55 protein-coding genes (2 of these 55 running past the window's edge) are annotated in these 54,927 nt (G+C 72.3%); 17 read left to right on the top strand and 38 right to left on the bottom strand.

Annotated features, from left to right (window positions below; genetic code table 11):
- The 6 genes from HPS36_RS08985 to HPS36_RS08960 all read right to left on the bottom strand — a co-directional run.
- Positions 1-97: the 5' end (the start) of an iron-sulfur cluster assembly scaffold protein gene (locus HPS36_RS08985; RefSeq protein ID WP_121562930.1), read on the bottom strand. Its footprint begins 326 nt before the window's first position; 97 of the gene's 423 nt are visible here — the first part of the coding sequence; the start codon lies at positions 95-97; its stop codon lies beyond the left edge, outside the window.
- Positions 98-214: 117 nt separating this feature from the next.
- Positions 215-601 carry a thioredoxin family protein gene (locus tag HPS36_RS08980; RefSeq protein WP_173229884.1) on the bottom strand — a complete coding sequence of 129 codons (387 nt, stop codon included), beginning with the start codon at positions 599-601 and terminating at the stop codon, positions 215-217.
- A 103-nt stretch (positions 602-704) separates the two neighbouring features.
- Complete coding sequence (locus HPS36_RS08975; RefSeq protein ID WP_137716686.1) at positions 705-920, bottom strand: CbaC protein; 216 nt, start codon at positions 918-920, stop codon at positions 705-707.
- Positions 917-2,707: a b(o/a)3-type cytochrome-c oxidase subunit 1 gene (locus tag HPS36_RS08970; RefSeq protein ID WP_173229883.1), complete on the bottom strand. Its 1,791-nt coding sequence runs from the start codon at positions 2,705-2,707 to the stop codon at positions 917-919. Before HPS36_RS08970 ends, HPS36_RS08975 begins: the two co-directional genes overlap by 4 nt.
- The gene (locus HPS36_RS08965) at positions 2,704-3,219 is read right to left on the bottom strand and encodes a cytochrome c oxidase subunit II (protein ID WP_137716688.1); all 516 of its coding nucleotides are present in this window, start codon (positions 3,217-3,219) and stop codon (positions 2,704-2,706) included. Before HPS36_RS08965 ends, HPS36_RS08970 begins: the two co-directional genes overlap by 4 nt.
- A 7-nt stretch (positions 3,220-3,226) precedes the next feature.
- Positions 3,227-3,403 (bottom strand): hypothetical protein, encoded by a 177-nt coding sequence (locus HPS36_RS08960; RefSeq protein ID WP_173229882.1) that lies wholly within the window; start codon positions 3,401-3,403, stop codon positions 3,227-3,229.
- Positions 3,404-3,500: 97 nt separating this feature from the next.
- On the opposite strand from HPS36_RS08960, the gene HPS36_RS08955 reads away from it, so the two are divergent.
- The gene (locus HPS36_RS08955; RefSeq protein ID WP_121562935.1) at positions 3,501-3,701 is read left to right on the top strand and encodes a hypothetical protein; all 201 of its coding nucleotides are present in this window, start codon (positions 3,501-3,503) and stop codon (positions 3,699-3,701) included.
- 75 nt (positions 3,702-3,776) lie between these two features.
- Positions 3,777-6,212, top strand: a complete 2,436-nt coding sequence (locus HPS36_RS08950; RefSeq protein WP_173229881.1) for a heavy metal translocating P-type ATPase — start codon at positions 3,777-3,779, stop codon at positions 6,210-6,212.
- A gap of 5 nt (positions 6,213-6,217) precedes the next feature.
- Here HPS36_RS08950 and HPS36_RS08945 read toward each other — a convergent pair whose 3' ends face one another.
- The 6 genes from HPS36_RS08945 to HPS36_RS08920 all read right to left on the bottom strand — a co-directional run bounded on the left by HPS36_RS08945 (position 6,218) and on the right by HPS36_RS08920 (position 10,858).
- Positions 6,218-6,805: a hypothetical protein gene (locus tag HPS36_RS08945; protein ID WP_137716690.1), complete on the bottom strand. Its 588-nt coding sequence runs from the start codon at positions 6,803-6,805 to the stop codon at positions 6,218-6,220.
- Positions 6,806-6,916: 111 nt separating this feature from the next.
- On the bottom strand, positions 6,917-7,159 hold the full coding sequence (locus HPS36_RS08940) for a SelT/SelW/SelH family protein (protein ID WP_137716691.1): 243 nt from the start codon (positions 7,157-7,159) through the stop codon (positions 6,917-6,919).
- Between the two features lie 85 nt (positions 7,160-7,244).
- Positions 7,245-8,327 carry a sensor histidine kinase gene (locus HPS36_RS08935; RefSeq protein ID WP_173229880.1) on the bottom strand — a complete coding sequence of 361 codons (1,083 nt, stop codon included), beginning with the start codon at positions 8,325-8,327 and terminating at the stop codon, positions 7,245-7,247.
- A gap of 83 nt (positions 8,328-8,410) precedes the next feature.
- Entirely contained in the window at positions 8,411-9,814 is a 1,404-nt protein-coding gene (locus HPS36_RS08930) for a heme o synthase (RefSeq protein WP_173229879.1), read from the bottom strand.
- A 79-nt stretch (positions 9,815-9,893) separates the two neighbouring features.
- The gene (locus HPS36_RS08925) at positions 9,894-10,346 is read right to left on the bottom strand and encodes an adenylyltransferase/cytidyltransferase family protein (protein ID WP_173229878.1); all 453 of its coding nucleotides are present in this window, start codon (positions 10,344-10,346) and stop codon (positions 9,894-9,896) included.
- Complete coding sequence (locus HPS36_RS08920) at positions 10,343-10,858, bottom strand: Mov34/MPN/PAD-1 family protein (RefSeq protein ID WP_137705392.1); 516 nt, start codon at positions 10,856-10,858, stop codon at positions 10,343-10,345. The genes HPS36_RS08925 and HPS36_RS08920 overlap by 4 nt, the downstream gene beginning before the upstream one ends.
- Positions 10,859-10,999: 141 nt before the next feature.
- On the opposite strand from HPS36_RS08920, the gene HPS36_RS08915 reads away from it, so the two are divergent.
- Positions 11,000-12,946, top strand: a complete 1,947-nt coding sequence (locus HPS36_RS08915; RefSeq protein ID WP_173229877.1) for a DHH family phosphoesterase — start codon at positions 11,000-11,002, stop codon at positions 12,944-12,946.
- Positions 12,947-13,012: 66 nt separating this feature from the next.
- On the opposite strand, the gene HPS36_RS08910 is transcribed toward HPS36_RS08915, so the two are convergent.
- Positions 13,013-14,791 carry a phospholipase D-like domain-containing protein gene (locus HPS36_RS08910; RefSeq protein WP_173229876.1) on the bottom strand — a complete coding sequence of 593 codons (1,779 nt, stop codon included), beginning with the start codon at positions 14,789-14,791 and terminating at the stop codon, positions 13,013-13,015.
- Positions 14,792-14,845: 54 nt separating this feature from the next.
- Complete coding sequence (locus HPS36_RS08905; RefSeq protein WP_173229875.1) at positions 14,846-16,288, bottom strand: HEAT repeat domain-containing protein; 1,443 nt, start codon at positions 16,286-16,288, stop codon at positions 14,846-14,848.
- Positions 16,289-16,550: 262 nt separating this feature from the next.
- Between HPS36_RS08905 and HPS36_RS08900 the strand changes: the two genes are divergently transcribed.
- Positions 16,551-18,020, top strand: a complete 1,470-nt coding sequence (locus HPS36_RS08900; protein WP_173229874.1) for an MATE family efflux transporter — start codon at positions 16,551-16,553, stop codon at positions 18,018-18,020.
- Positions 18,021-18,082: 62 nt separating this feature from the next.
- Here the strand turns inward: HPS36_RS08900 and HPS36_RS08895 are convergent, their stop codons facing one another.
- The 5 genes from HPS36_RS08895 to HPS36_RS08875 form a co-directional block, all read right to left on the bottom strand.
- Positions 18,083-18,571 (bottom strand): hypothetical protein, encoded by a 489-nt coding sequence (locus HPS36_RS08895; RefSeq protein WP_173229873.1) that lies wholly within the window; start codon positions 18,569-18,571, stop codon positions 18,083-18,085.
- An 84-nt stretch (positions 18,572-18,655) separates the two neighbouring features.
- The gene (locus HPS36_RS08890; protein WP_173229872.1) at positions 18,656-19,210 is read right to left on the bottom strand and encodes a cysteine hydrolase family protein; all 555 of its coding nucleotides are present in this window, start codon (positions 19,208-19,210) and stop codon (positions 18,656-18,658) included.
- Entirely contained in the window at positions 19,203-20,072 is an 870-nt protein-coding gene (locus tag HPS36_RS08885) for a YqcI/YcgG family protein (protein WP_173229871.1), read from the bottom strand. The genes HPS36_RS08890 and HPS36_RS08885 overlap by 8 nt, the downstream gene beginning before the upstream one ends.
- A gap of 126 nt (positions 20,073-20,198) precedes the next feature.
- A complete protein-coding gene (locus tag HPS36_RS08880; protein ID WP_173229870.1) occupies positions 20,199-21,683 on the bottom strand; it encodes a sodium:solute symporter family protein in 1,485 nt (494 codons plus the stop codon).
- Positions 21,680-21,949 (bottom strand): DUF3311 domain-containing protein, encoded by a 270-nt coding sequence (locus tag HPS36_RS08875; RefSeq protein ID WP_173229869.1) that lies wholly within the window; start codon positions 21,947-21,949, stop codon positions 21,680-21,682. Before HPS36_RS08875 ends, HPS36_RS08880 begins: the two co-directional genes overlap by 4 nt.
- A 179-nt stretch (positions 21,950-22,128) precedes the next feature.
- Between HPS36_RS08875 and dnaG the strand changes: the two genes are divergently transcribed.
- Positions 22,129-23,817 (top strand): DNA primase DnaG, encoded by a 1,689-nt coding sequence (gene dnaG, locus HPS36_RS08870; protein WP_173229868.1) that lies wholly within the window; start codon positions 22,129-22,131, stop codon positions 23,815-23,817.
- A gap of 357 nt (positions 23,818-24,174) precedes the next feature.
- Here the strand turns inward: dnaG and HPS36_RS08865 are convergent, their stop codons facing one another.
- Entirely contained in the window at positions 24,175-25,206 is a 1,032-nt protein-coding gene (locus HPS36_RS08865; RefSeq protein WP_173229867.1) for an A24 family peptidase, read from the bottom strand.
- 179 nt (positions 25,207-25,385) lie between these two features.
- On the opposite strand from HPS36_RS08865, the gene HPS36_RS08860 reads away from it, so the two are divergent.
- Positions 25,386-25,922 (top strand): HPP family protein, encoded by a 537-nt coding sequence (locus tag HPS36_RS08860; protein ID WP_137716704.1) that lies wholly within the window; start codon positions 25,386-25,388, stop codon positions 25,920-25,922.
- Positions 25,923-25,928: 6 nt separating this feature from the next.
- On the opposite strand, the gene HPS36_RS08855 is transcribed toward HPS36_RS08860, so the two are convergent.
- From HPS36_RS08855 to HPS36_RS08825, 7 genes are all read right to left on the bottom strand, one after another.
- Positions 25,929-27,224 (bottom strand): DUF6498-containing protein, encoded by a 1,296-nt coding sequence (locus HPS36_RS08855; RefSeq protein ID WP_173229866.1) that lies wholly within the window; start codon positions 27,222-27,224, stop codon positions 25,929-25,931.
- A 113-nt stretch (positions 27,225-27,337) separates the two neighbouring features.
- Positions 27,338-27,550, bottom strand: a complete 213-nt coding sequence (locus HPS36_RS08850; RefSeq protein ID WP_173229865.1) for a hypothetical protein — start codon at positions 27,548-27,550, stop codon at positions 27,338-27,340.
- Positions 27,547-28,599 carry a GNAT family N-acetyltransferase gene (locus HPS36_RS08845; protein ID WP_173229864.1) on the bottom strand — a complete coding sequence of 351 codons (1,053 nt, stop codon included), beginning with the start codon at positions 28,597-28,599 and terminating at the stop codon, positions 27,547-27,549. The genes HPS36_RS08850 and HPS36_RS08845 overlap by 4 nt, the downstream gene beginning before the upstream one ends.
- The gene (gatD, locus tag HPS36_RS08840; protein WP_173229863.1) at positions 28,596-29,894 is read right to left on the bottom strand and encodes a Glu-tRNA(Gln) amidotransferase subunit GatD; all 1,299 of its coding nucleotides are present in this window, start codon (positions 29,892-29,894) and stop codon (positions 28,596-28,598) included. The genes HPS36_RS08845 and gatD overlap by 4 nt, the downstream gene beginning before the upstream one ends.
- Positions 29,895-30,023: 129 nt before the next feature.
- Positions 30,024-30,299 (bottom strand): PadR family transcriptional regulator, encoded by a 276-nt coding sequence (locus HPS36_RS08835; RefSeq protein ID WP_004597247.1) that lies wholly within the window; start codon positions 30,297-30,299, stop codon positions 30,024-30,026.
- Positions 30,300-30,758: 459 nt separating this feature from the next.
- Positions 30,759-30,905: a hypothetical protein gene (locus HPS36_RS08830; protein WP_006112955.1), complete on the bottom strand. Its 147-nt coding sequence runs from the start codon at positions 30,903-30,905 to the stop codon at positions 30,759-30,761.
- Positions 30,906-31,038: 133 nt separating this feature from the next.
- Positions 31,039-31,263, bottom strand: a complete 225-nt coding sequence (locus tag HPS36_RS08825; protein ID WP_137716709.1) for a hypothetical protein — start codon at positions 31,261-31,263, stop codon at positions 31,039-31,041.
- A 104-nt stretch (positions 31,264-31,367) separates the two neighbouring features.
- On the opposite strand from HPS36_RS08825, the gene priS reads away from it, so the two are divergent.
- The 4 genes from priS to HPS36_RS08805 are packed head-to-tail and all read left to right on the top strand — an operon-like array spanning position 31,368 to position 35,611.
- Positions 31,368-32,531 carry a DNA primase small subunit PriS gene (priS, locus tag HPS36_RS08820; RefSeq protein WP_173229862.1) on the top strand — a complete coding sequence of 388 codons (1,164 nt, stop codon included), beginning with the start codon at positions 31,368-31,370 and terminating at the stop codon, positions 32,529-32,531.
- A gap of 10 nt (positions 32,532-32,541) precedes the next feature.
- A complete protein-coding gene (locus HPS36_RS08815) occupies positions 32,542-33,684 on the top strand; it encodes a DNA replication complex subunit Gins51 (RefSeq protein WP_173229861.1) in 1,143 nt (380 codons plus the stop codon).
- A gap of 9 nt (positions 33,685-33,693) precedes the next feature.
- Positions 33,694-34,335 carry a DUF998 domain-containing protein gene (locus HPS36_RS08810; protein ID WP_173229860.1) on the top strand — a complete coding sequence of 214 codons (642 nt, stop codon included), beginning with the start codon at positions 33,694-33,696 and terminating at the stop codon, positions 34,333-34,335.
- A gap of 25 nt (positions 34,336-34,360) precedes the next feature.
- A complete protein-coding gene (locus HPS36_RS08805; RefSeq protein ID WP_173229859.1) occupies positions 34,361-35,611 on the top strand; it encodes an MBL fold metallo-hydrolase in 1,251 nt (416 codons plus the stop codon).
- A 69-nt stretch (positions 35,612-35,680) separates the two neighbouring features.
- On the opposite strand, the gene HPS36_RS08800 is transcribed toward HPS36_RS08805, so the two are convergent.
- Positions 35,681-35,938 carry a hypothetical protein gene (locus HPS36_RS08800; RefSeq protein ID WP_121562984.1) on the bottom strand — a complete coding sequence of 86 codons (258 nt, stop codon included), beginning with the start codon at positions 35,936-35,938 and terminating at the stop codon, positions 35,681-35,683.
- 117 nt (positions 35,939-36,055) lie between these two features.
- Here HPS36_RS08800 and HPS36_RS08795 point away from each other — a divergent pair, with 117 nt between their 5' ends.
- The 4 genes from HPS36_RS08795 (at position 36,056) to HPS36_RS08780 (ending at position 39,452) form a co-directional block, all read left to right on the top strand.
- A complete protein-coding gene (locus HPS36_RS08795) occupies positions 36,056-36,928 on the top strand; it encodes an inositol monophosphatase family protein (protein ID WP_173229858.1) in 873 nt (290 codons plus the stop codon).
- Between the two features lie 470 nt (positions 36,929-37,398).
- Positions 37,399-37,929 (top strand): DUF5817 domain-containing protein, encoded by a 531-nt coding sequence (locus HPS36_RS08790; protein WP_173229857.1) that lies wholly within the window; start codon positions 37,399-37,401, stop codon positions 37,927-37,929.
- 69 nt (positions 37,930-37,998) lie between these two features.
- Positions 37,999-39,006, top strand: coding sequence for a DUF7490 domain-containing protein (locus HPS36_RS08785; protein ID WP_173229856.1), 1,008 nt, complete (start codon positions 37,999-38,001; stop codon positions 39,004-39,006).
- Complete coding sequence (locus HPS36_RS08780) at positions 39,003-39,452, top strand: hypothetical protein (RefSeq protein ID WP_173229855.1); 450 nt, start codon at positions 39,003-39,005, stop codon at positions 39,450-39,452. The genes HPS36_RS08785 and HPS36_RS08780 overlap by 4 nt, the downstream gene beginning before the upstream one ends.
- Positions 39,453-39,470: 18 nt before the next feature.
- On the opposite strand, the gene HPS36_RS08775 is transcribed toward HPS36_RS08780, so the two are convergent.
- Positions 39,471-39,866 (bottom strand): hypothetical protein, encoded by a 396-nt coding sequence (locus HPS36_RS08775; protein ID WP_235681691.1) that lies wholly within the window; start codon positions 39,864-39,866, stop codon positions 39,471-39,473.
- 92 nt (positions 39,867-39,958) lie between these two features.
- On the bottom strand, positions 39,959-40,798 hold the full coding sequence (locus HPS36_RS08770; RefSeq protein WP_173229854.1) for a Rieske (2Fe-2S) protein: 840 nt from the start codon (positions 40,796-40,798) through the stop codon (positions 39,959-39,961).
- A gap of 224 nt (positions 40,799-41,022) precedes the next feature.
- Here HPS36_RS08770 and ppc point away from each other — a divergent pair, with 224 nt between their 5' ends.
- Positions 41,023-43,725, top strand: coding sequence for a phosphoenolpyruvate carboxylase (gene ppc / locus HPS36_RS08765; protein ID WP_173229853.1), 2,703 nt, complete (start codon positions 41,023-41,025; stop codon positions 43,723-43,725).
- Between the two features lie 49 nt (positions 43,726-43,774).
- Here ppc and HPS36_RS08760 read toward each other — a convergent pair whose 3' ends face one another.
- The 6 genes from HPS36_RS08760 to HPS36_RS08735 form a co-directional block, all read right to left on the bottom strand.
- Positions 43,775-44,251 carry an MOSC domain-containing protein gene (locus HPS36_RS08760; RefSeq protein ID WP_137716720.1) on the bottom strand — a complete coding sequence of 159 codons (477 nt, stop codon included), beginning with the start codon at positions 44,249-44,251 and terminating at the stop codon, positions 43,775-43,777.
- Positions 44,252-44,569: 318 nt separating this feature from the next.
- Positions 44,570-45,025: a 30S ribosomal protein S19e gene (locus HPS36_RS08755; protein ID WP_137716721.1), complete on the bottom strand. Its 456-nt coding sequence runs from the start codon at positions 45,023-45,025 to the stop codon at positions 44,570-44,572.
- A 123-nt stretch (positions 45,026-45,148) separates the two neighbouring features.
- On the bottom strand, positions 45,149-46,492 hold the full coding sequence (hmgB, locus tag HPS36_RS08750) for a hydroxymethylglutaryl-CoA synthase (RefSeq protein ID WP_173229852.1): 1,344 nt from the start codon (positions 46,490-46,492) through the stop codon (positions 45,149-45,151).
- Positions 46,493-46,569: 77 nt separating this feature from the next.
- Entirely contained in the window at positions 46,570-48,123 is a 1,554-nt protein-coding gene (locus tag HPS36_RS08745; RefSeq protein ID WP_173229851.1) for a carboxypeptidase regulatory-like domain-containing protein, read from the bottom strand.
- Positions 48,124-48,264: 141 nt separating this feature from the next.
- Positions 48,265-50,097, bottom strand: a complete 1,833-nt coding sequence (locus tag HPS36_RS08740) for a flagellar hook protein FlgE (protein ID WP_235681690.1) — start codon at positions 50,095-50,097, stop codon at positions 48,265-48,267.
- Positions 50,098-50,194: 97 nt separating this feature from the next.
- Positions 50,195-50,383 carry a hypothetical protein gene (locus tag HPS36_RS08735; RefSeq protein WP_173229850.1) on the bottom strand — a complete coding sequence of 63 codons (189 nt, stop codon included), beginning with the start codon at positions 50,381-50,383 and terminating at the stop codon, positions 50,195-50,197.
- A 187-nt stretch (positions 50,384-50,570) separates the two neighbouring features.
- Between HPS36_RS08735 and HPS36_RS08730 the strand changes: the two genes are divergently transcribed.
- Positions 50,571-51,296: a nucleoside phosphorylase gene (locus HPS36_RS08730; RefSeq protein ID WP_173229849.1), complete on the top strand. Its 726-nt coding sequence runs from the start codon at positions 50,571-50,573 to the stop codon at positions 51,294-51,296.
- 30 nt (positions 51,297-51,326) lie between these two features.
- Here the strand turns inward: HPS36_RS08730 and HPS36_RS08725 are convergent, their stop codons facing one another.
- A complete protein-coding gene (locus HPS36_RS08725; RefSeq protein ID WP_173229848.1) occupies positions 51,327-51,773 on the bottom strand; it encodes a UPF0179 family protein in 447 nt (148 codons plus the stop codon).
- A gap of 122 nt (positions 51,774-51,895) precedes the next feature.
- Here HPS36_RS08725 and tmcA point away from each other — a divergent pair, with 122 nt between their 5' ends.
- Positions 51,896-54,169, top strand: coding sequence for a tRNA(Met) cytidine acetyltransferase TmcA (tmcA, locus tag HPS36_RS08720; RefSeq protein ID WP_173229847.1), 2,274 nt, complete (start codon positions 51,896-51,898; stop codon positions 54,167-54,169).
- A 446-nt stretch (positions 54,170-54,615) separates the two neighbouring features.
- Here the strand turns inward: tmcA and HPS36_RS08715 are convergent, their stop codons facing one another.
- A protein-coding gene (locus tag HPS36_RS08715; RefSeq protein WP_137716728.1) for a 4Fe-4S dicluster domain-containing protein crosses the window boundary here: on the bottom strand, positions 54,616-54,927 show its 3' portion. 18 nt of this gene lie beyond the right edge of the window; the window shows 312 of its 330 coding nt (coding positions 19-330); its start codon lies off the right edge, out of view — the gene reads right to left on this strand; the stop codon is at positions 54,616-54,618.

The following is a 54,927-nucleotide window of genomic DNA, read 5'->3' as shown; positions in this document are numbered from 1 at the left end:
CGTGCGTGAAGTCCGGATCCTCGAGTTCCCCGTAGTTCCGCGGGTTCTTGTAGTGGTCGAGGATCTGCTGCCGGTACATGTCCGAGCCCAGTCCCATACTGGCTCCGAGTAGGCCGGTCCGGCTCAAAAGGGTTCCGTCGGTCCGGCTCCGCGCCGTAATCGGCGACGGTTCATCCGGACGGACGCCGCCGCTCCCGCCCGCGGGACCCCCCGCCTACGGCGCGTGTTCCTCGACCCACGCCGTCAGCTCGTCGCCCGGGATGAACCCCTCCGCGCGCCGGGCGACCGGCTCGCCGTCGACGAAGAGGACGAACAGCGGGACGCTCCGCACGCCGAACCGCTCGACCAGCGGCGGGTCGTCGCGGGGATTCACCAGTCCGACCGCGAGGTCGACCTCGACGCCGCGAGCGACGTTCCCGATCACCGGTTCCATGCTCGCGCAGATGCCGCAGCCGTCGGTGTAGAACTCCACGAGCGCGACGGTCGCGTCGCCGACGAAGGCGTCGAGGTCGGCCGCGTCCGACAGCGAGACCGGACGGCGAGCGTCCGCGGCGCCGCCGCCGGTCGCCTCGGACGCGTTCGAGGCAGTATTGGATTCCATACACACTATCGGTCGCGGACGGGCATAACTGCTTCTGTCGGCGAAGTCGACTCCGGGGGCGAAACGGGAAGCGAGGAAAGCGCGAACGGCGGTGCCCGCGTCGCTACGCGGGCTCGTCGCCCTCGGGTTCGGTCCGCCACCCGCCCTTCAGCGTGACGTACCAGACCGAGGCGCCGGCGAGGACGAAGACGGCGGCCATGTACGGGATGATGGGCAGTTCGATCCCGACGAAGTCGAGCACGGTCCGCATCTCGTAGACGATCACGCCGAAGATGGCGAGCGTCACGAGCAGGCCGCCGCGGGAGATGTCGACGCTCATCGGACCACCTCGACCAGCGCGGCCGACGCGTCGCCGACGGCGCCGACGAGAGCGGTCGTCGCGTTCGCCAGCGCGTCGACGAGCGGCGCGAGCCACACCGGGTAGGTGCCGACGCCGGGGCCGAGCAGGCCGCCGCGCTGGATGATCGCCGCCAGCGGGAGCGCGTACGCCAAGACGACGAGCGTCAGCGCGATACCGACCCACAGCCGGAGGTTGTCGAGCACCTTCGGCGAGTCGGCGGGTCCGGACAGCGCGGGCGGCAGCGGGTCCGCGAGCCCGGACACCGTCGGGTTCCCCATCGTGAGCAGGAGGTTCCCGATGAACAGAATCGTCGAGACGAACAGCAGCGTCCCGCCGATCGCGATCTGGATGTTGAGCTCCTCGAACCCGCCGAACATCGTGGCGTACTCGAAGCCGGAGTACTCGGGTTCGGCGGTCCGGCGCGGGACGCCCATGATCCCCTGCGCGTGCATCGCGTTCGACATCAGCGCCATGCCGATGAACCAGACGACGACCTGGACCAGCCCGATCGTCCGGCTGTAGATCGGCTTGTTACTGATCTGCGGCCAGAGCCAGTAGGTGGCGGCCATGAACGTGAGCGCCACCGCGGTCCCCACGGTGAGGTGGAAGTGGCCCGGCACCCAGATCGTGTTGTGGATCATGTAGTTGATGTTCATCCCGGCGTTCACCATGCCGGAGAAGCCGCCGGCCGCGAACATTAGCCCCGCGAGCATCATGCCGGTGAACTCGGGCTTCCGCCACGGGAGGTCGGTGAGCCAGCCGAGGATCCCGCTTCCGCCGCGCTGGCGGGCGCCGTACTCGACGCTCGCGACGACGGTGAACGCGGTGAGCAGGCTGGGTAGCAGCAGGAACAGCGTGTTCGTCATCGAGATGAACTTGAACCCCTCCGCGATCCCCGGGTCGAGGTACTGGTGGTGGATCCCGACCGGGGTCGAGAGCAGGAGGAACAGCACGAACACGACCCGAGCCAGCGGGTCGCTGAACAGGCGCCCGCCGGCGATCTTCGGCAGCACGGTGTACCAAAGCAGGTACGCCGGCATCAGCCAGAAGTACACCACCGGGTGGCCGAAGAACCAGAACAGCGTGCGGGTCAGCGTCGGGTTCACCTGGTCGATCAGCCCGAGCGACCACGGCAGCAGGAAGATCAGCACCGACGCCGCCACAGCGGACGACGCGATGTACCACATCGCCATCGTCGTCAGCACCATGAACGTCTGGAGCGGGATCCGCTCGTCGGGGTGCTCGCGCTTCCACGCGAGCCACGTGCGGAAGAAGTCGGCGCCGGCGATCCACGACCCGACGATGAACACGGCGAGCCCCGCGTAGAACATCGGGTGCGCCTGGAGCGGCGCGTAGAAGGTGAACAGCACGTCGGCGCTCATGTCGATCGAGTCGACGAAGCCGGCGAGGATCGCCACGCCGGTCATCGTCATCCCGACGGCCATGAGCGCGTACCAGGTCCACGTGATCTTGGTGTTGAGGAGCGGCCGGTCGAGGCTCCGCACGACCGCCCACGTGAACAGGCCGACGAGGAAGAACGTCGTGAAGCTGATCGCGAGGAACACCCCGTGAGCGGTCAGGACGGTGTAGTAGTCGGTCGACGGGATGATCCGCGCCACGTCGGTGCGGTGGAGCGTCTGGATGATCCCGAGGATCGCCCCGATCACCAGCGCGAGGAAGGAACTGAGGAGCGCGGCGCGGACGATGCGCGCCTCCTCGGGGAACTTGTCGGCGAAGGTCCGGTCGCCTTCGAGCGCCTGGCTCATTCGCCGTCACCCCCGTCGGTCCGCTCCTCGAAGGCCGACTGACTGACGACGTTCACCTTCCCTTCCATCACGTGGTGACCGGCGCCGCAGTACTCATTACAGAGGAGGCCGTACTCCTGCGGCTCCTCGACGCGGACGGTTATCTCGGAGACCTCGCCGGGGACGACCATCGTGTTGGCGTTCGTCCCGGCGACCTCGAACCCGTGTATCACGTCCGCCGACGTGATGTAGAACGTCACCGTGCTGTTCGCCGGCACGACGATCGGGTCCGGCTGGAACCCGAACTGTCGGGCGACGACGTACGCCGCGTACTCGTTCTCTCCGACCCGTTCGACGCGGGGCTCGGAGAACCGCTCGTCCTCGTCTAACGCCCCGGCGTCGATGGTCGGTTCGGTGTCGCTCACCATCGCGACGCCGGGCCCGACGGCGCCGTAGGTGACGGAGCCGAGGAGGAACAGGATCAGCAGTACCGACGCGGCCAGCCAGATCTTCTCGTAGGCGTGGATGTGCATCTCGTGATCACCCCACGACGACCAGATCGCGGCCGAGGAACTCGATGTAGTAGATGTACACCCACGACAGCACCAGGATGACGAAGTATATCCCGATGAGCGTGAGGGTCCCGATCGGATCGAACTCCTCGGTGTCACCGCTCACGTCGTCCGGCGGACCGTGTGCGGTCTCGTTTCGGCTCATGGGCGGGCTTGACAACAGAGAGCTATATAAGATCCATCCGTTCTCGGACCCTGAAAACACGGGTATTATATATTCCCAGCGGGCGCTAGGCTACGGTATGGACTTCTCGATCCAACAGGCCGTGCTCCTGATCCTCGGCGGGATCGTCCCCGCGGCGGTGTTTATCGCGGATCGGGCGGAGGTCTTCGTCGCGATCACGCTGGTGAACGTCCTGCTCATCTGGGCGAGCCTCCGGATCGCGACCGGCGGGAGCTTCCCGGGCGTGGGCGGCGACGCGAACGACGCGGAACAGGCGTAGCCGGTCGGCCCGCGAGACGCGACAGCCCGCGAGGCGCGGCGGACCGGTCGCGCGGGACGCCGGAATCGAATCCACATGTCACGCTGCACGCTCTGTGACCTCCCGACCGGGGACGACCCGCACACCGCCCCCGACGTCGACGGCGAGTTCTGCTGCCGCGGCTGTCTGACCGTCGCGCGCTCGCTCGACGGCGTCGAGGACCTCGACGACCTCGACGAGCGGCGCCCCGACGCGGCGCCGGGCGACGAGTTCGACGGCGAGACGACGTTCCTCCACGTCGACGGGATGCACTGCGCGACCTGCGAGTCCTTCCTGGAGATGCGGGCGGGCGAGCAGGAGGGGGTCGCGGCCGCGGAGGCCAGCTACGCGACCGACACGATCCGCGTCGACTACGACCCGGAGGCGGTGGACGCGGACGAGCTGCCCGACCGGCTCTCCGTCGCGGGGTACTCGGCGAGCGACCGCGCGGACCCGGACGCCGACGAGGACGACGCGGTCGTGCGGTTCCTGATCGGCGGCGGCTTCTTCGGGATGATGGCGATGCTGTGGTACGTCCTCTTCCTGTACCCGACCTACTTCGGGTACGAGCCGATCCTCGACCTCGGCGGCGTCTCCGGCACCTACCTCTTCGCGCAGATCTGGCTGTTCGCCTCGATCGTGCTGTTCTACACCGGCTACCCGATCCTGCGGGGCGCGTACGTGAGCCTCCGGGCGCGACGGCCCAACATGGACCTCCTCGTGTCGCTCGCGGCGACCAGCTCGTACGCGTACAGCACGCTCGCGCTGCTCGTCGGCCGGACCGACCTCTACTTCGACGTGACCATCGCGGTGGTCCTCGTCGTCACCGCGGGCAACCACTACGAGTCGGTCATCAAGCGCCGCGCGACCGGCATGCTCGCCGACCTGACGACGAGCGAGAACCGGACGGTGCGGACCGAGGCGGGCGAGACCGTCGCGGCCGACGCGGTCGACCCCGGCGACCGCCTCCTCGTGCGCCCCGGCGAGCGGGTGCCGTTCGACGGGACCGTCGTCGAGGGGACCGCCGCGGTCGACGAGGCGCTCGTCACCGGCGAGTCGCTCCCGGCGACGAAGCGCGAGGGGGACCCGGTCCGCGGGGGGACCGTCGTCACGGACTCGCCGGTCGTCGTCGAGGTCGGCGAGGACGCGGCGAGCACGCTCGACACCCTCGTGCGGCTGCTGTGGGAGATCCAGAGCTCGCGGTCCGGGATCCAGCGCCTCGTCGACCGGCTGGCGACGGTGTTCGTGCCGCTCGTCGTCGCGGTCGCGGCCGTCGGCGCCGCCGCCACGCTGGCGCTCGGGTCGGCGCCGGTCGACGCCGCGCTCGTCGGGCTGACGGTGCTGATCGTCTCGTGTCCCTGCGCGCTCGGGCTGGCGACCCCGCTCGCCGTCGCCGCCGGGATTCGCGACGCGGCGAAGCGGGGCATCGTCGTCGTCTCCGACGCCGTCTTCGAGTCCGCCGCCGACGTCGACACCGTCGTCCTCGACAAGACTGGCACGCTCACCGACGGCGAGATGCGGCTGCTCGAGGCGACGGCCGCCGAGGGGGAGTCGGTCGAGCGCGTGCGGGAGCGCGCCGCGGCCGTCGAGCGCGCGTCGGTCCACCCGGTCGCGGAGGCGATCGTCGCGGGCGTGCTGGGCGACGGGGACCATTCGGCTGGGTCGCGACCGGCCACCGACGGCGGCGAGGCGGCCGCCGCCGGCGACGCGACCGACGGCGCGCCGGCCCAGGTCGACGCGCTCGACTCCCCGTCCGCGACCGGCGTCGACGTGTTCGACCGCGGGGTCGCGGGGCGGGTCGACGGCGACGAGGTCGTCGTCGGCCACCCGGACTGCTTCGACGAGCGCGGCTGGCCGGCGTCCGACCGACTGCGCGAGGCGGGAACGGCCGCCCGCGACCGCGGGAACGTCCCCGTCTACGTCGGCTGGGAGGGCCGCGTGCGCGGGGTCCTCGCCGTCGGCGACGAGGTGCGCGACGGGTGGGAGTCGGTCGTCGCCGACCTCGACGCGGACGGGCGGCGCGTGGTCGTGCTCACCGGCGACGCGCCCGCGGCCGCGGCGCGGTTCGCGGACCACCCCGCGATCGACGAGGTGTTCGCCGAGGTGCCGCCGGAGGCGAAGGCCGAGACGGTCCGGCGCCTGGGGGCCGACGGCCCGGTCGCGATGGTCGGCGACGGGAGCAACGACGCGCCGGCGCTCGCGGCGGCCGACCTCGGCGTCTCGGTCGCCTCCGGCACGGACCTCGCGGCCGACGCCGCGGACGCGGTCCTGCTGGAGGACCGGCTCTCGGCGGTGCCGGAGCTGTTCGCGGTCACGCGCGGGACGAACCGGCGCCTGAAACAGAACCTCGGCTGGGCGTTCTGCTACAACGCCGTGGCGATCCCGCTCGCGCTGACGGGCGTCCTCAACCCCCTCCTGGCGGCGCTCGCGATGGCGTCGAGCAGCGTCCTCGTGGTGACGAACTCCGCGCGGGCGGTGTTCGACCCGGACTGACGCGGTCAGGTCCCGCCCCGCCCGGAGCGGTCCTCCCCCTGACCGCTGCCCGAGGGGAGGAGCCGGCGCGCCAGCGCGCCGAGGCGCTTGTACGCGAGGTTCACGTACAGCCCCGAGAGGAAGACGAGCCCGACGACGAGCGGCACGTCGTCGACGCCCTGCCCGAGGATCAGGTCCGAGAGCAGGTAGACCCCGACGCCGAGCGGCAGCGCGGCCGGCAGCCGGAGGTTGTACCGGAGGAGCCTGCCGACCGAGGCGTCGAAGCGCTCGATCAGGGCGGTGGAGACGAACCCCAGCGCCCCGAGCAGGCTGAACAGGGGGACGAACGGGGGGACGATTCCGGGCCCGAGACCGTCGATCCCGGCGTACGGCGCGTCGACCGCTACGGAGGCCGCGGCGGTGAGGGCGACGGCGAGGAGGACGTCGCCGGCGACGACGGCGGTCCCGAGCCGGGACCGATACCAGGCCCGCGCGAGCCACGGCCGGTCGTCCGCGCCCGGCGCGGCGTCACCCCCGAGCGTCGAGTCGTCGGCCCCGAGCGTCGGGTCGTCGGCGGGAGGGTCGCCTCGCTGCCGCTGCGATGAGTCCGACATCGCCGGGGCTGTTCGCGGCCGAGCGACAATTAGCTTGTGCCGCGTGAACGAGACGCAAGGACGTTTGCGGTGCTGCTCGAAGAAAGAACTGAGACCGAACCGCGGCCGGAGTTACGCGGTCGCGCCGACGTGCGGCTTGACCGCCCGGACGATGGCGTCGACGTCGTACTCGTCTTCGGTCTTGTCGAACACGACCTCGCCGCCCGCGCGGACGACGAACACGCCGTCGTCGCCGGTCACCAGGGCGACCTCGTCTACGCCCTCGCCGAACTGCTTGAGGATCGCCTCCGAGACGTCTTGCGCGCGGTTCAGCATGCCACAGGGGACGCAGTACTCGACTTCGACGCGTGTCATACGGCCGTAGTTCACGTCGAACGTACTTAAAATGGCCCGCGCGGTCACTGGTCCCACCGGACCGGGTCCCGTCGGTCGTGACCGTTCAGGAAGGCCGGGAGACACCGACTACCTCGAAGCGCGCGCCGCCGTCGTCGGCCTCGTCGATCCGCAGCGTCCAGCCGTGCGCGTCGACGATCCGCTCGACGATCGACAGTCCGAACCCCGTTCCGTCCTCCGCCGTCGAGAAGCCCGTCTCGCGCACCCGTTCGACTCGGTCGTCGGGGATTCCGGGGCCGTCGTCCTCGACGAAGAATCCGGTCGCTCCGTCGAGCTCGCCGACCCGAACGGTCACGTCTCGGCCGCCGTGTTCGACCGCGTTCCGAAAGAGGTTCTCGAAGACGTGCGAGAGCCGGTCGGGGTCGGCTCGCACCGTCACCGGCCCGGTCACCCGAAGCGTCGCGTCGGCCGTCTCGACCCTCGACCAGCACCGACGCGCGCACTCGTCGATGGCGACCTCTTCGACCTCATCGACGCTTTTCCCCTCGCGGGCGAGCGCGAGCGTCTCCTCGACGATTTCGCCCATCCGGTCGAGCGCGGACGCGACGACTTCCAAGTGCTCGTCGTCCGGGCGTTCCGTCGCCGCGAGGTCGACGCGGCCGCGAGCGACGTTGAGCGGGTTCCGGAGGTCGTGTGAGACGACGCTCGCGAACTCCTCGAGGCGGTCGCGCTCCCGGCGGAGCTCCGTCTGTCGCATCCGGTCGCGTTCGGCCCTGACCTCGCGTTCGATCGCTCGCGCCTCGAAGACGCCGATCGTCAGCCCGACCCCGCCGCCGAAGCTGACCGCCCACCGAACCCAACTGAACAGCTGGAAGTCCGACTCGGTGGACAGCGTCGCCATGAATCCGACGTTGATGAGCAGGAACCCCGCCGTACCGGCGAGCAGCCATCGGTTGAGTCGCGGGTATCGGGCGACCGAGAGTCCGGAGTCCGGGACCCACCGGAGGAAGTATCCGAAGCCGAGCAGGATCGCCACGGAGGAGAGGTACCCCACCCAGAAGCCGCCGGGAACGGTTCCCGCCCCGAGCGCGATGACGGCGACCTCGGCGACCAGCGAAAGGAGGACCGCGAGGCCCACCCCCCAGACCGGCCACAGCGCTCTGACGGCCGCCCGCGTCGAGGAATCCATCGCCCATCGGTTACGGTCCGAGACGTATAAACGGCGCTACCCGACTGTCGGTTTCGAGACGGTCCGTCGGCCCGAGCGGCGGGTCAGACCACCAGGGCGTCGAAGACGACCGCGAACAGCAGCAGCCCGAGGTAGGCGTTCGAGGCGTGGAACGCGCGGAACGCCGCCCCCTCGGTCTGCTCGTAGTGGAGCCGGACGACCGTCCAGAGGAAGACGGCGCCGACGCCGACGCCGACGACCGCGTACAGCGCGCCGAGCGGGTCGGCGGCCGCGGCGAGCGCGACCGCGGCGACGAGCGTCGCGCCGAGGTACCAGAGGATGTGGCGGCGGGTCGCGGTCTCGCCGCGGACGACGGGCATCATCGGGAAGCCGCCGCGCTCGTAGTCGTCCTTGTACGCCAACGCGAGGTTGTAGAAGTGCGCGGGCGTCCACAGGAAGATGACGAGGGCGAGCAGCAGCCCGCCGCCGCCGACCTCGCCCGTGACCGCGGCCCAGCCGATGAGCGCCGGCAGCGCGCCGGCCGCGCCGCCGATGACGGTGTTCTGGACCGTGTTCGGCTTGAGGACGAGCGTGTACACGACGCTGTAAAACACGATCGCGACCAGCCCGAGCGCGGCCGTCAGCGGGTTCACGCTCCAGAACAGCCCGAGCGAGACGACCGTGAGGAGCCCGCCGAACGCCAGCGCGTGCGAGACCGGGACGAGGTCGGTCGCGAGCGGCCGGTCGCTGGTGCGCTGCATCCGCTTGTCCACGTCGCGTTCGAGGACGTGGTTGAACGTGCCGGAGGCGCCGATAGAGAGCGCGCCGCCGGCGAGCGTCGCGGCCACGACGCCGGGCGTGAACCCGGCCCCGCCCGCGAGCGCCATCGCGGCCGCGGCGACGAGGCAGAGCAGCCACATCAGCCGCGGCTTCATGAGCCGGAAGTACGCCGCCGCGGTCGCCCGCAGCCGGGGGAGCGTCGCGCTCGGGATGTCCGGCTCCGGCGCCTCCTCGACCGGCGGGAGGTCGTCGGTGCCGGCCTCGAAGTCGTCGGGGGCGTCGTCCGGGACGCCCGTCTCTGCCTCCAGCCACCACGCGAGCGCGGCGAGGACGGCGCCGAAGATGCCGATCCCGAGGAGGAGGTGGGCGGACCCGAGGGCGGCGGGCAGGTCGCCGAGCGCGACGAGCGCCCCGACGCCGGCCTGCGCTGGGTAGACGGCGAGCGCGACCGCGAGGGCGGCGCGGACCCGGCGGTCGGCGCCGTCCCGCCACGCGAGCGCGGCGGAGAGCGCGACGAGGAGGCCGACGACGACCGCGAGGACGCGGTGGCCGAGGGCGATCCAGCCCTCGGTCGCCGTCGGCAGGGCGGCGCCGCTCCCGCAGGCGGGCCAGCCGCCGCAGGCCGCCGCCGCCTCCGTGAGGGAGGTGGTGGCGCCGACGACGACGAGGAGGTACACGCCCATCGCGGCCGCGGCCAGCACCGCGGGGAACTTGTCGGGAATATTCACTCACCTCGGTTTGGGAGTCAGTCCATTTAGATGCCGCGCTTCCCCGCCCGCGCGCCGTCCGGCGGGGCCGACCGCCGGGTCACCGCGATGTCTCGTCCGAGCCGTCGCCGCGCTCGCGGACGATCCGGTCGACGATGTCGCCGCTGGAGAGCAGTTCGTCGTCGTACTTCGGCTCCCGGCCCGACGCGCGCTCGACGCGGCAGTCGATGCCGCGGGCGGCGAGCGCGTCGGCGATGGCGGTCTCGTCGTGGTGCTGGTCGAACCCCAACACGATCACGTCGGGGTCGAGCCGCTCGATGGGGACGAACACGTCCTCCGGGTCGCCGAGGTGCGCCTCGTCGACCGCGGCGAGCGCGGCGACCATGTCGCGCCGCTGGCGGGCGCAGAGGACCGGCGCGGGCTTGTGCGTGACGTTGGTGCGGCGGGCGACGATGGCGTGGAGCTCGTCGCCGTACGTCGCCGCGTCCTCGAGGTAGTGGACGTGGCCGGGGTGGAGCAGGTCGAAGGTGCCCTGCGCGACGACCCGCGTCATCGGAACCACGAGAGGAAGCCGCCGCCGTCGCGGTCGTCCAGCTCGCGGTCGATGTCCTCCTGGGTGAAATCGAAGAAGTGCTCGTCGGGCACCGCCACGTCGAGCACGTCGAGGGTCGTCTGCTTGCCCTCGTTGTCGAACGCCTTCCAGTCGCCCCACCCGTAGGGGGCGCCCACGATGATGTGGACCTTCCCCTGCCCGAACGTGGCGAGGTCGGCGTCGCTCGGCCGGAGCGCGCCGTTCGGGTGGGAGTGGACCGAGCCGACGGCGCGCATGTCGTTCGGCTTCATGTTGGTGCGGACGGTTGCGCTCGTCGGGCTCGACTCCGTGCCCGGGATGACGAGCACGTCGGTGATCACCTGCCCGTCTCGGTCGAGGTCGAGCTTCCGGGCGTCGTCCGCGCGGAGGAACCCCATGTACTCGTTGGGGTGGGTCTCCTCGCTCGCCTCGAGGACGAACTCCAGGGTCTCTCGGGCGATGCCGAGGAGCTCGTCCGAGCGGAACAGTCGCATGGGTCAGACAAGTCGCCGTCGCCTCATAGGGGTTCCGGACCGCGGGACGCCGGGCGGGCTCCGCGGTCCGGGCGTCCGCCGCTCCGCGGGCGAGAGCCCCGAGAGAACAGGCTTAACACCGGCCGTTCCCGATTGCTCTCCATGAGCGAGAACACCGCCGGGGATTCCGGCACGCGGGGCGATTCGAGCCCCGAACCCGACGCCGACGCGGCGGAGGGGGCGGCCGACGACCGGCCGACCGTCTACGACCTGGCGCCCGACTGCACCCTCGAAGACGCCGAGATCGACGCCCTGTACCACGCCGAGGTCAACGGCGTCGTCGACTACGGCGTGTTCGTCGACCTCTCCGACGCCGTGAGCGGCCTCGTCCACGAGTCGAACCTCGACGGCGACTACGCCGTCGGCGACCGGCTGATCGTCCGGCTCACCGAGGTGAAGGAGAACGGCGACGTCGCGTTCGACGACGTCGACCCCGACGACTACCGCACCGAGACCGTCGCCCACGAGCCGACCGTCTCGCGGGTCCGCGGCCTCGCGCCGGGCGACGAGGCGACCGTCGAGGGCGAGGTCGTCCAGGCGAAACAGACCGGCGGCCCCACCATCTTCGCCGTCGCGGACGCCTCCGGGGTCGTCTCCTGTGCCGCCTTCGAGTCCGCCGGCGTCCGGGCGTACCCGGAGGTCGAGGTCGGCGACATGGTCCACGTCTCGGGGACGATCGAGAGCCGCGAGGACGCCCTCCAGCTGGAGGTCGACTCGCTGAAGCGCCTCCCCGACGACCGCGCCGCCGAGGCCCGCGAGCGCTTCGAGGCCGCCCTCGACGAGCGCGCCGAGCCCGCCGACGTCGACCCCCTCGTCGAGTGGGAGGCGTTCGAGCCCATCCACGAGGACCTCCGCGACCTCGCGCGGCTGCTCCGCCGGACCGTCCTCGCCGGCCGCCCGATCCGCGTCCGGCACCACGCCGACGGCGACGGGATGTGCGCCGCCATCCCGGTCCAGCTCGCCGTCGAGAACTTCGTCCGGGAGGTCCACGGCGACCCCGACGCGCCGCGACACCTCTTCAAGCGGCTCCCGAGCAAAGCCCCCTACTACGAGATGGAGGACGTCACCCGCGACCTCAACTTCGCCCTGGAGGGCCGCGCCCGGCACGGCCAGAAGCTCCCCTTCCTCCTCATGCTCGACAACGGGTCGACGGAGGAGGACGTGCCGGCCTACGAGAACCTCGCGCACTACGACATCCCCATCGCGGCCGTCGACCACCACCACCCGGACCCGGAGGCAGTCGAGCCGCTGCTCGACGCCCACGTGAACCCCTACCTCCACGGCGAGGACTACCGGGTCACCACCGGGATGATGTGCGTCGAGCTCGCCCGGCTGATCGACCCGTCGCTCACCGAGGAGCTCGAACACGTGCCGGCGGTCGCCGGGCTCTCCGACCGCTCGAAGGCCGAGGCGATGGACGACTACGTCGCGCTCGCCGAGGGCGCCGGCTACGACGAGTCCGACCTCCTCGACATCGGCGAGGCGCTCGACTACGCCGCCCACTGGCTCCGCTACTCCGAGGGGAAGACCCTCGTCAACGACGCGCTGAACGTGGGCTGCGACGACGAACAGCGCCACGAGGAGCTCGTCGAGTTCCTCTCGGAGCGCGCCGAGCGCGACGTGGAGCGCCAGCTCGACGCGGTCGACGACCACGTCGAACACGAGCGGCTCGCCTCCGGCGCGCACCTCTACCGGATCGACCTAGACGAGTACGCCCACCGGTTCACCTACCCCGCGCCGGGCAAGACCACCGGCGAGCTCCACGACGAGAAGGTGACCGAGACCGGTGACCCCGTCATCACCATCGGCTACGGCCCCGACTTCTGCGTCCTCCGCTCGGACGGCGTCCGGCTCGACATCCCGAACATGGTGACCGAACTGAACGAGGAGCTGCCCGAGGCGGGCGTCTCGGGCGGCGGCCACCTCGTCGTCGGCTCCATCAAGTTCGTGAAGGGCCGCCGGAGCGAGGTGATCGAGGCGCTCGTCGAGAAGATGGCGGGCGCGGAGATCGACGAGGCGCTCTCGTCGACCATCGCGCTCGACGACTGACCCGACGGCGCCGCGACCTCTCGGGGCGGTCCCCGGCCGGGCGACCGCTCGCCCCGATACCGCTTCTCAGCCGAACGCGATCTCCCGACGAGCGACAGTACCGGCCGCGGCGAGCGCGACGCCGAAGCCGGCCGCGAAGCCGACCGGGAGCTGGACCCCGCCGCCGCGCCAGTCAGCGGCGTACACGCGGGCGTAGAAGTCCGCGACCGACTCGCTCTCTATCGCGAGCAGCACCTCCCGGTTGTTCGTCTCCGCGCTCGGGTTCCAGTTGAGGCTGCCGACGACCGCCGCGTCGTCGACGACGAGCCCCTTCGCGTGGACCTTCCCGAACCGACCGCGCGGCGCCGCGAGGTCGACCGCGATCGGTTCGTCGGCGAGCGCCTCGGAGAGGTTCCGGTTCGCCTCGCGGTCGTACCAGGCGTCCGAGAGCAGCAGGTGGACGTCGACCCCGCGGTCCGCGGCGCGCCGGAGCGCGCGGACGATCCGGTCGTTCGGCCCGCCGACCCGCGGCACGACCGCGAGCACGCGCTCGTCGGCGGCGTCGATCCGGGCGACGATGCGGTCGGCGGCGTTCCCCGGCGCCGTCAGGACGGTCACGTCGGCCGTCGACGGCGCCGCGGGCGCCTCAAACCGCGTCGGGTAGGAGCCGTTCGCGCGGCCGCCGTCGTGGAACTCGGTGTCGGCGCGGAAGGCGCGCCACGGCCGCGCGTCGCGCGCCTCGAAGTCGGCGCGGAACAGTTCCGCGAGGTCGTCGGCGACCGCCGCGCTCCGGTCGGTACCGTCCCCGACACCGGCGTCGACCTCGCCCGCGGCGCCGCGGTCGTCCCCGACGAGGACGCCCCACCCGCGGTTGCCGTGCCCGCCCGTGCCGGACGGCTTCCAGTTCTCCGTGAGGACGACGGCGCGGCCGTCGGCGACCGCGTACTTCGGGTGGTGGAACCGGAACCGCTCGACCTCGCCGTCGAGGATCCGGACCGCGACGCCGGCGGCCGTCAGCCGGTCGATCAGCGCCGCGCTCCGGGCCGGGAACCCGCCGACCGGCGACCCCTCCAGCAGCACCCGGACCCGCACGCCGCGGTCGGCGGCCGCGACGAGCGCGTCGGCGACCCGCTCCGAGGTCAGCGTGTAGCCGGCCACGAACAGCCGCTCGTCCGCGGCCCGGAGCGGCTCGACGGGCATCCCGGGGCTGTCCGGGAGGACGAAGGGGGTCACGGCGGCGTCCGCGGTCGACTTCGGCGAGCGGGGGTCGTAGCCGCGCGGGCGCCACTCCCTCCAGTCGGCGCGCCACCGGTGTCCCTCGGGCGCGCGGTCGTACGCGACCACGGCGACTGCGGTCCCGTTGCGGCGGAGCTCGATCCGGTCGCCGGACGCGGCGAGCGGGAAGTGGTCGTCGAGCGCGCGGAGCGTCGGGTCCCCGGTGCCGCCGTTGCCCGGGGCCGCGGTCTCGTCGGCGAGCAGCGGCGTCGCGTTCGCGGGGTCCATCGAGAGGGCGACGACGCCGCTGGCGTTCGCCGGAATCTCGGCCTCGTGGTGGCCGTCCGAGAGCGACCAGTCGCCGCGCTCGGGGAGCCGGACGACGAGGTACTCGCCGCGGTTCTCCGCGGCCGCCGGGTTCGGGAACAGCTCGACGATCCGCGGCGTCGTCGAGACGAGCGTCACGTTCGCCGCGCTGCCGTTCGACCGTTCGGCGGCACCGCCGGGATCGACTCCGACGGCTGGCGAGCCGGGTCCGGCGTCGCCCGCGGCCGCGACCGGGACGAGGGCCGCGAGAGCGAGCAGCGCGAGCGCGACGGCGGCGACGCTCGCTGTCGCGTCGCCTGCGGAAGGAGATGAAACGAACGACACGCCGGGTCTCGGCCCGGCTTCCGATAAGAAGGGTCGGCCGAGCGGCGGGCCGCGTCAGGCGGTCGGCGCGGGCTCGGCGCCGTCGTCGAGCGCGTCGCGAGCCTTCTCGCCCTCGGTGGAGACGACGAAGGAGCGCTCGTCGGCGTACTCGGCGACCGCTTCGAGCGCCTCGCGGGTGCCGATCTGCCGGAGGGCCCAGCCGGCCGCCGCGCGCACGTCGTCGGACGGGTGCGCTTCGAGCGCGTCGGCGAGCGGGTCGACGGCGCGGGTGTCGCCGATCAGGCCGAGCGCGCGGGCGGCGTGGGGGCGGACGAGCTCGTCGGTGTCGCCGTCGGGGTCGAGCTGGTTCGCGAGCGGCTGGACGGCCTCGGCGGCGCCGATCTCGCCGAGCGCCTTGAACACCGCCTTCTGGAGCTGCGGGTTCGAGTCCTCGTCGACGTACTCGACGAGGGTGTCGGTCGCCTCCTCGGCGGCCATCTTCCCGAGGATCCGGATCGCGGGGCGGTCGCGCTTCTCGGCGCGGCCGAGGATCTCCTCGACGGACGCCTCGGTCTTGCCGCGCTTGCCCATCCGCTCGAACGCCTCCAGGCAGTGGCGCTCCATGAACTCGGACTGGAGCGAGTCGAGCGCGAGCAGGATCATGTCGACGTTGCCCCGCGCCTCGTGCTCCTTCAGCGCGGCCCACTCGACCGGGAAGTCCTTGTAGTGGCCGAGCACGTCGTAGTACCCCTGCGCGCGGAGCTGCTCGTGGGTCTCGAGGTCGTCCCACTCCTCGGCGTCGTCGAGGGCGGCCTCCAGGTCGTCGGTCGCCGCGAGCAGCGCCGCGATCACGTCCGCGTCGTCGTCCGCGTCGAAACCGGCCTCGACGACCGCCGCCGCGACGGCGTCGAGCGCGGCGGTGAGCTGATCGACGGGGATCGGCTCCGCGCCGTCGGTCGCTTCGTCGTCCGCGGGCTCCGCCAGGAGCGCCTCGGGGTCCTCCTCCGCCTCGTCGATCGCGTCGGGAGCGGCGTCGTCGATGGCGTCGGCGGCCTCGTCGACGAACGACGTGACGGCGGCCGCGACGTCGTCGTGACCCGCCTCGGTCCACTCGGTGTCCGCGACCGTCCCGGACGCGGCCTCGACCGCGTCGGCGACGTCCTCGCCGTAGGGGCCGCGGGCGTCGGCGACGCCGTCGCGGAGCTCTGCGACGCGGTCCTCGAGGTCGCCGCGGGGGTCGTCGGCGTCCTCGTCGTCCTCGTCCGGCTCGGGGAGGTCCGCCTCCTCGATGCCGGCCGCCGCGTCGTCTAAGAGCGCCTCGACGTCGTCGAGGTCGGCCTCCGTCTCGGCGGCCTCGAGCCGGTCGGCGATCTCGTCGAGGTACTCGTTCAGGGACTCCTCGGTCGCGTCATCGGGGAGCGTCGGGGCGGCCGTCTCCGTCGACTCGTCGGCGTCCCCGCCGTCGTCCGCGGCCTCGGCCTCCTCGGAGGCGTCGGCCGGGTCGTCGCCGTTGCTCATATACCACGAACTCCGTGTGTAGTCCATTAAGAGGTTTCCCTTCGCGGGCGCCGGGCGACCGCGTGCGGGGGCGAGACGGTGCGCTCGCCGGGCCGGACGGGCGCGCCGGTCCCCCGACTCCCCCTCACCGGAGTCCTACCCCGGCGCGGGGCGGTCGACCGCTCGCCGCCCCGGATCGAACCGGCGGACCGCGACCCGACGCGAGTGTCGTGTTCACCACCAGCACACTTTTATTATCTCCTTCTAATACCGTAACGATTCGATGCTGGACGTCGACCGCGAGGCGATCACCGAGGGGCCGGTCGGGCGGGTGCTGCTCGCCCTCGCCGCGCCGCTCGTCGCGCAGAACGTCGTCTACGTCGCCAACGCGCTGGTCGACACGTTCTGGCTCGGGCGGGTCGGCGAGGACGCGGTCGCCGCCGTCGGGCTCAGCCTCCCGGTCCAGTCGCTGCTCGGCGCGACGGTCGTGATCGGCGCGGTCGGCACCCAGATCCTCGTCTCGCAGCGCGCCGGCGACGACGACGAGGCGGGCGCGCGCCGGGTGGCGGTCAACGGCGCGCTGGTCGCGCTCGCCGTCACCGCGGCGGTCGCGCTCCCGGTGGTCGCCTACGCCGACGAGGTCGTCGCGCTGCTCGGCGCCGACCCCGCGCTCGCCGGGACGACCGCGACGTACCTCGCCATCGTGATCGCCGTCCTCCCGGTCGGCGCGGTCGGCGACACCGTCGAGAACTGCTTCACGGCGTACGGCGACACCCGCGCGGTGTTCCACGTGACCCTCGTGGGCGTCCTCGTCAACGCCGTCGCCGCGCCGGTCCTCATCTTCGGCGTCGGCCCGGCGCCGGAGCTCGGCGTCGCGGGCGCCGCCCTCGGCACCGCGCTCGCGGGCGTCGCCGGCCTCCTGTGGGTCCTCGGGTACGCCGCGGGGATCGGCCGCGACACCTTCCGGCTCACCCGCGAGGCGTTCGCGCTCGACGCCGCGACCGTCCGCGAGGTCGTCGCCGTCGGCCTCCCGCTCGGCGGCCAGCGCGGGGTGAGCGAGCTGGTCCGCGTCCTCGTCGTCGGCCTCGTCGCGGTCGCCGGCGGCGCGGCGGGCGTCGCGGCGTACACGGTCGGCGCCCGGGTGGCGACGCTCGCGATCGTCCCGGCGCTCGGGATGCAGCAGGCCGCGCAGTCGATGATCGGACAGAACCTCGGCGCGGACGCTCCCGAGCGCGCCCGCCGTACGACGACCGTCGGCACCGGGATGGTCGTCGCGGGGTTCCTCGCGCTCGGCGCCCTCCAGTTCCTGTTCGCCGGCGGGATCGCGGACCTCCTCGCGCCCGACCTCACCGCGACCGGACGCGACCTCGCGGTCACCTACCTCCGGATCCTCGGCGCCTCCTACTGGGCGCTCGGCGGCACCTACACGCTGTTGGCCGGGTTCAACGGCGCCTCCCGCACCCGGACCTCCTTCGTCGCGGACCTGGTCAAGTACTGGGCGGTCCGGTTCCCGATCGCGGTCGCGGCCGTCCCGGTCGCGACGACGGTCGGCGCGTTCGGCGTCACGGTGACCCCCGGACTCGGCTGGGGCGTCGAGGCGGTCTTCTGGGCGGTCGCGGCCTCGAACGTCGTCGGGTTCCTGGGCCTCGGCGCGTACTTCCTGTACACGACCCGCCGCGGGATGTTCGCGAACGCCGCGGAGCGCGCGAGCGGCGGCGACGCGGCCGCCGCGGAGGCGGCCGACGACGACTGAGCGCGGTCGGGTCGGGCGGGTCGGCGCCGGACGGCGCGCTCAATCGACGGCGGACGGCGCGATCAGTCGAGATCGGTCACCCGGACCGAGCCGACCGCGTCGCCGTCGCCGAGGAACCGGACCGTCACCGCGTCCTGCTCGGGGTAGAGCCAGTCGCGGGCGACCGCGACGGTCGCCGTCTCGTCGGGGGCGAGGAGGACGGGGTCGACCGGCGCGACCGACTCCTCGCCGTCCGGAAAGGAGAGTTCGGCGCGCGCAACGCGGACGGGTTCGGCGCCGTCGTTGCGGAGGGTGAGCGCGAAGCGATCGACCGCTCGCTTCCCGCCGGCCGGCGAGACCGCGAGGTCGACGTCGACGACGCGGACCGGGTCGGTCGCCTGCGGATTCCGGGCGGCCTCGTCGATTCCGCGGTCGCCGTCGGTCTCGTCGCCGCCCTCGTCGGGTCCCGCCGCCTCCTCGTCGGTGAACTTCGCGAAGCACCGGTAGCAGCGGTAGACGGTCAGGTCCGAGGGCGGCGGCACGTGGCCGCCCGCCATCCGTACTTTGGTCACGAGAAACCGGCTCCCGCAGTCCGGACACCGCGGCGTGTGGCGGAACACGGGGCCGATTCTCGCGGGAGCGGTATGGGCTTTCGGTCAGTCGGCGAGCAGGTCGTCGCTCTCGACGACCGTCGCGAACTCGCCGCGCAGGTGCGCGAGCGCGACGCGGTGGGAGGTCTCCGGGTCGATCCGCTCGCCGTCGGGCGCCTCGCGGGCGTGGGTCGCGGTCGCGTCGGCGACCACGCGCACGTCGTAGCCGCGGTTTTCGGCCTCGCGCGTCGTCGTCGAGACGCAGTGGTCGGTGGTCAGCCCGCAGACGACGAGCGACTCGTACCCTTCCTCGCGGAGCCACGCGTCGAGCCCGGAGTCGAGGAAGGCGCCGTTGACCGACTTCTCGAAGGTTGGCTCGCCCTCGACGGGCGCCGTCTCCGGCTTCCACGCGAAGCCGGGGGCGTCGGGGCGCAGCGGCGAGTCCGGCTCCGTCGAGGCGTGGCGGACGTGCGCGACCGGGCGGCCGGCGTCGCGCCAGCGGTCGAGCAGCGCGGCCGCGGCCGCCTCGGCGTCGGGGTTGTTGCGCTCGCCCCACCCCGTCCCGTCGAAGCCGGTCTGGAAGTCGACGAGGAGGAGGACGGCGTCGTCGCGGTCAGTCATCGCCGAGCCCCGAGGTGGCGGGCGCGTCGCGGTCGGCCGCGACCGCACCGGCGAACCGCTGCCACGCGCCCGGTTCGAGGAGCGACTCGGGCGCCTTCGGGTGCTCGCGCGTCGGGTCGAGCGGGCAGGCGTCGGGGCTCGCGGCGGCGTCCTCGCGGAACAGGTACTGCGTCCACTCGCGGTCGCCCTCGGCGCCCCAGTCGCCGAGGTCGGCGTGGGGACAGACCCCGTCGTAGTCGCCCATGCGGTCGCGGATCGCCTCGCGGGCTCGCTGGCCGGCCTCGGTGTCGGCGGTGATCCCCTCGAAGACGGCGCGCGGCTGGAAGGTGATCTCCAGCCCGACCGGCGAGTACCGGCTCTTCCGCTCCTCGTAGAACGGCGCCCGCGACGTGGGGAACAGCGGCTCGCCGCCGAAGCAGAACTCCCAGCGCGGCGTGTCCGGGTCGGTCGGGATGTCGTCGGGCCACGGCTCCGGGTCGTGGACGTGGAGGAACTCCAGCACGTGCCAGAGCCGCTCGTGGTAGTGCGCCTCCCCGCGCTCGCCGTCCGGCGGCCTGAAGAACACCGCGAGCGGCGCGCGGTCGGCGTGGTCGGGGTACGTCTCCAGGTACTCGACGAGCACGTCGCGCAGGCGCAACAGCGCGGCGGGGTCCGTCGTCGACTCGCAGGCGGCGTACAGGAGGTCGCCCTCGCGCTCGACCTCGATGCCGAAGTAGCAGGGGAACGGCGACCCGTCGCGCTCGCCCAGCATCGACTCCCGGAACGTCCGGTAGTGCTCGCGGAGCCACGGCGGCGCGTCGTCGAGCCGACCGCGGAGCGTCTCCTGGTTCAACAGCACGCCCTCCGTGCCGGGCTCGTTCATACCCGTATTCGGGGACAGACCGGCATTTGACTTTCGGGAGGCCCGAGGCGACGAGAAGACGCTTCGGTTCTCACGAGACGAGTGTGGTCGGGCCGACAGGCCGACCACCCGGCCGTCGACCCGGGCTCAGTCGCCCGCCACCGCGAACCGCGAGGCGTCCTCCTCTTCGGTCGGGGCGGTGAGCAGCGAGACGCCGACGGTGAGGACCGCCGACAGCGCCATCAGCCCGAGCGCCACGTCCCAGCCGCCCGCGACGGTCCGGGGCAGCGTCGGGACGGCGCCGACGACCGCCGACAGCACCACCGCGAGGTACGCGACCTGCGGGACCGCGACGCCGGCGAGCATGCCCGTGCGCGTCGTCCGATCCCAGTAGAGCGCGCAGATCACCGGGAGCGCGAGCAGCGCGAACCCGGAGAACGCGGTGCCTCCGACCTCGACCAGCGTCCCGGGGCGGAACAGGCTGGCGACGAACGCGAGCGCCGCAAACCCGGCGACGCCGACGCGCGCGACCCACGCCTCGCGGCGCTCGGAGGCGTCGGCGTTCACCACGGGCCGGTACAGGTCCCGCGTGAAGTACGACGACCCCGACAGGAGCATCGAGTCGGACGAGGACATCATCGCGGCCATCGCGCCGGCGATCACGAGCGCCGTGAACCACGCCGGCGTGTACTCGCCGAGCACGACCGGGAGCACGTTCGCGTTCTCGGGGACCGTCACCGGCGTCCCGGCCGCCCACGCGCCGAGCATGAACGCGGGGAGGAAAAGCAGGAGGACGAGCACGGGCCACAGCGCGAACGACCGCTTCAGCGTCGCGGCCGACTTCGCGACGAAGAACCGCTGGTTGATCTGCGGGAACATCGTCACGCCGAACGCGATGGTGATCGCCGTCGAGATGATGAACCCGGGCGTGTACGTCCCGCCGCCGAAGCCCCCGAACTCGGGCCGGGCGGCGAGCATCCCCTCGGTCGCGGCGCCGACGCCGCCGAGCGCCGAGACCAGCCACGCGGCGGCGATCCAGACGACGGAGAGCATGAACAGCCCCTGGAGCGTGTCGGTCCACGCCACGCCCCGGAGCCCGGCGACGGCGACGTAGAGGATCATGAACGCCGTGATCAGCGCCGCGCCGCCCCAGTAGGGGACCGCGCCGTCGGTGAGCCCCACGAGCGCCTCGCCGGCGCCCATCTGCTGGAGCATGACGTACGGGAACAGCCAGAGGAGGCTGACGCCGGCGACCAGCGCGCGCAGCCCGGTCGAGCCGAACCGGTCGCCGAGCATCTCGCCGAGCGTCACGTAGCCGTTGCGGGCGCCGATCAGCCACTGCTTGTAGCCGATCACGTACCACAGCACCGCGAACAGCACGCCGTCGAGGGTGCCCATCACGATCAGCCACTCGGGGCCGGCCGCGTACGCGAGGTTCGGGCCGCCGAAGAAGGTGAACGCCGACAGCAGGGTGGCGAACGTCGTGAACAGCAACACGAGCGTGCCGATCGACCGGTTCGCGAGGTAGTAGTCCTCCGCCGTCGACTCCGAGACGCGGTAGGCGACCAGCCCGAGCGCGAGCGCGGCGACGAGGTAGCCGACGACGACGCCGAGCGAGAGCCCCAGCGTCATCGGCGATCACCGTCGGCGGGCGCCGGCGCGTCGCCGCCGGCGACGTCGCGCCCCGGTCGCCGCCCCATCCCGCGCTCCCACGCGCCGCTCCGGACGAACAGCGCGAACAGGGCCGTACACAGCCCGAGCCACGCCACGTGCCACCAGATCCACACCGGCAGCCCCGCGACGACGCGGTCGACGCCCCACAGGGGCCACGGCACCGCGAAAGCCACGAGAACCGCGAACGTCGGTATCCACACGAGATCGCTCCGTGATCGCGTCATGTGAGAAAATAGAGTTTCTATAGATACAAAGAACCATCGAACAGATTCGGACATACATTTCGTAGAGAAATTTTCTTCAATAGTCGGCGCCGGAGGAGGAGCGTGCGATAGCTATTTTCCGCGAGGAGCGCAACCATACACGGACGGGCGCTACCGCCCGACATCACCATTCACCCATCATGAAAGACACAGAGAAATACCTGATACACGCCACCATCGCGGCCGACGGCGTCGTCGAGCGGAGCGACGTCGTCGGGGCGGTGTTCGGCCAGACGGAGGGCCTGCTCGGCGACGAGTTGGACCTCCGCGACCTCCAGGAGTCCTCGCGCGTCGGCCGAATCGACGTCTCCGTCGAGTCCGAGAACGGCCAGTCGTTCGGCGAGGTCACCGTCGCGTCGAGCCTGGACAAGGTCGAGACCGCCATCTTAGCGGCCGCGCTGGAGACGATAGACCGCATCGGTCCCTGTCACGCCTCCGTGGAGGTGACGAGCATCGAGGACGTGCGGGCGGCCAAGCGCCGCGAGGTCGTCGAGCGCGCCAAGGAGCTGATCGCCGGCGGCTTCGAGGAGACGAGCCTCGCGAGCAGCGACGTGTTAGACGAGGTGCGCGACGCCGCGCGCGTCGAGGGCATCGTCGACTACGAGGGGCTCCCGGCCGGGCCGCGCGTCGGCGACTCCGACGCCGTCATCGTCGTCGAGGGGCGCGCCGACGTGCTCACGCTGCTCGACTGCGGGATCAAGAACGCCGTCGCGGTCGAGGGGACGAACGTCCCCGAGGCGGTCGCCGACCTGACGGCCGACCGGACCGTCACCGCGTTTCTCGACGGCGACCGGGGCGGCGAGCTCATCCTCCGCGAGCTCGCGCAGGTCGGCGAGGTCAACTACGTCGCGTTCGCGCCCCCCGGCGAGTCGGTCGAGGACCTCGACCGCGACGCCGTCTTCGAGGCGCTCCGCGGGAAGGTGCCGTACGCCAGCCTCGCGGACGCCGCCGACCTCCGCGCGGCCGCCAGCGACGAGGAGGCCGGCGACGGCTCCGGCTCGGTCGCCCGCGTCGGCGACGGCGGCGCGGTGCCGGGCGACGCCGGCGGCGGCTCGACCGGCCCGTCGACCCGAACGACCCGATCGCCCGAGCCCGATCCGGAGGCCGAGTCGACGGACCCGGACGACGGCGACGCGGCGGCCGAGGTCCGCGACCCGTCCCCCTCCGACGGCGCGGGCGAGGCCGCTGGGTCGGCGTCGACGCCGACAGACGACCCCGACTCGACGCTCGACGCCGACGCCGAGTCAGCCGTCGAGCCCGACGCGGCGTCGGCCGTCGAGCCCGACACGGCCGCCGAGCCCGTGTCGGAGCCGGTCGACGACTCGGACTCCGAACCGGCTGACGAGGAAGACGACGGGACGGCCGAGGAAGCGGACGCCGAGTTGGCGGAGGAGTCCGACGACGGCTCGTCGGACGGAGCGGACGCCGAGTCGGCCGAAGAGGCGGATCCCCGGTCGGCCGCGGAGGCGGAATCCGAGGGAAGTGACGACGGGGAGGGCGACGCGGCCGACGACGGACTCGACGAGCCGCGGTCGATGAGGGCGCACGTCAGCGAGGTCGTCGACGGGGCGACGGGCCGCGCGCGGCTCCTCGGCGACGAGTTCGAGGTCCTCGACGAGGTCGACGCCGGCGAGGCGTTCGACGCGGTCGAGGGCGCCGAGCCCGCGCCGCACGCCGTCGTCGTCGACGGGACCGTCGACCAGCGGCTGCTCGACGTGGCGGCCCAGCGCGGCGTCGGCGACCTGATCGGCCGCGACCTCGGCGAGTTCGTGAAGCGGCCGGCCGGGACGCGCGTCCTCGCCGCCGCGGACGTCTGGGCCGGGAACTGACGATACGGCGCGGTCGCGCCTTTTATTTATAAATGGTTGACCGAGAATCGGCGTCGAACACCTCCGAAGCCCCAGTCGCGAGGGCTCGGTGCGCTCGCTGCGGTCCTCGGCGCCCACTCCGTTCGAGCCTGCGGTCCTTGCGTCGCGCGCCTTTGCCCTCGCGACTGCCCCTTTGAGTCCCGCCCCGCACAGCACCGCACCTCGTGCCTCCCCAGCCTCGCGGTTCGCTCCGGGCTCCCTTCGGTCGCCCGTCGCTCACCGCGTCCCTCGCGCGTGCGATTCGCGCCCTTCGGGCGCTCATCGGCACGCGCCGCCGCACCGCATCGTCTATTTATAGGTCAAGTCGTTGCCGCCGGCTCACACCAGTCCGACCGCCCCCAGCAGCGCGAACAGCGCGTCCCCGTACGTCAGCGAGACGACGAGCCCGACGGCCATCGGGACGACGAACGGCATCCCGGGCGAGACCAGCACGCGGTCCGCGCGGGCGACGACGTCGAGGCCGTCGCGGAGCGTCGCGGCGTCGGTGCCGTACGCGCCGTGGTCGATGTCGTCGAGGAAGCGCTCGGCCGCCCAGGGGTCGTCGCCCTCCGGGTCACCGTCGGCCGCGGCGGCGGAGTCCGCGTCGGCTTCGCGTCCCCGGTCGGAGAGCGCGTCGTCCACTGCGCGCCCCCCGTCGGTCCGCGGGCCGACGTGCGTCCCGCCGTCGGTCGGGTCGAACGTCTCGCCGACGGAGGCCGGGTCCCGGAGGCCGTCGGGGTCAGCGCGCAGGTCGGCGAGCGTGAGCCCGCGCCACCGGAGGTACATCCGGAGCGCGTCCAGGTCCAGTCCGCCCCGGGTGGGCCCCTCCGGGTCCTCGAACAGGCGACCGTGGCGGTCCGGCAGCGAGTCGGTCGCGACCGGGCGCGCGAGGAACATGCTCGACGAGACCTCGCCGCGGACGAGGTTGAGGGCGGCGAGCCCGACGGGGTACGCGAGCCCGATCAGGACGGTGTTCGTGAGGATCGTCAGCGAGAACACGCCGAGCTGGGTGCCCACGAGCGGGAGCGTGACCCCCCCGACCTCGTAGGCCGGGAACGTCGGGAAGATCACCGCGAGCGCGATCATCGCCTTCGCGTCGGCGCCGCCGAACGCGCCGAGGTACCAGAAGGCGTAGCCGAGCGGCGCGACGAACAGCAGGCTGATCGCGGCCCGCACGAGGAAGATCCGCCCGTCGAACCCGGCGAACGGCCACAGCGAGACGGCCTCCCAGAGCAGGAGCAGCGCGCCGAACAGGTACAGCGGCGGCCACAGCCGGTTCGGGAGGCGCCGGGTCCGGACGTCCCGGATCGCCGCCCACGCGAAGACGGGGACGACGAGCAGTCGGAGGAGGTCCGGCAGCGTCGCGACCATGTCACCACGGGCGAGACGGGGCCAATTAGGCGTTCGGGTTCGGCTATCGCGAGCGATAGCGCCCCGCGGTCCCCCGGGGGTCTCGTCCCCGGTCCGGCGGGGCCCAGTCCCCCGATCCGCGGGGCGTCCCGCTCCGCGATCCGCCGGCCCTTTGTGAGTCGCCCGCCGACCGGAGCGCAATGCGCCGCCGCCTCGGGACGAGCCTGTACGCCGGCCTCCTGTTTACCGTGCTCGGCCTCGTCGCGTGGGCGACCGGCCGGCCGTTCGTCTTCCCGAGCCTCGGGCCGTCCGCGTTCGGCCTCGCGTTCGACCGGCGGAGCGAGCGGGATCGGGCCGTCCGCGTGGTCGCGAGTCACCTGATCGGCGGCGTCGCCGGGCTGGCGGCGTGGACGGCGATCGCCGACGGCGCCGCGCTGACGGCGACGCCGCCCGCCCTCTCGCCCGAGGGGTTCCGGCTGACCGCGAGCGCGGTCGCCTCGCTCGTGGCGACCAGCTGGGCGATGATAGCGACCGGAACGGTCCACCCGCCGGCGTGCGCCACGACGCTCATCGTCTCGCTCGGCCTCCTCTCGACGCCGACGGAGGTGGCGATAATCGTCGCGAGCGTGACCGTCCTCGTCGCCTTCCACGCCGGGGTCATCCTGCTCTTCAAGCGCCTCGTCGGAGACACGCACCCGCTGTACGGCCGGGACGAGGCGGGCGACGCGGACGGCTGAGGCGAGTCAGTCGCCGGGTCGCTCCGGTCCGTCCGGGCGGTCCGCCCGTCGGTCGAAGACGGCGAGTATCGGCTCCGGGTCGTCGACCCCCGGGATCCGGTACTCGTCGTCGCGGAGCTCGATCGCGACGGTCTCGGTCCCGAGCCGCCGGTCGAGCCCGCTTCGCTCCACCCGGAGGTCCGTCTCGTCCCACGGTTCGACGCGCCACAGCGCGGTGCTGGAGAGGCGGTCGCGGGCGACGAGCGCGTCGTCGCCGGCGCGGTACTCGACGAGCCCGTACCGGAGCTCGTGATCGAGCGCGGCGGGTCCGAGCGGGACCGCGACCGCGGCCGCGGCGAGGGCGGCGGCGGTCGCCCACTCGCCGCCGATCGCGAACAGCGCGGCGCCGAGCGCGGGGAGCGAGGCGAGGTACCACAGCCCCGGGTGGCCGAGCGGAGTCGTCAGCGCCCCCGCGACCCGCGAGCGAGGGGGCTGGCGGACCGTCTCGACCGGCTCCGCGAGCGAGCCGTCGACGGGCTCCGCCGCGGGCGGGTCGTAGGAGAGGCCCAGGTCGAGCGCGGACGACTCGTCGAACGCGGCCAGCCGGTCGCCGTAGAGGCTCGCGAGGTCGAACGCGAACTTCACCGCGACGATCCCGAGCAGCAGCGGGAGGCCGATCGCGTCCGGGTCGAGCGCCGAGATCGGCGCGTCGCCCTCCAGCGTGCCCGCGGCGACGATCGTGACGGTGAACAACGCGCCGAGGAAGATCGCCGCGCCGCGCGCGAACACCCCCTGGATCGCCGTCTGGGCGCTGTGGTCGCGGTACTCGCCGCGACCGAAGTACTCGACGAGCGTCGTCGCCCCCTCGCCGACGAAGACGGCGATCACCGCGAGCGTCACGGTGTCGAGCGCCTGCGGCGACAGTCCGCCGTCCGCGACGACGCCGACCGTGAGCGTGCCGACGACCCCCCAGACGACCGCGAGGATCGGGGCGGCGATCGGGAGGACGAGCAGCGACGAGACCCGGACCTCGACGCCGGTCCACGGGATCGACAGCCCGCCGCGGCGCTGCGCGAGCGGGCCGACGATCAGTCCGTGGCGCTCGATCTCGGACGGTCGGCCGGCGAACAGCGCGCGGACGAGCGCCCAGCCGGACGCGATCCCGAGTTCGAACCAGTACAGCGTCATCAGCGCGGCCGCGTTCCAGCCGAGCGCGACGACGCCGACGAGCGGGAGCAGGGTGGCGACGGCGACCGAGAACGCGCGCGGTCGGCGGCCGCGACCGAGCGCGCGCAAGCGGTCGGGCAAGCCGGAGGAGGGCATCCGTCGGTCGTTCCGCGTCGTCGCACATAAGCGGTCTGGAGCGGGCCGCCACAGGAGCCGGGCGAGAGAGTCGGCGCGGACCGTCGCGGGGCCCGACCGACGGCGGGGTCCCCTTACCGCGCCGGCCCGGCCTCCCGGTGGAGGTAGAGGTACGCGAGCACCGGGACGATGGTGAAGAGGAGCGTCGAGAGCGCCCAGAGGGGCGCGTAGCGGCTCCCGCGGGCCCTCGCGTCGCGGTAGATCCAGACCGCCGCGGCGACGACGACGCCGTAGATCACGAGCGTGAGCGGGAGCGACCACGGGAGGGCGACGCCGAGGAGCGTCATAGGTCACCGGTGAGGTCCGCGCACATCACGAAGTCGGGTTCGGTCGCGACCGACACGCGGTTCGCGGCGACGTCGCTCACGTGGTCGACCATCTCGGGTATGAGCACGCGCGCGCCGTCGGCGTCGGCCGCCGCGGCGTCGGCGGCGACGGCGGCGAACAGCGTCCCCGCCGCGTCGGCGTCGCGCCACGCGGCGACGCCGTACGTCGCCGTCCGGGTCGTCTCGCCGTCGACCTCGCGCTCCGTCACGCGCGTCCGGACCGCGAAGCCGGCGACCGCGGCCGCGTCGCCGACCGCGATCAGGCGGTCCTCGGCGGCCGCGGCGGCGAGGCGCTCGCGGGTGAGCTGCGAGCAGGCCCACGACTCGTCGGGGTCGAGCGCGAGGCCGCGCAGGTGCTCGCGCGCGTCGCTGTCGCTCCAGAACGCCCACGTCGCGTTCGGGTCCGGGTCGGCGAGGGGGGCGACGCCGGCGTCGGCCGCGCCGTCGAGCGCGGCCGCGTCGGGCTCCGGCTCCGCGAACCGGAACTCCGTCTCGGGTTCGAAGCCGACGGCGCGCGACTGGCCGAGGCCCATGGCGTTCCACGAGAACACCATGTTGCGGCAGACGGTCGCGCCGCGCTCGCGGGCCCAGTCGAGGGCGGCCTCCGAGAGCGCCGTGCCGACGCCGTGGCCGCGCGCCGCGGGGTCGACGCGGATCCCCTGCCCCCACGCCTCCCACTCCGACAGCGAGACGGCCTGGATACAGCCGACGACCGCCTCGGGGTCGCCGGCGTCTGCGGCGCCGGTCCCGTCGCCCTCGACGCGCGTGTCGCCCGCTTCCCGGCCGTCGAGGTCGCCGGGGGCCGCGGCCTCCGGCGGGAGGGTCGCGACGAAGGTGCCGCGGTCGGGGTCGTCGGACGCGGCCCAGTCGGGGAACACCCGCGGGATGTAGTCCTCGTGGCGCTCGCCCCACGTGTCCCGCGTGAAGGCCGCGACCGCGTCGGCGTCGGCGGGGCGCGCCTCGCGGACGACGACCGCCGGGCCGCCGGCGGCGGACCCGCGGCCGCTCATCTCCAGGGCCGCGACTCCTCGGTCAGCTCGCCGGCGAGGTCGCGGCCCATCGCCTCGGCGGGGTCGGAGCGGTTCGCCAGCGCCCACATGAGCTTCACCTTCGCGGTGCCGGGGAGGGTGTCGCCGGCCTCGACGACGCCCGCGTCGAGCAGGTCGCGGCCGGTGTCGTACACGCGGTCACAGACCCGGCCGGCCAGGCACTGGCTTGTCATGGCGACGACGGTGCCACCCTCGACCAGCTCCTCGATCCGGGGGATGAGGTCGGTGTGGACGTGGCCAAGCCCGGTCCCCTCGACGACGACGCCGTCCTTCCCGTCGAGGTAGTCCCACGCCGCCGGGTCCATCCCGGGCGTGAACTTGACGAGTTCGACGTCGCCGTCGAGGTCGGACTCGACGCCGACGGTCCCCTCGTCGTCGCCCCGTGGGAGCGGCTCGCGGTTCCATTCGATCGCGGCGTCGGCCGCGTCGCCGTCGGCGCCCGCCTCGGCGGCCGCCCCGTAGTCGATGACGCCGAGGGGCGCGGCGCCGACCGTCTCGAAGGCGTCCCGACGGGAGGTGTGGTTCTTGCGGACGCGCGTGCCGCGGTGGAGCGCGCAGGCGTCGTCGGAGGGGCCGGCGTGCATGCAGACGAGCGTCTCGGCGTGGTCGGCCTTCGCGGCCTCGACGGCGCAGACCGCGTTCATCACGTTGTCGGAGGAGGGACGGTCCGCCGAGCGCTGGCTCCCCGTGAACACGACCGGCACGGGCGAGTCGAGCATGAAGGAGAGCGCGGACGCGGAGTACTGCATCGTGTCGGTGCCGTGCATCACCACGACGCCGTCGGCGCCCGCCTCGACCTCCTCGGCGACCGCCGCGGCGAGGTCGCGCCAGATGGACGGCTCCATGTTCTCCGAGAGGATGTTCGCGACGACCCGGCCGCGGTAGTTCGCGCGGCCGGCCAGCTCGGGGACCGCGCGGAGCACGTCCTCCGCGTCGAACTGGGCCGTGACGGCGCCGGTCCGGTAGTCGACGGTGGAGGCGATGGTCCCGCCGGTGGAGATGAGCGAGACGGTGGGGAGGTCTTCGTCGAAGGTGATCTCCGAGGTGGCGTCCCCGTCGTCGTCGGTCTCGGCCGCGGGGTCGACCTCGCGGACCCCGGACTCCACCACCTCGACGTCGGCCGCCTCGCGGTCGACGCCGACGTTGTAGCCGCCGTCGAGCTTGACGACGAGGTGGTCGCGCGTCGTGGAGGGGAGCAGTACGCCCTCGTTGGTGACGCCCCCGCGCTCGACGCGGACGCGATCTCCCGGTTGCATACGCTCCGATTCCGCCGGGGCGGACTTGAATCCAACCGTTCGCGGCGCGGAGGGTTGGGGGACGGGAAACAGGAGAGAAGACGGAGGCCGACGGCTATCGACCGACCGCGGGAGCGGCGGACGGCGGGGTCAGTGCTCGATGTACTCGGCTTCCCAGTCGGTCCGGGCCTCTATCTCGCGGCGCCCGCGGCGAGTCAGCGTGTAGTAGTTCGTGCGACGGTCGCGCTGGCCCTTCTCGACGAGCCCCTTCTCGACGAGCGTGTCGAGGTTCGGGTAGAGGCGGCCGTGGTGGATCTCCTTCTCGTAGTACTCTTCGAGCTCCTCTTTGATGGCCAGCCCGTGCGGCTCGTCGAGCCCCGCGATCACGTAGAGCAGGTCACGCTGAAAACCTGTGAGGTCGTACATACAACTGCCTCTACATACCTGTCGAAAATAAATAAATATACCGTTATATCAGTCCACGTACGACCGGCGAGCGGCCCCTACGTCCCCGGAACGCCGGCCTCCGTTCTGTCAACTCCGCAACCGTCGTGCGAGTCCGGACTGCGCGTTCACCGGCGGCAGTCGTTTCGCGGGAGTGATACGTGACCTCGGCCGGGCCGGACGACGCGCTCGGAGGCGAGTGACGGAACTGCGCTGCGGTCCGGCGGCGCCGCTCGGTCCGAACGTGATACCGCGCGCTCCGCTCGGGCGCGACGCGAGACGGACCGGCCGCTGGGCGGTCGAGCGTCGGAAGAAGGCACGCCCGACGCGGAAAAAAGCCGCGTCGGGCCTGCCAATTGGTCCCCGCTGACGCTTCGGCCCTCCAGACGAAGCGTCACCAGATCGTACAGCGTAGAGAGTGATAAACGTGTCGTACGTCGCTCACATGTGTTCCTCTTCTAACACCCAGCCGAGCGCGCGCTTGTAGTGCGCGAACAGCTCCTCGACGCCGCGGTGGTTCATCTCCTCGTCGTCCAACTGCTCGCGGAGGAATTCGTACTGCTCTCTGACCTCCTCTTCGGAGCGCATGCGAGACGGATACGGAGCGGTCCCGGATAGTGTTTGGCCGACGGTGGCCGTTCCCGGGTCGTTCACGGAGGGCGGTCGGCGTCCGGCGCGCGGCGCTTGAGGGCGGAACGGGACCGTAGGGCTGGGACGCCGATCAGCGGTACCACGCGACCAAGACGCCGCCCACCATCGACACCCCGACGACGGTCAGGAGTCCGCCGAGGCGCACCGACCCGTCGAGCGTCGTCGTTCCGAGGAGCATCGCCACGCCGATCGTCGTCGCCAGGGCGCCGGCGATCAGGAACAGGGCGCCCCACACGACGTTGGGGATCAGTTCGGCTACCGCACCGATGAACACGTCGAATATCTCGTCGAGCATGGGGACCGGGCGTGTACGGCGACGGCGCTCCCGAACAAAACGCTGTCGCCGGTCGCCGGCGAACGGTAACGTTGATACGTCGACCGCGGGTACGAGAGGAGACGATGGACGACCGGACCCGCGAGTACCTCCGGGGGCGGTTCGGCGACTACTACCGGTCGGTGTCGCTGTCGCTCCCGCCCGACGCGAACCTCCGCGAGTGGGGCCACATCCCGTGGACCCCCGGGTCGGGGACGACGATGGTCCGGCACCAGTCGCTGTTCGACCTCGGCGACGTGGACACGTTCTTCGCGGACAACGCCCCCCGGCACGCCTACTTCTCGGCCGCGCGCTACGACGATCCCGGCGCGGCGACGATGGGGCAGAAGGGGTGGCGGAACGCCGACCTCGTCTTCGACCTGGACGCCGACCACCTCCCCGGCGTCGAACCCGAGACCACCTCGTACCCGGAGATGCTCGCGGCGTGTAAGGACGCCCTCCTGCGGCTCTTGGACTTCATCGACGACGACTTCGCGTTCGAGGACGTGACCGTCGTCTTCTCGGGCGGGCGCGGCTACCACGTCCACGTCCGCGACGAGGGCGTGAGGGAGTTGGACAGCGACGCGCGCCGCGAGATCGTCGACTACGTGCGGGCGATCGACCTCGACACCGACGGCCTGATCCGCACCGTCTCCGACCGGGGGACGACGAAGCGCGTCCTCCGCACCGAGGGCGGCTGGGGCGCGCGCGTCCACGACGCCTTAGTCGAGTACGCCGACGACCTCCGGGAGATGGACGACGAGGCCGCGCGCGAGCGGCTGACGGAGCTCGACGGGATCGGCGAGGGGCGCGCGGAGACGATCCTCGGCGCGTTCGACCGGAACCCGACGGCGGTGCGCGAGGGCAACGTGGAGGCCGGCGGGCCCGGAGTGCGCCGGCTCGTCTCGGCGCTCGCCGCGCGCGTCGCCGCGGAGGACGCCGCGCCGATCGACGAGCCGGTGACGACCGACACGCGGCGGCTCATCCGGCTGCCGGGAACGCTCCACGGCGGCTCCGCCCTCGTCGTCACGCCGCTGGACCGGGACGAGATCGCCGACTTCGACCCGCTCCGAGACGCGGTTCCGGACCGGTTCGTGGGCCGCGAGATCCGGATCGAGACGGACGCGGATCGGACGGTAGAATTAAACGGCGAGCGCGTCAGAGTTGAATCCGGTAGAAACACCGTGCCCGAGTTCGCGGGGGCGTTCCTGATGGCCCGCGGCGAGGCGCGGAAAGCCCCCGAACGATGACCGACGAGCAATGAACCTCGACGAACTCCGGTCCGCGCAGGCGAAGGAGCGCCGGAAGGACAGCCTCCAGCACCTGCGGGACTCGTTTTACGACGACGTGGGCGCGTACGTCGCGGACCTCCGCGCCGCGCGGGACCGCCGCGCCGAGCAGGTCGAGAACCCGTTCGCGGACGACGACGTCCGCCGGCTCTCCGACGAGGTCGAGACCGCCGAGGAGGTCGCCGAGGCCCTCTACGAGCGCCGCGTCGGGAAGGTCGTCAAGCTCGCCTCCTTCGCCGCGGCCGACATGTCCGTCGACGAGGAGGGGATGACGACCGAGGAGCGCCGGCTGTTCGACGACCTCGTCGAGCGCATCACCGCGAACAAGTCGGAGGTCCTCGACGTCCTCGCGGGCGAGTCGCCGGTCCGGGAGGGGTCTCCGATCCGAGACGAGTCCTCGACCGGCGACGCCGCGTCGGCCGCCCGCGACGCCGGGGGACCGCGCGACGCGACGCCGGCCGACGCGACGCCGAACGGCTCGGCGACCGAGACCGAGACGGCGCCCGTCGGGACGGAACCGGACTCGGCGAGCGCCGGCGACGCCGCTCCCGAGAGCGGCTCCGCCGCCGCGGACGCGCTCGCCGGGGCGATGGGCGGACGCGAGGCCGAGTCGACCGCCGACGCCCCGCCCGAGCCGACCGAGGGCGACGCGGACCCCGCCGCCGCGGAGCCGACCGGCGACGCCGGGACCGCGGGGGACGGCGAGCCGACGCCGGTGCCGCCCGAGCCGGCGCCACCGGGGGCGGTCGGGGTCGACGACGATCCGGACGGGACCTCTACGGGCGACGCCGACGAGGAGTCGACCGCCGGCGCGACGACGGACGGCGGCGCGGTGCCCGAGGGGACGGCGACCGGCTCGACGCCCGCTGATACGGAGCCGGCCGAGGCAGAGCCGACCGCGGGTTCGGAACCGGCCGCCGAAACGGAACCGGCGGCGGGTTCTGAACCGGCCGGCGGGACCGAGCGAGCGACCGTCCGGATCACCCGCGACGTCGGGGCCATCTTCGGCGTCGACGAGCGGGAGTACGAGCTCGCGAGCGAGGACGTCGTCTCCCTGCCGGTCGAGAACGCCGACCCGCTGGTCCAGCGCGACGCCGCCGAGCGCATCGACTGACCGCGGCCGATGGCGGCCTCCGCGACCGACCGTCTGGACGGTGCCGGCGCGGACTCCGACGCTCCGGAAGCCGGACGCGTCGCGGCGGCGTGCGGCGCGGTCGCGACGCTCTCCGCGCTCGGCGGCATCGCGCTCGCCGTCCTGCTCGACCCGACTTTCTCGTGGACGACCGACGCGCTCTCCGACCTGGGGGTCCGCGAGGGGAGCGCTTTCGCGTTCAACTGGGGGCTGATCGCCGGCGGGGCGGCGGGGGTCTGCTACGCGGCGGGCCTCGGACGGGCCGGGCGCCCGGGCCGGGCGCTCCTCCTCGCGCTCGCGATGGTCGCGATGGCCGGCGTCGGCGTCTTCGACCTCACAGAGCCGCTCCACGGCCCGGCCGCGATCGGGCTCTACGGACTCGTCACCACAATGTTCGCCGTCGACGGCTGGTTCAGGCGACGGGAGTCGACCGGCCGCGTCGCGCTCGCGTTCGCGCCGGTCCACGTCGGCGTCTGGGCGACGTTCGCCGCCGGGTGGTGGCCCGTGACCGGCCTCGCGCTCCCCGAGCTTCCGGGGGCGCTCATGCTCGCCGCGTGGGTGTGGGTCGTCGGGCCGGCGCCGGTGGTCGAGGCGGTCCGGTCCGCGCTCGGCGACCCGACCGACGGACACTAACGCCGCGGGCGGCTACGGCCCGTCGATGGAGTTGGAGTTCCTCGGCGGCGCCCGCGAGGTCGGCCGCAGCGCCCTCCTCGTCGACGACGCGCTGCTGCTGGACTACGGGCTCATGACGGCGGACCCGCCGCGGTACCCGGTCCGGGACCCCGAGCCCGAGGCGGTCGTCGTCTCGCACGGGCACCTCGACCACGTCGGCGCGGTGCCCGCGCTGTTGAAGGGCGACCGCCGACCGCCGGTCCACTGGACGCCGCCGACAGGCGACCTCGCGCGCACGCTCGCCGAGGACACGCTGAATCTCCACGGCAACAGCCCGCTGTGTCCGTTCGGCGCCGAGCACGTCGCCCGGCTGGGCGAGGTGGAACGCCGGCACGGCTACGGCGAGCCGTTCCCGGTCGCGGGCGGGGTCGACGGCGGCGGGTACGAGGTGACGCTGTTCTCCGCGGGACACATTCCGGGCTCCGCGCACGTCCTCGTCGACGACGGCGACACGCGGCTGCTGTACACCGGCGACTTCCACACGGACGACCAGCGGCTGGTCGCGGGGACGACCGCGCGGCCCGACGCCGACGTCGTGGTCTGCGAGTCCACCTACGCGGACGTGACCCACGAGGAGCGCGCCGCGGTGGAGTCGGCGTGGGCTGACAGCGTGGAGCGAACGGTCTGGGAGGGCGGCACGGTCGTCGCGCCCGCGTTCGCCATCGGCCGGACGCAGGAGCTGCTCCTCGTCGCGGCCGCGCACGGGCTCACCCCGTACGTCGACGGGATGGGCGTCGAGGTGGCCGAGACGCTCCGCCGGTACCCGTCGTTCCTGCGCGACGCGGACGCGTTCGGCGAGGCGGTCGGACGGGCTCGGGTCGTCACGGGCCGCGACGGGCAGCGGAAGCGGATCGCGGCCGAGAACGCGCTCATCGTCACCACCTCCGGGATGCTCGCCGGCGGGCCCGTCCAGACGTACCTCCCCGAGATCCGGGCGAACCCGACGAACCTCGTGACGCTCACGGGGTACCAGGTGGAGGGCACGCCCGGCCGCGAGCTCCAAGACCGCGGGCAGTTGGAGCTGAACGGCCGCGTTCAGCCGGTGAGCGCGCGGGTGGAGTCGTACGACTTCTCCGCGCACGCCGACCGGGAGGGCCTGGAGTCGTTCCTGGCGCCGTATCGCGGGGCGCGCGTGCTCGTGAACCACGGCGACCGCTGCGAGGCGTTCGCCGCGGACCTGCGCGCGGACGGGTTCGAGGCGAGCGCGCCCGAGATCGGTGAGCGAATCGCTCTGTGAAAATAGGTGAGCACAATGCTGAAGGACAATTCGGGGGCGAGAGAGAGAGAGAGAGAGGTTCGTCGAGTGCTACTCCCCGCCGTCAGTGTACGCCCAGTCGTCAAGCACGCGCTCGGCGACCGCGTTCGCCTCGGCCGGCGACGGACAGGAGCCGGATACAACCTCCTCGGAAAGCTCGCCCGCGAGGTCGTACACCGCGGCCCCGTCCGCGCGCTCGGCCACGCGCTCGAAGGTGGGACGGTAGCCGGCGGCGGCGCGCTGACCGATCTCGTCGAGCGAGGCGTCGATGGTGTACTCGAGCTGACGGACCGCTTCCTCTGGTTCCATACGTGATCCACCGACGGCGATCCACTTAAAGGTACTCGGATTCGGAACTGAGTTAATTCCGCGGCGTCGCCCGCGCCGAACCGACGTTTATACGCGGCCGGAGGTGCGACCGACGCCATGACCGACGCAGACGAGCGCGGCGCCGACGCCACCGGATGCGGCGCCGAGGCCGTGCCCCCCGTCGCGGAGCGCGCAGACGACGTCGCCGAGCGCGCCGCGGTCGCGCAGCGCGCGGCGGAGGCGGGCGCCGCCGTCGCGCACGAGCACTTCCGCAGCGACATCGCGGTGGAGACGAAAGGCGAGGACGACGTGGTGACCGAGGCCGACCGCGCGGCCCAGCGCACCGTCATCGAGGCCATCCGCGAGTCGTTCCCGGACGACGCGGTCGTGGGCGAGGAGGAGGACGAGCGCAAGACCGTGCCCGAGGCGGGCCCCGCGTGGGTGATCGACCCCATCGACGGGACGAACAACTACGTCCGCGACGTGCGCGTGTGGGCCACCGCGGTCGCGGCCGTCGTCGACGGCGAGCCGGTCGCGGCCGCAATCGTCGCGCCCGCGCTCGGCGACACGTACACCGCCGACGCCACGGGCGCGTACCGCAACGGCGAGCCGATCGCGGTGAGCGACGTGAACGACCCCCGCGACGCGGCCGTCGACCCGACGATCTGGTGGGACTACGACGCCCGCGACGAGTACGCCCGCGCGTGCGAGGCGATCGTCACCCGCTTCGGCGACATGCGCCGGTTCGGTGCCGCGCAGGTGGTGCTGCCGACCGTCGCCGCCGGCGGGCTGGAGGGGACGATCACGAACCTCCGGGCGAACACCTGGGACACGGTGGCCGGGGTGTTCGTGATCCGGCAGGCCGGCGGGCGCGTGACGGACTTGGCGGGGAACCGGTGGCGGCACGACTCGAAGGGACTGGTCGCCTCGAACGGCGCCCTCCACGACGAAGTCCTCGCGGCCGCGAACGAGATCGAATCGGACGAGTAAGTGGGGTACGGACTGGTTTCCAGTCGATTCTCGGTCGACAAGTAACGAGGTCGGACCGCGGAGCGCTCTGGGTGAAACACCGCCAAATCCCCAGCCGCTCGGTGCTACGTCGTCGCTGACGGATCGCCGGGGAACACCGCCAAAGCCCCAGCCGCGAGGGCTCGATGGGCTCGCTGCGGTCCTCGTCGCTCGCTTCGCTCGCTCCTGCGGTCCTTGCGTCGCCCGTCTTCGCCCTCGCGGCTGCCCCTTTGCGTCCCGCCCCGCACAGCACCGCAACCGCACCTCACACCTCCCCAGCCTCGTCAGTCGCCTCCGCTTCGCTCCGGCGACTGACTCCCTCGCGCGTGCTCCTCGCGGCCGCCTTCGGCGGCCACTCGGAGGCACGCGCCACGGCGGTTGGTGGAGTGTTCGAGGGGGCGGCGGCGTCCCGGAGCCGAGGGTTCAAATTCGGGGCCGTCGAATCCGGGGACATGTACGCGGTCGTCGGCTGCAACGAGTGCGCCAACATGTGGCTGGTCACGGACCCTGAGGCGAGCGAGACCGCGCAGTGCTCGCGGTGCGGCAAGACCCACCGCACCGCCAAGCTCAAGCGCTTCTTCGAGTCCGAGGACCGCGCGGCCGCGCGGGAGGCCCGGTCCGCCCTGCTCGCGAAGAAGCGCGGCGACAGCGCGGCGTTCGCCGAGGTCGACCACGTCTCGGAGCTGGAGGACGCGGTCGACGAGGCGGGCATCGACGACCGCGAGTACCTCGAGGCGTCCGGGCTCGACGCCGACGCGGTCGACGCGGCCGGCGAGCGAGCCGAGGGCGGCGGGGGCGGGTCGCGGAGCCGCACGGAGGTCGTCCGCGACGCGGTCGACGCCGTCGACGACCCGACCGAGGCGGCGGTCGTGGAGCGCGCCGAGCGGGACGGCGTCCCCGCCGACGCGGCCCGGGAGATCCTGACCCGCCTCGCGCGCCGCGGCGAACTCACCGAGTCGAACGGGCGGTATCGCGTCCTCTGACCCCGGTTTCGCCCGGCGACGACCGGCGACTGGACAAAGCACTTATATCAGGCTCGTAACCGGTCGCACATGGACACCCGCACGGCCCTCCTGGCGGCAGCGGCCGCGCTCCTCGTCGCGGGCGCGGTCGGCGCCGTCGCCGCCCCCGACGCCCTCACCGACCCCCGAGCGACGGACGAACCGCCCGGCCGGATCGACGTCGCCGGCGCGACCGTCGCCCCCGGCGAGGTGCGCGGCGAGACCGCGGAGCTCCGGCTCGGCACCGACCTCCGCCACCGCGGCGGCACCGTCGAGAACGTCACCGTCCGCCACCGCGCGATCGGTTCCGAGTCCGGCCTCCTCGTCGACGAGACGACCGTCGAGGTCGGCGACGTCGACTTCGAGGGGGAACGCACCGTCAACGGCACCGTCACCGTCGAGCGCGAGGGCGGCTACCGCATCGAGACGGTCGTCTTCGCGGACGGGCAGCGCCGCGAGCAGCAGACCACGCGCGTCGCCGGCGTCGCGGCGCTCACGCCGGACTACGCCGACACGCAGGTCGGGTTCACCGACGGGAGCGTCTGGCCGACCGTCGCCGTGAGCGTGGCCGAGGCCGGCGACGGGACCGCGACGCTGTCGGCGTCGGTGTCGGTGACGAACCGCGGCGACGAGGCGAGCGACGACGTCGACCTCCGGCTGTACCTCCGGCAGGCGGAGTCGAACGTGATCGCCGCGGAGGCGACGGAGACGGTCGGCACCGTTCGCCCCGGCCGCACCGACACCGTGACGGCGACCGTCGAGGTGCCCGACGGCTACAACTACTACATCGACGCCGCGCTGTTCGACGACGACGTGCTCGTCGACGAGACGCAGGGCGTCGCGAACCTGAACCCGCAAGAGACCATCACCGCGAACGAGACGGTCCGCGACGTGGCGTTCTCCGTCGAGGACTTCGAGCGCGACGACGTCGGGGGCGACGGCGCCGACGGCGCGACGCCGGACGGCGGGCCCAGCGACGGCGCGACGCCCGGCTTCGGCCCGCTCGCCGCGCTCGTCGCCCTGGTCGTCGCGGCGCTGGCGGCGCGGAGGCGACGATGACGGACGACCCGCCGCGCGGGGAGCCGAGCGACGAGGAGGCGCCCAGCGACCGCGATCACACGAGCGACCCACCACAGCCCATGACCGACGACACCGACGCGACCGAGCGCACGGCGACGGACGCCGATCGCACCGACCGCGAGGAACCGGACCCCGACCGCGACGAGGGGAGCTACTGGACGGAGCCGGTCGACTCCCCGGGAGGCGGCGGCCTCTCGACGGGCGGCCTCCGCGGCCTGCTCGACCGGGTCGGGCTGGCGGCGCTGTCACTGCTCGCGGTCGTCGCCGGCTGGGGGTTCTACTCCCAGTCCGGGGAGGCGATCCGCACGTGGCTGGACCCGGCCTACCAGCCGATCGCGCTCGCCGTGTTCAACCTCGCGGTCCTGTTCGTCGCGCTCGCCGGCGTCGTCCACCAGCTCCGCCGGATTCGCTCGACGGAGCCCTGACGCGACCGGCGACGGGCGTCACTCGTCGGGGAGCTGGTCGGTGCTGGCCGGGATCTGCTCCACCTGCCCCGCGAGCGTCGCGGCGTCGCCGGCGACGGTGGAGGGCTCGACGCCGGCCTCGCCCGCGACCAGCCTGACGTGCGCGGCGAGCAGCGCGAGCGCGCGGAGGCCGGCGCCGTCGGGGTCGCCGTCGGTGCGCTGGGCGAACGTGGTGTCGACCTCGCCGTCGCGGACGACGCCGACGTGGACCGCGTCGATGTCGTCGCCGTCGAGGAGGTCGCGGGCGCGGGCGATCTCCGTCTCGAAGTCGTCGCCGTCGGCCGCGTCGGAGGCCGCGGATCGGTCGTCGCTGGCGGCCTCATCGGAAGCGGCCTCGTCGCGGGCGGAGTCGTCGGAAGCGGGGTCGTCGCTCATGTCGTCCTCTCGGGCGAGCGACGTGAAAAGCGCGGCGGGACTCTCGGTCGCGGAGCGGGAGACGGACGGAAGGCCGGAACGCGGAGGCGGAGTTACTCCTCGGGGCGAGGCCGGGCGATGAACAGCGCCTCCTCGATGGTGAACGGGTCGTACGTCGACTGGTGGCAGACGCAGTAGGTCCCGTCGGCAGCGTCGTAGCGGGCGGACTCCGCCAGCACCTTGTACCCCGGGATACAGCAGAAGTGGGTACAGACGTTGAGGTACGCCATGAACCCCTGGTCGGTGGAGGCCTGGAGCCACTCGTCGTTCTGGGCCGCCTCCTCGATCTCCGGCGATCGGATGACGATCGCGTTGAGGTTCGTGTCGGCGTCCTCGGAGCGCCACGTGACCGACGCGGGCTTGCCGACGCCCTCGCTGCCGATCCCGTTGCCCCACTCCTCGTAGTCGGAGAAGTCGTCGACGTGGATCCGGTCGCCGCCGGAGTAGGTGTTCGACTGCCAGTCGTACGGCGGGCCGCTCGCCGCGCGGAACAGGTTGTCCGACTCGAAGTTCGGCTGGACGTTCTCCTGCGACTCGACGCCGCAGTACTGGAACCACGCGCCGGAGTAGGTCACGCCGCCGAGCTCCTCTTGGGCGACCTCGATCTCTTGGCCCTCCTGGGTGACGGTGGTCGTCTCGGGCCAGATGCCCTCGATGTACCCCTCGTCGGTGACCCGAACGGGGATCTGCGGGAGCCCCCGGGGCGCCGGCCCACCGGTGTGCGCGATGGTCCTCGCGACCGTCGACCCGCCGCCGACCCCGCCGGCGGTCGTCAGGGTGTTCACGGTCGCCGACCCCATCGCACCGACCCCCGCGAGGGCCGCGCCGCCGACGACGCCCTTCACGAAGCGTCGCCGCCCGGACTCGGACGGATACTTGTCGGACGCACTCATACTCGCACCTGAGGTTGGATCGGTAAAAAGGGTGACGAACCCTCCACCGGCCCGAGAATCGGCGCCGTCGTCGGTCGTCGCCGGCGTTCCGAGCGCGGTCACCGCCGAACGCGCCCCCGCGGCCGCCGTCGAACAGGAACGTTCGTGATCGAATTAACTCGGAACCGAGGCAAACGTTCGTCCAGACCGCGCTTTTAACCGACCGCGACCGCAGTGTCTGTGGTATGAAGTTGCACAATCGGGACGTGCGGACGGACGTTCGGGAACTCGGGGCGCTGGTGGGAGACGTCCTGGCCGCACAGGCGTCGACGGAGGCGTACGAGACGGTCGAGACGCTTCGGAACGCGGCGATCGACTACCGGCGCGGCGACGCCGAGGACCGGGCGGCCCTCCACGAGGCGGTCGACGACCTCTCGACGACGCGCGAGGAGGTGGTCGCCCGCGCGTTCACGACCTACTTCGAGCTCATCAACCTCGCCGAGGAGCGCGAGCGGGTCCGCGCGGTCCGGAACGCCGACGACGGGAGCGCCCTCCACGACTCATTCGACGCGACGATCGCCGAGTTCGCCGAGGCCGGCGTCGACGCCGACGAGCTGGAGGAGCTGCTCGCCGACGTGCTCATCGAGCCGACGTTCACCGCCCACCCGACAGAGGCCCGCCGCTCGACGGTGAAGTCCAAGCTCCGCTCGATCGCGAACCACCTCGGCGAGCTCGACGAGCGCAACCTCACCGACCGCGAGCGGCGCGCCGTCTGGCGCGACGTCACCGCGGAGGTGACCAGTCTGTGGGGCACGCGACAGGTCCGCCAGCGGGCGCCCGAGCCCGAAGACGAGGCGCGAAACGTCCAGTGGTACCTGGAGAACACCCTCTTCGACGTGGTCGGCGACGCCTACGAGGAGTTCGAGGAGACCATCTCGAAGGAGTACGACGACGTCGACTGCCCGAAGCTCTTCGAGTTCCGCTCGTGGGCCGGCTCCGACCGCGACGGCAACCCGTTCGTCACGCCGGAGGTGACCGACGAGACGCTCGAACGCCAGCGCGAGGTCGCCGTCGAGAAGTACCGCGACCGCTGTAAGCGGCTCTCGGCCGTGTTGAGCCAGGACGGCGAGCGCTACGCCGCGGGCGACGCGCTGGCGCGGTCGCTCGCCGCCGACGCCGAGCGGTTCCCGACCGTCGTCGAGGAGGCGCGCGAGCGCTACCCCGACGAGCCGTACCGGCAGAAGCTCCGGCTGATGCGCGAGCGGCTCGACCGCGTCAACGACGTGCGCCCGGGCGAGTACCCCGACGGCGACGCGTTCCTCGACGACCTCGACGTCATCGCCGAGTCGCTGCGCGAGGACGGCCAGGAGTCGGTCCTGGAGTCGTTCGTCGAGCCGTTCCGCCGCCAGGTGGACACGTTCGGGCTCACGCTGGCGTCGCTCGACCTCCGCGACCACCGCGAGAACCACACCGAGGCCGTCGCCGAGGCGGTCGCCGTGGAGGGCGTCGACTACGAGGGGATGAGCGAGGACGAGCGCGTCGACTTCCTCACCGAGGCGATCCTCCAGAACGAGCCGGTCGTCGACGTCGACGAGCCCGGCGACGTCTCCGAGACGACGGAGCGCGTCCTGCGGCGGTTCGCGTCGTTCGCGGAGTGGCAGGAGGAGTACGGCCAGCAGGCGATCGACACCTACTGCATCTCGATGACCGAGGAGCCGAGCCACGTGCTGGAGGTGCTCTTCTTGGCCGACCAGGTCGGCGTCGTCTCCCTGCCCGACCACTGCGCGGTCGACGTGGTCCCGCTCCTGGAGACCGAGTCCGCGCTCAACGGCGCCGAGCGCATCCTCGGCACCCTCTTCGAGAACGAGGCGTACGCGACCGCGCTCGACGCGCGCGGCGAGGTCCAAGAAGTAATGTTAGGCTACTCCGACTCCAACAAGGAGAACGGGTTCCTCGCGGCGAACTGGGACCTCTACGAGAACCAGCGCCGGATCGCGCGGTTCTGCCGCGAGGAGGACGTGACGCTCCGGCTGTTCCACGGCCGCGGCGGCTCCATCTCGCGCGGCGGCGGCCCGATGAACGAGGCGCTGCTCGCGCTCCCGAACGAGACCGTCACCGGGCAGGTGAAGTTCACCGAGCAGGGCGAGGCCATCGCCGAGAAGTACGCCAACCCGCGGATCGCCGAGCGCGAGCTAGAGCAGATGCTCGACGCGCAGATCCGCGCCCGGAAGGAGGCGAACGAGGAGCCGGTCGAAGACGTGCCCGACCGCTGGGTCGAGGCGATGGAGATCATGGCGCCCGCGGCGCGGGAGACGTACCGCGACCTGCTGAACACGGACGGGTTCGTCTCCTACTTCGAGCAGGCGACGCCGATCAGCGTCGTCGAGGACCTCAACCTGGGCTCCCGGCCCGCCTCGCGGTCGGGCGAGCGCAGCGTCGAGGACCTGCGCGCCATCCCGTGGGTGTTCTCGTGGACCCAGACCCGGCTCATCCTCCCCGGCTGGTACGCGATCGCCTCCGGCATCGACGCCTACCTCGACGAGGTCGGCGAGGAGGAGGGGATGGAGACGCTCCGCGAGATGTTCGACGAGTGGCCGTTCTTCCGGACGACGCTCGACAACGCCTCGCTGGCGCTCGCGCGCACCGAGCCGGAGATCGCGGCCGAGTACGCCGACCTGGCCGACGACGAACTCCGCGAGCGCTTCTTCCCCGACCTGGTCGCCGAGTACGAGCGCGGGCGCGAACTGGTCTTGGCGATCAGCGGCCGCGACCAGCTCCTCCGCCGCGAGTGGCTCGAAGAGAGCCTCGACCGCCGGAACCCCTACGTCGACCCGCTGAACCTCCTCCAAGCGAACCTGCTCGGGCGCACCCACCGCACCGACGAGGAGGAGCGCACCCTGCGGCTCACGGTCAACGGCATCGCCGCCGGGATGAAGAACACCGGATAGCTCGGGTCGCGACGCCGCACCGCCCTCCTCTCCTGCCGCCGTCGAGTGCCTATCGGACGACCTCGTCGCCGACCGCGATCGTCCCCGACTCGACGATCCGGGCGTCGAGCCCGCCGCGGCCGTCGAGGGCAGTCGCCGCGTCCGCTTGCTCCGCGAGATCCGCCATGTAGCCGCACGGCTCGCAGTGGCCCGTCCCCTCGACGACCGCCTCGCCGACCCGGAACCGCTCGCCGACCAGTTCGTCGAGGGCGACGCCGCGCGTCGTGACGTTGCGCCGGTGGGCGCCCGCGTCGAGGTCGACGCCGTACTCTTCGGCCGCGGCCGCGAGCGCCTCCGCCGCGATGAACGTCACGTCGCTCGGCTCCAGGTCCGCCTGCTCGTTGTAGATCCCGTCGCCGTCGAAGTAGCGGTCGCCCCTGAGGCCGCGGTCCGCGACCGCCTCGACCGCCTCCCGCGGCTCCGGCTCGCCGCCCGTCCCCGAGGCGACGTGAATCCGTTCGACCGTGCCGACGCCCGATCCCGTCATTCGCGACTCACAGACGAACTCCGGCGCGCGGGATCAAGAAGCTAGCGGCGGGGTGAGAGTCAGGGAGAGCGGCGGAGCGAGAGTCGGGAACGCGGCGACGGGCAGCGTCCGCCCGCGACGACGCGACCGGCGCGACTACGCGTCGGGTGTCGGATCCGACCGATCGAAATTCGATATAGCGACATCAAGTGTATAGCGCGTATCGGGGGCGGACCGGACGGTCGGAGCGATCGCTCGCGAGAGCGGCGCGGCGTGCCCGAAATGAGACGAAAAAGCGGTGGCTAAGCGGGTTACGCGAGCAGAAACGAGAGAAACGGCTTACGCGTAGCGTTCGAGTTCCGGCCGGTCGAGGTCCTCGAAGACCTCAGTCGCGACCTCCGAGAGGAACGCCTCGCCCTCGTCGGAGAGGCGGCGGCCCTCGCCGGAGGCGGTGGTGACGAGGCCCTCCTCTTCGAGCGCCTGCAGCGCCGTGCGGATGAGGTTCCGGGAGCCGCCCTCGTGTTCCGGGGGACGGACGACGTAGCGGTTCGAACCGCGCTTCTTCGAGCCGTACTCGGTCGCGAGCCGCTCGATGCCGATCGGCTCGTTCTGGGCGACCTTCCGCAGGAGGCTCGCGGAGCGGACGTACCAGAAGTCGTCCTGCTCCGGCGGGAGCTCCTTGCCGGCGCCGGTCTTGGCGAACTCCACCCAGTCCGGCTCGTCGATGCGGTCCTCGAGTCGCGCGGCGACGGCCTCGATGAGGTCGTCGGCCGGCACGTCGTAGATGGTTACCATTGGGTCTCGATTCACGCCAGCGTCGTTTAAAACCATCGTATCGCGTACGGCCCGTGTGAGCCGTTTTCACGGTGCTGCGGGCCGCTGCGGGGGGCTCGCGGATCCGGGCGGAGCCGCGCGGCGCTACTCGACGTACTCGTACTGCCGCTCGTTCATCCGACCCCAACCGGTGAAGACGAACTCACCGTCGGGCTGGGTGAACTCCTCGATCTCGCGGCCGAGGTCGGCGTCGTACTCGTGAACGTCGTGAACGTCCTCGTACTCGTCCCACGTGAGGTCGTAGCGGGCGTCGAGCTGGGCGTCGATGTCGAGCGCCTCGACCTCCGCGCGCCACCCCTCGCGGATCGTCTCGGCGTGGATCTCGGCCTGCGCGCCGGAGCCGTAGGAGGCGACGAGCAGCGTCTCGTCGACGAAGTCGCGGTCGCGGGTCAGGGCGTCGCGCAGGGCGCTCACGCGGGCGATGTGGACGGAGCTGGTGTACCAGTTACCGACCTCCCGAGAGAGCCCGAGCGTCGGCTCGACGGCCGCGTCGTACCACGACTGGTACTGCTCGGTCGTCTTCAGGTCGTCCATGTAGCCGCGGATCGCCTCCTCGTAGGCCTCGCGGTCGTCGTACTCGTGCTCGCGGGGCTGACGGCCGATCTCGTCGGCGAGTGCGTCCTCGTGGTCGGTGTCGCGGATGACGTGCCGGTAGGCCAACAGCGCCGCCTTGCGGACCATCCCGGGGAACGGCGTGTGGAACGGGGCGTACGCGAAGTCCTCCAGTTCGATGTCGTCGGTGACGGACTCGTAGTCCTCTAAGGCCTCGCGCATCCGGGAGAGGTACACCTGGACCGACCGCTTCCCGTCGACGCTCGGGAACTGCTGGTTCGGCTTGAGGAAGTCCGTCTCGTCTTTCGACCCGTACCCCTGGTCGGTCGAGAGCTCGACGATCGAGGGGTCCTCGTCGATCAGCATCGCGACGGCGCCGGCGCCCTGCGTCGCCTCGCCGGGGTCGCCGCGGGCGTACAGCGCCGTGTCGGTGGTGATGACGATCGCCGGTCGGTCGCGGTTCCGGCCCGCTCGGATCCAGTTGTACGCGTCGTCTATCGCCTGCGTACCGGCGAGGCAGGCGAACTTGCGCTCGCCCTTGTTGGCGTGGGTGAAGTCGCCGTCGTACACCTGTTCGAGACAGCCCGCGATGTACGTCGACACCGGCTTCGAGTGGTCGAACGCCGACTCCGTGGCGACGTCGATCCGGCCGACGTCCTCGGGTTCGAGCCCCTTCCGGTCCATCAGCCCCTTGGCGGCGTTCGCGCCCATCGTGACGATGTCCTCGTACACGTCGGGGAACGAGGAGTTGTTGAGCCCGAGCCCCTTCGTGTACTTCTCGGGGTCGTCGCCCTGCTCCGGCGCGAACGTGCCCGGCAGGTCGAGCTTGAGCTTCCCGGTCCAGATCTCGACGCCGTCGATCCCGACTGCGGTCATACACGGTCGTTCACGGGACTGGCATATGGCTTTGTCGATGGCGAGTACGTCGATCGTGGAAGTGCCGTGCCGACGCCTCACTCCCGCGGCGGGTCGAAGGAGGCGCCCTCGGTCCGGACCGTTCCGCCCGCTGTGACGGTGATCCGGCCGTCGCTCCGCCCGAAGAATCCCACGCCGACCGCCTCGAACGTCCCGTCGCGGAGGTCCGCGTCCCCGCCGGCGGTCAGGACGATGTCGCCCGCGCTGGCGAACAGCGCGCCGGCGGAGGTGGTGACGGCCGCGTCGCGGGCGTCGAGGTCGCCGCCGGCCCGCAGCGAGACGTCGCCGGCGCCGGCGAAGAGGAAACCGCGCGACGAGGCGTCGAGGACGGCGTCCCGCCCGACCGAAAGGTCGCCCGCGGCGGTGAGGTCGATCCCGTTCGCCCGGACCGTCACGCCGTCGCGGACCGTGACGCGGTCCGCGGTCGCGCCGACCGGAGTCCCGACGGTGACGTCGTCGTACACGACGAGGTGGCCGTCGACGGCGCCGAGGAAGGCGAGTTCGACGGCGGTGTACGTCTCGTCCGGGTCGCCGTCTCCGTCGCGGTCGACGTACGCGACCGCGTCGGTCGCGGCGTCGAGGACTTCGACGGTCGTCGTGGCCGCGTCGTCGCCCGCGTCGACGGTCAGCGTCTCCTCGCCGGCGTCGGTCGGGAGGGTCTGCCAGCGCAGCGAGACGGTCCGGCGCTCGCCAGCGTCGAGCGAGACCTCGACGGAGTCGACCCGCTCGTCGCCGACACGCAGTTCGACGGTCTCCGTCCCCCGCTCGTCCCCGACGTTCTCGACGGTCGCGTCCACGGTGACCGGGTCGCCCGCGTCGACCCGCGCGTCGACGCCGGCGATCTCGACCGCGAACTCGGCGGGCCGGAGCGGGTCGAGCCGGAAGTCCACGGTCGCCGTCTCGTTCGGCTCGACCTCGACGGTCGTCGCCGAGACGGCGAGCCCGGGCGCAGTCGCCGACACCTCGTACTCGCCCGGTTCGATCCCGTCGATCCGGTAGGCGCCGCCGACCCCGGTCGTCGCCTCGGCGACGCGGCCGGCGCCGTCGACGGCGACCGTCGCGCCCGAGAGCGGCACGACGGACGGCCGGAGCCCGAGCGAAGCGCCCGACGCGACCCGGGTCGCGGCCGCGCCGGGACCGACGACGACGCCCTCGATCGACCCCGTCTCGGCCGCCAGAGACGGTGTCGCCGTCGGCGCGAGGGTCGTCCGCGCTATCCGCTCGCCCGAGGCCTCGTGGTAGAGCGCGACCTCGTTCGTCGCGTTCGCGACGAGCGCGTCCGAGAACGTGCGTCGCTCACCGGGCGCGAACTCCCCCGCAGGCGGCGCGAACGGGTAGCGAGTGGCGTTCCCGTCGGCCCTGACGACGACCGCGAGCTCGCCGTTCGGGAGCGCGTCGCCGCCGAGGTGGTCGACGCAGAGGTCGGTCCCGTCGGCGCTGAGCTCCGCGGAGACGACGACCTCGTCGGTGTCGGAGCCCATGCCCCCGACGTAAGCGACCCCGATGGCGCTCGCGCTCACGACGAAGACGGCGACGAGGAGGATTATCCCGACCGTCTCCGACTGTGCGCGGGCGGTTGTGGGACGGGACATAAAGAGGATTGGTCGCTTCCGACTCCGTCAGTCCGATACATCAATATCCTGTCCCGTCTATCGGGTGTGATAACGCTGAATCGGTAGACCCGGGCGGACGTTCGGTGACTCTGTCCGGTGTTTGAAACCGACGACGACGGGTCAGTTCACGCCGAACGTCGTCTCGGTCGCCGCGCCCGAGTCGCTCCGCGTGAACACCACCGTGTACGGGTCGTTCTGGCCGCCGTTAGAGCCGACATCGACACCGGACAATGTGACCGTGACCGTGGTCCCGTCAGGGATATCGCTTGACGCGGTGAAGTCGGCCGTCGCAGACTCCGAAGACGCGGTGACCGTAACGTCGCCGTTGGCGCTGCTCGACCCAGTCGCGCCCCGATAGTCGACCTGGAAGCTGTTCCCGCTACCCGTGCGCGACTGCGGGTCGTCGAGGTCGATCGTGACGGTGTCTCCGGCGGCGAGCGAACCGTTCAACTGGAACTGGAACTCTTGGGACTGTGCTTCGGTGTTGACATCGAGGTCCGAAGCGCTGACGGGCCCGAAGTTGTTGAACCCGGAGTCGACGATTTGACCGACGATCCGGTCCACGTCGTCGCCTGCGGTCGCGTACAAGTAGAACTCGTCGCCGGTGTTCGCCGCGCTCGGGTCGAAGAAGGCGGTCGTCGTACCGTTGGAGTCCGTCCTCCCGCTCACGTCGAAGTTATCGGGTCCATCACCGGTGACGGACCGCTCTCCGTACGACACGTCAACGAGGGCGTCCTCAACGCGTGTGTCCGACTGGCCGTCGGTAACGAGGATCTGTAACTCCCGACCGCTCGGCGGAATTTGGACCGTCTCGTTCTCCAGCCACTCAACGTCGAATCGGTTCCCGACCCCTGCGCCGCCCGCTGCCACGTCAAAGACGACGGACTCGTAGGTCGGTCCACCGGTTCCGTTGATCGCCGCCACAACTGTCCCGGTCTCATTGACTTCGAAGAGCGCACGGCCTCCGTCGCCCGTGGTCCGGTTCTCACCGCCGAACGACACCGTCGCGTCCGGCACCGGGTTGTTGTACCGGTCGCGGACCTCGACAGCGACCGTCTCGCCGACCGCGGCGCTCTCGGAGCCGACCGGCACGACGTACGCCGGCTCCGTCTCGCCGGTCGCGTCGAGCGACACCTCGGAGAGCGCCAGCCGGTAGGGGTCCGAGCCGTTCGCCAGCGTGATCCGTATCGCCTCGCCGGTCGCGTTCGGCGCCGCGGTCGCGCCCGCCGGAAGCGCCCGGTTCCAGCGGTCCGCGAGCCGAGAGGCGTTCCCGACCGCGGTCGGGAGTTCGAGGGTGACGTTCCCGCCGGTCGGTTCGAGCGGGACCGTGGTGTCGCTCGCCGAGACCGCACGCGGGTCGACGCTCTGCGGGGCGACGCCGCTCTCCGAGACCGAGCCGGTCAGCGCCGTCAGTGAGATCCGACCGTCGGAGACGACCGTCTGCCCCGTCCGGAGCAGGACCGCGTCGTCGAACTCGGCGGCGACGACGGAGTGCTCGTAGACGAGCTCCGGGGCGCCGTCGAACTCGTTGTAATCCGCGTCGTAGCGGAGCGAGCGCGTCGGGAACGTCGGGGTAGTGTTCCAGAACGCGGCGGCGTTCGGGTGGGCGCCGTCGCCGACCGTCGCGTTGGAGACCCGTATCGACCCCGTCGGCTCGGTCGAGAGCGACCCCGACACGGGCGGCGGGTTGATGAAGAACGTCCGGGCCGGGTACCGCGTCCCCAACCGGATCTGCGTCGACCCCGTCGACCCGGTCGATCCCGCCCTGAGAACGTCGTTCCGGAGGTCACCGAAGTCGTCCTCGACCGCCTGGCTGTGCTCGAACTCGACGTTCGCGTTCTCCGTCGGGACGACCTGGACCTGAAAGACCCCGAGCGCGACGATCAGGAACCCGAACAGGATCACCGTCCCGACCACGACCGACTGGCCCCGACGGTCGCGACTGAATCGCATTGTGAAAGGTCGACGCCGAGCGGGTATAAAATCCTCCGTCCGACCTCTCAGTCGCGATACTCGGGCGGGTGCGGCCGAGCGCCGGCGGCGAAGACGGCTAGTCGTCCCCCGCCCGCCGGGCCGTCAGCCACGCCGACGCGACGGCCACGGCGCCGGCGAACCCGCCGAGCAGCACCGCCTGCGTCCAGTTGAAGCCGAGGAGCGTCCCGGAGACGAGCGTGACGAGGACGAACGCGACCACCAGCGCGCCGAGCGTCGAGCCGAGGTCCGCCGAGGCGTCGGGCATACGCGAACGTCGAGCCGTCGAGCGATAAAGCGGGCGGTTCGACCGGAACCGCCGCGCTCGTTCGGGAGCGAACGGCGCCGAGATCGCGCACTGATAAACCACATAGCGCGATATCAAATCCGCACCGCGGCGCGATCCGGGCCCGCCGACCGGTCCGTTTTTGCGCGCGGCGGCTGTTGGCGCGCGTATGGCGAAACAGCCGCATCTGCTGGTCGAGGAGGGCGACGTACACGAGGTCGCGGTCATCCCGGGCGACCCGGGGCGCGTCGACCGGATCGCGGACCTCTGTGACGACAGCGAGGTCGTCGCGCAGAACCGCGAGTACAAGGTCGTCAACGCGACGTACGAGGGCGTCGACCTCACGATCTGCTCGACCGGGATCGGCTGCCCCTCCGCGGCCATCGCCGTCGAGGAGCTCTCGCGCGTCGGCGTCGAGACGTTCGTCCGGTGTGGCACCTGCGGGGCGCTCCAGCCCGACATGGAGGTCGGCGACATGGTCGTCGCGACCGGCGCGGCAAAGGAGGAGGGGACGAGCAAGCGCTACGAGGACGAAGTGTACCCCGCGGTCCCAGACTACGACGTGCTCACGGGGCTCGTCGAGGCGGCCGAGGAGAACGGCGAGGAGATCCACGTCGGCCCCATCGTCTCCGACGACGCGTTCTACAACGAGGACGACGAGTACGTGGCCGACTGGAACGACGCCAACCTGCTCGCGATCGAGATGGAGGCGGCGACCGTCTTCTCGCTCGCGCGGCGCAAGGGGCTCGCCGCCGGCGCCATCTGCACCGTCGACGGGAACCTCGTCGCGGGGTCACAGAAGGGCGCGGACTCAGACGACGAGCTGCCGGCGAAGGCGAAGGACAACGTCGAGCGCGCGATTCGGATCACGCTGAACGCGGTCACGTCGCTGTAACGCTTCGGACGGTCGACCTGCTCCGGCCCCTCACTCCTCCGCGCGGAACTCCACGAGCGTCAGGTCGCGGTCGAGCGCGCACGTCTCGTGGGGCGGGTCGCCGAGCACCTGGTCGATGACGCGCTCCTCGTCGAAGTCGGCGCCGTCGGGGACGCAGTAGCCGTGGCTCGGGCACTCGGTGTGCGGGCAGGGGCCGGCGAGCGACGCCTTGCTCCCGGCGTACGCGCGCTTCGCGGGGACGTTCGCGGGGACGGAGGCGGGCTCGACCTCGACCGCGCGGACGCCCGCGTCGTGGACGGCGCAGTCGAGCGTCTGCGCGTTCTCGCGGATCCCGGTCACCCGGTAGCGGGTGCCCTCGGAGAGGTTGAGGCACTGGCCGCGGTAGGGACACCCCTCGCAGTCGGCCGATTCCCCCTCGTAGACGAACTCGCGGCCCACGTCCGCGAGCAGGGTCCCGATGAGCGTGACCGTGGTCATGCCCGGAGCGACGCGCCGAGCGTCCGTAAGCCTCCCGCCTTCGCGGCCGTCGGCGGATGGATCGGGACGCGGCGGCGCGGAGGGCAAGACACATCCGCTCGCCTCGGCAACGACGAGCGGAGATGATCGCGGGAGTCGCACGCGACCTGCGCGCCGAGGCCGAGCGGGCGAACGAGCGGCGCGTCCTCGTGCTCGCGGGCGACCGCGAGCGCGGGGTCGACGCGGCCTACGACGCGGTCGAGTCGCTTGGGGTCGACGACGGGGACGTGACGATGGTCTCGACGCGCGAGGGGTTCCGGTTCGAGGAGACGCGCCCGCGGAACGCCGACGAGCTACTCGGCCGCACCCGCGAGGCGGTCGTGCTCGACTGCCACGAGCGGTTCGTCCCGAACGCGCTCGGCCGGGCGGTCGGCGCGGTCGACGGCGGCGGCCTCCTCGTCCTTCTGACGCCCCCGCTCGACGACTGGCCCGGGATCCGCGACCGGTTCGACGACTCGCTGGCGGTGCCGCCGTTCGGCATCGACGACGTGACGGGGCGGTTCCGCGAGCGCCTCGTCGCGACGCTCCGCGCGCATCCCGGGGTCGCGGTCGTCGCGCTCGGCGGCGACCCGACCGGCGACGTCCTGAAGCGCGACGGGCTGACGGGGAACGCGGGCGACGAGCGCGACGAGACGGCCGACGCCGGCGGCGCGCGACGCGCGCCACCGGGCGCAGCGTTCCCCGCGGCCGCGTACGGCGCCTGTCTCACGGCCGACCAGGCGCGGGCGCTGCGCGCGTTCGAGTCTCTCGCCGACCCCGGCGCCGCGGTCGTGGTCGAGTCGGACCGGGGGCGCGGGAAGTCGAGCGCGGCCGGGTTGGCCGCGGGCGCGCTCGCGCTCGGCGGTACCGACGTGCTCGTCACCGCCCCCGCGTTCCGGAACGCCGCGGAGGTGTTCGCGCGAGCCCGGGAGTTGATCGGGACCGAGGCCGACGGCGACGGCGGCGACAATGAGGCGGACGAGCGCGAGATCCGGACTCGGGCCGGCGGTCGCGTCCGGTTCCTCCCGCCCGCGGCCGCGGCGGACGTCGCCGGCGAAGCGGACGCGGCGGTCGTCGACGAGGCGGCCGCGCTCCCGGTGCGGCTGCTGGAGGGGTTCCTCGACGCGCCGGCGGTCGCGTTCTGTACGACGGTCCACGGCTACGAGGGCGCGGGCCGCGGGTTCGCCGTCCGGTTCCGCGAGCGCCTGCTCGACTCCCGGTTCGCGGTCCGGGACGTGCGGCTCGACGAGCCGATCCGGTACGCGCGGGACGATCCCGTCGAGGCGTGGGCGTCGCGCGCGCTCCTGCTCGACGCCCGACCCGCGGTCGACGCAGCGGTCGACGATGCGGCGGTCGGCGACGCGACCTACCGCGCGCTCGACCCGGACGACCTGTGCGCCGACGAGGCGCTGCTCGGCGAGGCGTTCGGCCTGCTCGTCGCCGCCCACTACCGGACGGAGCCGAACGACCTCGCGCGGCTGCTCGACGCGCCGAACCTCGTCGCCCGGGCGCTCGTCGCGGACGGGCGCGTGGTCGCGGTCGCGCTGCTCGCGCGCGAGGGCGGGCTCGACGCCGCGACGCGCCGCGGGATGTACGAGGGCGAGCGCGTCCGCGGCAACATGGTGCCGGACGTGCTCACGAGCCAACTGCGCGACGAGGGGGCCGCCGCGCCGCGGGGCCTGCGGACGGTCCGGATCGCGACCCACCACGCGCTCCGGGACGCGGGGTTCGGCACGCGGCTGCTCGACGAGGTCCACGCGGAGTTCGCGGGCGACCTCGACTACTTCTCGGTCGGCTACGGCGCGACGCCGCGGCTGCTCCGCTTCTGGCGCCGGGCGGGCTACCGGACCGTCCACCTCTCGACGAGCCGCAACGACGCCTCGGGCGAGTACTCGGCGGTGATGCTGCGTCCGGAGACCGCGGCTGGCCGCGACCTGCTCGACCGGCACGCGGTCGCCTTCCGTGACCGGGAGCGCGACGGGCTCTCGGACGCGCACCGCGACGTGGACCCGGACGTGGTCCGCGGGGCGCTCCGCGCGTGCCCCGCGTCCGCACCGGTCGACCTCACCGAGACCGAGTGGCGCTCGGTGGTCGGCGCGTCGGTCGGCCCGGGGATGTACGACACCGCGCCCGGCGCGTTCCGGGACCTCGCGCTCGCGGCGCTGATCGACGGCGACCCGGAGCTGGACGACCGAGAGGAGCGCCTGCTCGTCCGGAAGGTCCTCCAGGGCCGACCGTGGGAGGAGGTCGCCGACGAGCTCGGCTACGTCTCGACGAGCGCGTGTATGCGCGCGCTCGGCGACGCGTACGTCCCCGTCGTCGAGCGGTACGGGACCGAGTTCGCGCTCGCGGAACGGGAGCGATTTTCGAACGAGTGAGCGGGCAGGCGGCGGCTATTCATACATAGGCCCGCGGTGGCGCGTGCCGGCGAGCGGCCGGAGCGAAGCGACGGCCGCGAGTCGCACGCGCGAGGGACGCGGCGAACGCGAGCGGCGAAGCCGCGAAGCGTGAGCCGCGAGGCTGGGGAGGCGTGAGGTGCGGGGCTGTGCGGTCTGGGTGGGGCTCGAAGGGGCAGCCGTGAGGTCGCCGTAGGCGACGCAAGCACTGAAACGAGGGAGCGAACGGAGTGAGCGACCGAGTGAAGCGCGCAGCGAGCGTACGGCGGCCTCACGGCTGGGGCTTTGGCGGCGTTCGCCGTCGATCAGTATTCACCGACGTATGTCCGGGCGACTGGGGCTTTGGCGGCGGTCGCGGTCGACCGGGGAGAAAGTGAGCGACCGAGACGCGGGAGACTCACTGTGCCGTCAACGCCGACACCGACCGATTAGATCCGGTTCTCGCGCCCGGGGTCGACGTCGATGGCGTCGACCGGACACACGTCCACACAGAGCATACAGTCGATACACTGGTCCTCGTCGGCGGGGTTCGCCTTGCGCTCGGACTCGGGGTGCCCGGGCGTGTCGACCCACTCGAACACGTCGACCGGGCAGTCCTCTAAGCACGCGCCGTCCGCGAGACAGATGTCGAAGTCGACCGCGACGTGGGTGCCGCGGATCCCCTGCTTCTCGGGCGGTTCGACCGGGCCCCACACGGCGACGCCGTCCTCCTCGCCGACCTGCTCGCGGTTCGTTTCGAA

Source organism: Halorubrum salinarum (genome assembly GCF_013267195.1).
Lineage (GTDB): Archaea > Halobacteriota > Halobacteria > Halobacteriales > Haloferacaceae > Halorubrum > Halorubrum salinarum.
This window is presented reverse-complemented; position numbering and strand designations above follow the sequence as displayed.

Excerpts from the sequence above, each read along its gene's own strand:
- HPS36_RS08980 (WP_173229884.1), bottom strand. The coding sequence starts at position 601 with ATGGAATCCAATACTGCCTCGAACGCGTCCGAGGCGACCGGCGGCGGC.
- HPS36_RS08975 (WP_137716686.1), bottom strand. The coding sequence starts at position 920 with ATGAGCGTCGACATCTCCCGCGGCGGCCTGCTCGTGACGCTCGCCATC.
- HPS36_RS08970 (WP_173229883.1), bottom strand. The coding sequence starts at position 2,707 with ATGAGCCAGGCGCTCGAAGGCGACCGGACCTTCGCCGACAAGTTCCCC.
- HPS36_RS08965 (WP_137716688.1), bottom strand. The coding sequence starts at position 3,219 with ATGCACATCCACGCCTACGAGAAGATCTGGCTGGCCGCGTCGGTACTG.
- HPS36_RS08960 (WP_173229882.1), bottom strand. The coding sequence starts at position 3,403 with ATGAGCCGAAACGAGACCGCACACGGTCCGCCGGACGACGTGAGCGGT.
- HPS36_RS08955 (WP_121562935.1), top strand. The coding sequence starts at position 3,501 with ATGGACTTCTCGATCCAACAGGCCGTGCTCCTGATCCTCGGCGGGATC.
- HPS36_RS08950 (WP_173229881.1), top strand. The coding sequence starts at position 3,777 with ATGTCACGCTGCACGCTCTGTGACCTCCCGACCGGGGACGACCCGCAC.
- HPS36_RS08945 (WP_137716690.1), bottom strand. The coding sequence starts at position 6,805 with ATGTCGGACTCATCGCAGCGGCAGCGAGGCGACCCTCCCGCCGACGAC.
- HPS36_RS08940 (WP_137716691.1), bottom strand. The coding sequence starts at position 7,159 with ATGACACGCGTCGAAGTCGAGTACTGCGTCCCCTGTGGCATGCTGAAC.
- HPS36_RS08935 (WP_173229880.1), bottom strand. The coding sequence starts at position 8,327 with ATGGATTCCTCGACGCGGGCGGCCGTCAGAGCGCTGTGGCCGGTCTGG.
- HPS36_RS08925 (WP_173229878.1), bottom strand. The coding sequence starts at position 10,346 with ATGACGCGGGTCGTCGCGCAGGGCACCTTCGACCTGCTCCACCCCGGC.
- HPS36_RS08920 (WP_137705392.1), bottom strand. The coding sequence starts at position 10,858 with ATGCGACTGTTCCGCTCGGACGAGCTCCTCGGCATCGCCCGAGAGACC.
- HPS36_RS08915 (WP_173229877.1), top strand. The coding sequence starts at position 11,000 with ATGAGCGAGAACACCGCCGGGGATTCCGGCACGCGGGGCGATTCGAGC.
- HPS36_RS08905 (WP_173229875.1), bottom strand. The coding sequence starts at position 16,288 with ATGAGCAACGGCGACGACCCGGCCGACGCCTCCGAGGAGGCCGAGGCC.
- HPS36_RS08900 (WP_173229874.1), top strand. The coding sequence starts at position 16,551 with ATGCTGGACGTCGACCGCGAGGCGATCACCGAGGGGCCGGTCGGGCGG.
- HPS36_RS08890 (WP_173229872.1), bottom strand. The coding sequence starts at position 19,210 with ATGACTGACCGCGACGACGCCGTCCTCCTCCTCGTCGACTTCCAGACC.
- HPS36_RS08885 (WP_173229871.1), bottom strand. The coding sequence starts at position 20,072 with ATGAACGAGCCCGGCACGGAGGGCGTGCTGTTGAACCAGGAGACGCTC.
- HPS36_RS08880 (WP_173229870.1), bottom strand. The coding sequence starts at position 21,683 with ATGACGCTGGGGCTCTCGCTCGGCGTCGTCGTCGGCTACCTCGTCGCC.
- HPS36_RS08875 (WP_173229869.1), bottom strand. The coding sequence starts at position 21,949 with ATGACGCGATCACGGAGCGATCTCGTGTGGATACCGACGTTCGCGGTT.
- dnaG (WP_173229868.1), top strand. The coding sequence starts at position 22,129 with ATGAAAGACACAGAGAAATACCTGATACACGCCACCATCGCGGCCGAC.
- HPS36_RS08865 (WP_173229867.1), bottom strand. The coding sequence starts at position 25,206 with ATGGTCGCGACGCTGCCGGACCTCCTCCGACTGCTCGTCGTCCCCGTC.
- HPS36_RS08860 (WP_137716704.1), top strand. The coding sequence starts at position 25,386 with ATGCGCCGCCGCCTCGGGACGAGCCTGTACGCCGGCCTCCTGTTTACC.
- HPS36_RS08855 (WP_173229866.1), bottom strand. The coding sequence starts at position 27,224 with ATGCCCTCCTCCGGCTTGCCCGACCGCTTGCGCGCGCTCGGTCGCGGC.
- HPS36_RS08850 (WP_173229865.1), bottom strand. The coding sequence starts at position 27,550 with ATGACGCTCCTCGGCGTCGCCCTCCCGTGGTCGCTCCCGCTCACGCTC.
- HPS36_RS08845 (WP_173229864.1), bottom strand. The coding sequence starts at position 28,599 with ATGAGCGGCCGCGGGTCCGCCGCCGGCGGCCCGGCGGTCGTCGTCCGC.
- gatD (WP_173229863.1), bottom strand. The coding sequence starts at position 29,894 with ATGCAACCGGGAGATCGCGTCCGCGTCGAGCGCGGGGGCGTCACCAAC.
- HPS36_RS08835 (WP_004597247.1), bottom strand. The coding sequence starts at position 30,299 with ATGTACGACCTCACAGGTTTTCAGCGTGACCTGCTCTACGTGATCGCG.
- HPS36_RS08830 (WP_006112955.1), bottom strand. The coding sequence starts at position 30,905 with ATGCGCTCCGAAGAGGAGGTCAGAGAGCAGTACGAATTCCTCCGCGAG.
- HPS36_RS08825 (WP_137716709.1), bottom strand. The coding sequence starts at position 31,263 with ATGCTCGACGAGATATTCGACGTGTTCATCGGTGCGGTAGCCGAACTG.
- priS (WP_173229862.1), top strand. The coding sequence starts at position 31,368 with ATGGACGACCGGACCCGCGAGTACCTCCGGGGGCGGTTCGGCGACTAC.
- HPS36_RS08815 (WP_173229861.1), top strand. The coding sequence starts at position 32,542 with ATGAACCTCGACGAACTCCGGTCCGCGCAGGCGAAGGAGCGCCGGAAG.
- HPS36_RS08810 (WP_173229860.1), top strand. The coding sequence starts at position 33,694 with ATGGCGGCCTCCGCGACCGACCGTCTGGACGGTGCCGGCGCGGACTCC.
- HPS36_RS08805 (WP_173229859.1), top strand. The coding sequence starts at position 34,361 with ATGGAGTTGGAGTTCCTCGGCGGCGCCCGCGAGGTCGGCCGCAGCGCC.
- HPS36_RS08800 (WP_121562984.1), bottom strand. The coding sequence starts at position 35,938 with ATGGAACCAGAGGAAGCGGTCCGTCAGCTCGAGTACACCATCGACGCC.
- HPS36_RS08795 (WP_173229858.1), top strand. The coding sequence starts at position 36,056 with ATGACCGACGCAGACGAGCGCGGCGCCGACGCCACCGGATGCGGCGCC.
- HPS36_RS08790 (WP_173229857.1), top strand. The coding sequence starts at position 37,399 with ATGTACGCGGTCGTCGGCTGCAACGAGTGCGCCAACATGTGGCTGGTC.
- HPS36_RS08785 (WP_173229856.1), top strand. The coding sequence starts at position 37,999 with ATGGACACCCGCACGGCCCTCCTGGCGGCAGCGGCCGCGCTCCTCGTC.
- HPS36_RS08780 (WP_173229855.1), top strand. The coding sequence starts at position 39,003 with ATGACGGACGACCCGCCGCGCGGGGAGCCGAGCGACGAGGAGGCGCCC.
- HPS36_RS08775 (WP_235681691.1), bottom strand. The coding sequence starts at position 39,866 with ATGAGCGACGACCCCGCTTCCGACGACTCCGCCCGCGACGAGGCCGCT.
- HPS36_RS08770 (WP_173229854.1), bottom strand. The coding sequence starts at position 40,798 with ATGAGTGCGTCCGACAAGTATCCGTCCGAGTCCGGGCGGCGACGCTTC.
- ppc (WP_173229853.1), top strand. The coding sequence starts at position 41,023 with ATGAAGTTGCACAATCGGGACGTGCGGACGGACGTTCGGGAACTCGGG.
- HPS36_RS08760 (WP_137716720.1), bottom strand. The coding sequence starts at position 44,251 with ATGACGGGATCGGGCGTCGGCACGGTCGAACGGATTCACGTCGCCTCG.
- HPS36_RS08755 (WP_137716721.1), bottom strand. The coding sequence starts at position 45,025 with ATGGTAACCATCTACGACGTGCCGGCCGACGACCTCATCGAGGCCGTC.
- hmgB (WP_173229852.1), bottom strand. The coding sequence starts at position 46,492 with ATGACCGCAGTCGGGATCGACGGCGTCGAGATCTGGACCGGGAAGCTC.
- HPS36_RS08745 (WP_173229851.1), bottom strand. The coding sequence starts at position 48,123 with ATGTCCCGTCCCACAACCGCCCGCGCACAGTCGGAGACGGTCGGGATA.
- HPS36_RS08740 (WP_235681690.1), bottom strand. The coding sequence starts at position 50,097 with ATGCGATTCAGTCGCGACCGTCGGGGCCAGTCGGTCGTGGTCGGGACG.
- HPS36_RS08735 (WP_173229850.1), bottom strand. The coding sequence starts at position 50,383 with ATGCCCGACGCCTCGGCGGACCTCGGCTCGACGCTCGGCGCGCTGGTG.
- HPS36_RS08730 (WP_173229849.1), top strand. The coding sequence starts at position 50,571 with ATGGCGAAACAGCCGCATCTGCTGGTCGAGGAGGGCGACGTACACGAG.
- HPS36_RS08725 (WP_173229848.1), bottom strand. The coding sequence starts at position 51,773 with ATGACCACGGTCACGCTCATCGGGACCCTGCTCGCGGACGTGGGCCGC.
- tmcA (WP_173229847.1), top strand. The coding sequence starts at position 51,896 with ATGATCGCGGGAGTCGCACGCGACCTGCGCGCCGAGGCCGAGCGGGCG.